At 32.1% G+C, this 57,671-nt stretch carries 52 protein-coding genes, 4 tRNA genes and 1 other annotated feature (1 of these 57 running past the window's edge); of the genes, 45 read left to right on the top strand and 11 right to left on the bottom strand.

Going from position 1 to position 57,671, the window contains the following annotated elements; all coding sequences use genetic code 11:
- Positions 1 to 169: 169 nt before the first annotated feature.
- The 7 genes from ACTHPI_RS03155 (at position 170) to ACTHPI_RS03185 (ending at position 6,703) form a co-directional block, all read left to right on the top strand.
- Positions 170 to 928: an NADPH-dependent oxidoreductase gene (locus ACTHPI_RS03155; protein ID WP_445352736.1), complete on the top strand. Its 759-nt coding sequence runs from the start codon at positions 170 to 172 to the stop codon at positions 926 to 928.
- A gap of 49 nt (positions 929 to 977) precedes the next feature.
- Positions 978 to 1,050, top strand: a tRNA-Thr gene (locus tag ACTHPI_RS03160).
- 500 nt (positions 1,051 to 1,550) lie between these two features.
- Complete coding sequence (locus ACTHPI_RS03165) at positions 1,551 to 3,392, top strand: YcaO-like family protein (protein ID WP_445352737.1); 1,842 nt, start codon at positions 1,551 to 1,553, stop codon at positions 3,390 to 3,392.
- Positions 3,389 to 4,375, top strand: a complete 987-nt coding sequence (locus ACTHPI_RS03170; RefSeq protein WP_445352738.1) for a hypothetical protein — start codon at positions 3,389 to 3,391, stop codon at positions 4,373 to 4,375. The genes ACTHPI_RS03165 and ACTHPI_RS03170 overlap by 4 nt, the downstream gene beginning before the upstream one ends.
- Positions 4,376 to 4,397: 22 nt before the next feature.
- Positions 4,398 to 5,606 (top strand): MFS transporter, encoded by a 1,209-nt coding sequence (locus ACTHPI_RS03175; protein WP_445352739.1) that lies wholly within the window; start codon positions 4,398 to 4,400, stop codon positions 5,604 to 5,606.
- A gap of 113 nt (positions 5,607 to 5,719) precedes the next feature.
- Positions 5,720 to 6,241, top strand: a complete 522-nt coding sequence (locus tag ACTHPI_RS03180; protein ID WP_445352740.1) for a GNAT family N-acetyltransferase — start codon at positions 5,720 to 5,722, stop codon at positions 6,239 to 6,241.
- 12 nt (positions 6,242 to 6,253) lie between these two features.
- The gene (locus tag ACTHPI_RS03185) at positions 6,254 to 6,703 is read left to right on the top strand and encodes an ASCH domain-containing protein (protein WP_445352741.1); all 450 of its coding nucleotides are present in this window, start codon (positions 6,254 to 6,256) and stop codon (positions 6,701 to 6,703) included.
- Positions 6,704 to 6,754: 51 nt separating this feature from the next.
- Here ACTHPI_RS03185 and ACTHPI_RS03190 read toward each other — a convergent pair whose 3' ends face one another.
- Positions 6,755 to 8,197, bottom strand: a complete 1,443-nt coding sequence (locus ACTHPI_RS03190; protein WP_445352875.1) for an APC family permease — start codon at positions 8,195 to 8,197, stop codon at positions 6,755 to 6,757.
- 261 nt (positions 8,198 to 8,458) lie between these two features.
- Between ACTHPI_RS03190 and ACTHPI_RS03195 the strand changes: the two genes are divergently transcribed.
- From ACTHPI_RS03195 to ACTHPI_RS03235, 9 genes are all read left to right on the top strand, one after another.
- Positions 8,459 to 10,540 carry a putative ornithine decarboxylase gene (locus tag ACTHPI_RS03195; RefSeq protein ID WP_445352742.1) on the top strand — a complete coding sequence of 694 codons (2,082 nt, stop codon included), beginning with the start codon at positions 8,459 to 8,461 and terminating at the stop codon, positions 10,538 to 10,540.
- A gap of 1 nt (position 10,541) precedes the next feature.
- The gene (locus ACTHPI_RS03200) at positions 10,542 to 11,801 is read left to right on the top strand and encodes a methionine gamma-lyase family protein (RefSeq protein WP_445352743.1); all 1,260 of its coding nucleotides are present in this window, start codon (positions 10,542 to 10,544) and stop codon (positions 11,799 to 11,801) included.
- 317 nt (positions 11,802 to 12,118) lie between these two features.
- On the top strand, positions 12,119 to 12,538 hold the full coding sequence (locus tag ACTHPI_RS03205) for a thioredoxin family protein (RefSeq protein WP_445352744.1): 420 nt from the start codon (positions 12,119 to 12,121) through the stop codon (positions 12,536 to 12,538).
- A 9-nt stretch (positions 12,539 to 12,547) separates the two neighbouring features.
- Positions 12,548 to 13,180 (top strand): ArsR/SmtB family transcription factor, encoded by a 633-nt coding sequence (locus ACTHPI_RS03210; protein WP_445352745.1) that lies wholly within the window; start codon positions 12,548 to 12,550, stop codon positions 13,178 to 13,180.
- An 8-nt stretch (positions 13,181 to 13,188) separates the two neighbouring features.
- Positions 13,189 to 13,821: a DsbA family oxidoreductase gene (locus tag ACTHPI_RS03215; protein WP_445352746.1), complete on the top strand. Its 633-nt coding sequence runs from the start codon at positions 13,189 to 13,191 to the stop codon at positions 13,819 to 13,821.
- 107 nt (positions 13,822 to 13,928) lie between these two features.
- Positions 13,929 to 14,855, top strand: coding sequence for a thioredoxin-disulfide reductase (gene trxB, locus ACTHPI_RS03220; protein ID WP_445352747.1), 927 nt, complete (start codon positions 13,929 to 13,931; stop codon positions 14,853 to 14,855).
- Between the two features lie 12 nt (positions 14,856 to 14,867).
- Entirely contained in the window at positions 14,868 to 15,521 is a 654-nt protein-coding gene (locus ACTHPI_RS03225; protein ID WP_445352748.1) for a DsbA family oxidoreductase, read from the top strand.
- 19 nt (positions 15,522 to 15,540) lie between these two features.
- Positions 15,541 to 15,975: an OsmC family protein gene (locus ACTHPI_RS03230; RefSeq protein ID WP_445352749.1), complete on the top strand. Its 435-nt coding sequence runs from the start codon at positions 15,541 to 15,543 to the stop codon at positions 15,973 to 15,975.
- 1 nt (position 15,976) lies between these two features.
- Positions 15,977 to 16,363: an OsmC family protein gene (locus tag ACTHPI_RS03235; RefSeq protein WP_445352750.1), complete on the top strand. Its 387-nt coding sequence runs from the start codon at positions 15,977 to 15,979 to the stop codon at positions 16,361 to 16,363.
- A gap of 140 nt (positions 16,364 to 16,503) precedes the next feature.
- Here the strand turns inward: ACTHPI_RS03235 and ACTHPI_RS03240 are convergent, their stop codons facing one another.
- Positions 16,504 to 16,905, bottom strand: a complete 402-nt coding sequence (locus ACTHPI_RS03240; protein ID WP_445352751.1) for a phosphate-starvation-inducible PsiE family protein — start codon at positions 16,903 to 16,905, stop codon at positions 16,504 to 16,506.
- A gap of 671 nt (positions 16,906 to 17,576) precedes the next feature.
- Between ACTHPI_RS03240 and ACTHPI_RS03245 the strand changes: the two genes are divergently transcribed.
- The 3 genes from ACTHPI_RS03245 (at position 17,577) to ACTHPI_RS03255 (ending at position 20,043) form a co-directional block, all read left to right on the top strand.
- On the top strand, positions 17,577 to 18,257 hold the full coding sequence (locus ACTHPI_RS03245; protein ID WP_445352752.1) for a hypothetical protein: 681 nt from the start codon (positions 17,577 to 17,579) through the stop codon (positions 18,255 to 18,257).
- Between the two features lie 79 nt (positions 18,258 to 18,336).
- On the top strand, positions 18,337 to 19,398 hold the full coding sequence (locus ACTHPI_RS03250; protein WP_445352753.1) for an SEC10/PgrA surface exclusion domain-containing protein: 1,062 nt from the start codon (positions 18,337 to 18,339) through the stop codon (positions 19,396 to 19,398).
- A gap of 69 nt (positions 19,399 to 19,467) precedes the next feature.
- Positions 19,468 to 20,043 (top strand): histidine phosphatase family protein, encoded by a 576-nt coding sequence (locus tag ACTHPI_RS03255; RefSeq protein WP_445352754.1) that lies wholly within the window; start codon positions 19,468 to 19,470, stop codon positions 20,041 to 20,043.
- A gap of 43 nt (positions 20,044 to 20,086) precedes the next feature.
- Here ACTHPI_RS03255 and ACTHPI_RS03260 read toward each other — a convergent pair whose 3' ends face one another.
- On the bottom strand, positions 20,087 to 20,899 hold the full coding sequence (locus ACTHPI_RS03260; protein WP_445352755.1) for a Cof-type HAD-IIB family hydrolase: 813 nt from the start codon (positions 20,897 to 20,899) through the stop codon (positions 20,087 to 20,089).
- A gap of 238 nt (positions 20,900 to 21,137) precedes the next feature.
- On the opposite strand from ACTHPI_RS03260, the gene ACTHPI_RS03265 reads away from it, so the two are divergent.
- The 3 genes from ACTHPI_RS03265 (at position 21,138) to ACTHPI_RS03275 (ending at position 25,634) form a co-directional block, all read left to right on the top strand.
- The gene (locus ACTHPI_RS03265; RefSeq protein ID WP_445352756.1) at positions 21,138 to 21,980 is read left to right on the top strand and encodes a PRD domain-containing protein; all 843 of its coding nucleotides are present in this window, start codon (positions 21,138 to 21,140) and stop codon (positions 21,978 to 21,980) included.
- A 120-nt stretch (positions 21,981 to 22,100) separates the two neighbouring features.
- A complete protein-coding gene (locus ACTHPI_RS03270) occupies positions 22,101 to 24,092 on the top strand; it encodes a beta-glucoside-specific PTS transporter subunit IIABC (protein ID WP_445352757.1) in 1,992 nt (663 codons plus the stop codon).
- A 51-nt stretch (positions 24,093 to 24,143) separates the two neighbouring features.
- Positions 24,144 to 25,634, top strand: a complete 1,491-nt coding sequence (locus tag ACTHPI_RS03275; protein WP_445352758.1) for a glycoside hydrolase family 1 protein — start codon at positions 24,144 to 24,146, stop codon at positions 25,632 to 25,634.
- Positions 25,635 to 25,752: 118 nt separating this feature from the next.
- Here ACTHPI_RS03275 and ACTHPI_RS03280 read toward each other — a convergent pair whose 3' ends face one another.
- Together ACTHPI_RS03280 and ACTHPI_RS03285 are read right to left on the bottom strand one after the other, a co-directional pair.
- Positions 25,753 to 26,907, bottom strand: a complete 1,155-nt coding sequence (locus ACTHPI_RS03280) for an RNA-guided endonuclease TnpB family protein (protein WP_445352759.1) — start codon at positions 26,905 to 26,907, stop codon at positions 25,753 to 25,755.
- A 244-nt stretch (positions 26,908 to 27,151) separates the two neighbouring features.
- The gene (locus tag ACTHPI_RS03285) at positions 27,152 to 27,952 is read right to left on the bottom strand and encodes a MerR family transcriptional regulator (RefSeq protein ID WP_445352760.1); all 801 of its coding nucleotides are present in this window, start codon (positions 27,950 to 27,952) and stop codon (positions 27,152 to 27,154) included.
- A gap of 89 nt (positions 27,953 to 28,041) precedes the next feature.
- Between ACTHPI_RS03285 and ACTHPI_RS03290 the strand changes: the two genes are divergently transcribed.
- Entirely contained in the window at positions 28,042 to 29,358 is a 1,317-nt protein-coding gene (locus tag ACTHPI_RS03290) for a replication-associated recombination protein A (protein WP_445352761.1), read from the top strand.
- Between the two features lie 20 nt (positions 29,359 to 29,378).
- Entirely contained in the window at positions 29,379 to 30,356 is a 978-nt protein-coding gene (locus tag ACTHPI_RS03295; protein WP_445352762.1) for a zinc-binding dehydrogenase, read from the top strand.
- Between the two features lie 109 nt (positions 30,357 to 30,465).
- Here ACTHPI_RS03295 and ACTHPI_RS03300 read toward each other — a convergent pair whose 3' ends face one another.
- Entirely contained in the window at positions 30,466 to 30,918 is a 453-nt protein-coding gene (locus ACTHPI_RS03300) for an Rrf2 family transcriptional regulator (RefSeq protein ID WP_445352763.1), read from the bottom strand.
- Positions 30,919 to 31,055: 137 nt separating this feature from the next.
- On the opposite strand from ACTHPI_RS03300, the gene ACTHPI_RS03305 reads away from it, so the two are divergent.
- Genes ACTHPI_RS03305 through ACTHPI_RS03320 form a run of 4 tightly spaced genes read left to right on the top strand, consistent with a single transcriptional unit; the run spans position 31,056 to position 34,006 of the window.
- On the top strand, positions 31,056 to 31,973 hold the full coding sequence (locus tag ACTHPI_RS03305; RefSeq protein WP_445352764.1) for a glycine betaine ABC transporter substrate-binding protein: 918 nt from the start codon (positions 31,056 to 31,058) through the stop codon (positions 31,971 to 31,973).
- An 11-nt stretch (positions 31,974 to 31,984) separates the two neighbouring features.
- On the top strand, positions 31,985 to 32,617 hold the full coding sequence (locus ACTHPI_RS03310; RefSeq protein ID WP_445352765.1) for an ABC transporter permease: 633 nt from the start codon (positions 31,985 to 31,987) through the stop codon (positions 32,615 to 32,617).
- On the top strand, positions 32,610 to 33,377 hold the full coding sequence (locus ACTHPI_RS03315; protein WP_445352766.1) for an ABC transporter ATP-binding protein: 768 nt from the start codon (positions 32,610 to 32,612) through the stop codon (positions 33,375 to 33,377). Before ACTHPI_RS03310 ends, ACTHPI_RS03315 begins: the two co-directional genes overlap by 8 nt.
- Entirely contained in the window at positions 33,374 to 34,006 is a 633-nt protein-coding gene (locus ACTHPI_RS03320; RefSeq protein ID WP_445352767.1) for an ABC transporter permease, read from the top strand. The genes ACTHPI_RS03315 and ACTHPI_RS03320 overlap by 4 nt, the downstream gene beginning before the upstream one ends.
- 140 nt (positions 34,007 to 34,146) lie before the next feature.
- Here the strand turns inward: ACTHPI_RS03320 and brnQ are convergent, their stop codons facing one another.
- Entirely contained in the window at positions 34,147 to 35,526 is a 1,380-nt protein-coding gene (brnQ, locus tag ACTHPI_RS03325; protein ID WP_445352768.1) for a branched-chain amino acid transport system II carrier protein, read from the bottom strand.
- Between the two features lie 60 nt (positions 35,527 to 35,586).
- Positions 35,587 to 35,820, bottom strand: a binding site (T-box leader).
- A gap of 149 nt (positions 35,821 to 35,969) precedes the next feature.
- Between brnQ and ACTHPI_RS03330 the strand changes: the two genes are divergently transcribed.
- The 7 genes from ACTHPI_RS03330 to araA all read left to right on the top strand — a co-directional run bounded on the left by ACTHPI_RS03330 (position 35,970) and on the right by araA (position 44,545).
- On the top strand, positions 35,970 to 36,629 hold the full coding sequence (locus ACTHPI_RS03330) for a putative quinol monooxygenase (RefSeq protein WP_445352769.1): 660 nt from the start codon (positions 35,970 to 35,972) through the stop codon (positions 36,627 to 36,629).
- A 117-nt stretch (positions 36,630 to 36,746) separates the two neighbouring features.
- A tRNA-Gln gene (locus ACTHPI_RS03335) sits at positions 36,747 to 36,818 on the top strand.
- Positions 36,819 to 37,932: 1,114 nt separating this feature from the next.
- Positions 37,933 to 39,015, top strand: coding sequence for a GntR family transcriptional regulator (locus ACTHPI_RS03340; RefSeq protein WP_445352770.1), 1,083 nt, complete (start codon positions 37,933 to 37,935; stop codon positions 39,013 to 39,015).
- 212 nt (positions 39,016 to 39,227) lie between these two features.
- Positions 39,228 to 40,670 (top strand): sugar porter family MFS transporter, encoded by a 1,443-nt coding sequence (locus ACTHPI_RS03345; protein ID WP_445352771.1) that lies wholly within the window; start codon positions 39,228 to 39,230, stop codon positions 40,668 to 40,670.
- A 10-nt stretch (positions 40,671 to 40,680) separates the two neighbouring features.
- The gene (locus ACTHPI_RS03350) at positions 40,681 to 42,297 is read left to right on the top strand and encodes a xylulokinase (RefSeq protein ID WP_445352772.1); all 1,617 of its coding nucleotides are present in this window, start codon (positions 40,681 to 40,683) and stop codon (positions 42,295 to 42,297) included.
- Positions 42,297 to 43,028, top strand: a complete 732-nt coding sequence (locus tag ACTHPI_RS03355) for an L-ribulose-5-phosphate 4-epimerase (protein ID WP_445352773.1) — start codon at positions 42,297 to 42,299, stop codon at positions 43,026 to 43,028. The genes ACTHPI_RS03350 and ACTHPI_RS03355 overlap by 1 nt, the downstream gene beginning before the upstream one ends.
- 89 nt (positions 43,029 to 43,117) lie before the next feature.
- A complete protein-coding gene (gene araA, locus ACTHPI_RS03360) occupies positions 43,118 to 44,545 on the top strand; it encodes an L-arabinose isomerase (protein ID WP_445352774.1) in 1,428 nt (475 codons plus the stop codon).
- Positions 44,546 to 44,590: 45 nt separating this feature from the next.
- Here the strand turns inward: araA and ACTHPI_RS03365 are convergent, their stop codons facing one another.
- Both ACTHPI_RS03365 and ACTHPI_RS03370 read right to left on the bottom strand, forming a co-directional pair.
- On the bottom strand, positions 44,591 to 45,715 hold the full coding sequence (locus ACTHPI_RS03365; protein WP_445352775.1) for an acyltransferase family protein: 1,125 nt from the start codon (positions 45,713 to 45,715) through the stop codon (positions 44,591 to 44,593).
- Entirely contained in the window at positions 45,693 to 46,688 is a 996-nt protein-coding gene (locus tag ACTHPI_RS03370; RefSeq protein ID WP_445352776.1) for a Gfo/Idh/MocA family protein, read from the bottom strand. Before ACTHPI_RS03370 ends, ACTHPI_RS03365 begins: the two co-directional genes overlap by 23 nt.
- 191 nt (positions 46,689 to 46,879) lie before the next feature.
- Here ACTHPI_RS03370 and ACTHPI_RS03375 point away from each other — a divergent pair.
- From ACTHPI_RS03375 to ACTHPI_RS03385, 3 genes are all read left to right on the top strand, one after another.
- A tRNA-Tyr gene (locus tag ACTHPI_RS03375) sits at positions 46,880 to 46,961 on the top strand.
- Between the two features lie 57 nt (positions 46,962 to 47,018).
- Positions 47,019 to 47,090, top strand: a tRNA-Gln gene (locus ACTHPI_RS03380).
- Positions 47,091 to 47,260: 170 nt separating this feature from the next.
- Positions 47,261 to 48,874: a peptide ABC transporter substrate-binding protein gene (locus ACTHPI_RS03385; RefSeq protein WP_445352777.1), complete on the top strand. Its 1,614-nt coding sequence runs from the start codon at positions 47,261 to 47,263 to the stop codon at positions 48,872 to 48,874.
- Between the two features lie 26 nt (positions 48,875 to 48,900).
- Here the strand turns inward: ACTHPI_RS03385 and ACTHPI_RS03390 are convergent, their stop codons facing one another.
- Positions 48,901 to 49,197, bottom strand: a complete 297-nt coding sequence (locus ACTHPI_RS03390; protein ID WP_445352778.1) for a rhodanese-like domain-containing protein — start codon at positions 49,195 to 49,197, stop codon at positions 48,901 to 48,903.
- Between the two features lie 89 nt (positions 49,198 to 49,286).
- Between ACTHPI_RS03390 and ACTHPI_RS03395 the strand changes: the two genes are divergently transcribed.
- Entirely contained in the window at positions 49,287 to 50,402 is a 1,116-nt protein-coding gene (locus tag ACTHPI_RS03395) for a hypothetical protein (RefSeq protein ID WP_445352779.1), read from the top strand.
- An 81-nt stretch (positions 50,403 to 50,483) separates the two neighbouring features.
- On the top strand, positions 50,484 to 51,182 hold the full coding sequence (locus ACTHPI_RS03400; protein ID WP_445352780.1) for a GntR family transcriptional regulator: 699 nt from the start codon (positions 50,484 to 50,486) through the stop codon (positions 51,180 to 51,182).
- Positions 51,183 to 51,223: 41 nt separating this feature from the next.
- Here ACTHPI_RS03400 and tagD read toward each other — a convergent pair whose 3' ends face one another.
- Positions 51,224 to 51,610: a glycerol-3-phosphate cytidylyltransferase gene (gene tagD, locus ACTHPI_RS03405; RefSeq protein WP_445352781.1), complete on the bottom strand. Its 387-nt coding sequence runs from the start codon at positions 51,608 to 51,610 to the stop codon at positions 51,224 to 51,226.
- Positions 51,611 to 51,729: 119 nt separating this feature from the next.
- Between tagD and ACTHPI_RS03410 the strand changes: the two genes are divergently transcribed.
- From ACTHPI_RS03410 to ACTHPI_RS03430, 5 genes are all read left to right on the top strand, one after another.
- The gene (locus tag ACTHPI_RS03410; protein WP_445352782.1) at positions 51,730 to 52,458 is read left to right on the top strand and encodes a WecB/TagA/CpsF family glycosyltransferase; all 729 of its coding nucleotides are present in this window, start codon (positions 51,730 to 51,732) and stop codon (positions 52,456 to 52,458) included.
- 2 nt (positions 52,459 to 52,460) lie between these two features.
- Positions 52,461 to 53,555, top strand: a complete 1,095-nt coding sequence (locus ACTHPI_RS03415) for a glycosyltransferase (RefSeq protein WP_445352783.1) — start codon at positions 52,461 to 52,463, stop codon at positions 53,553 to 53,555.
- A gap of 67 nt (positions 53,556 to 53,622) precedes the next feature.
- Complete coding sequence (locus ACTHPI_RS03420; RefSeq protein WP_445352784.1) at positions 53,623 to 55,101, top strand: nicotinate phosphoribosyltransferase; 1,479 nt, start codon at positions 53,623 to 53,625, stop codon at positions 55,099 to 55,101.
- Positions 55,098 to 55,928, top strand: coding sequence for an ammonia-dependent NAD(+) synthetase (gene nadE / locus ACTHPI_RS03425; protein WP_445352785.1), 831 nt, complete (start codon positions 55,098 to 55,100; stop codon positions 55,926 to 55,928). Before ACTHPI_RS03420 ends, nadE begins: the two co-directional genes overlap by 4 nt.
- Before the next feature lie 173 nt (positions 55,929 to 56,101).
- Positions 56,102 to 57,671 carry the 5' portion of a calcium-translocating P-type ATPase, PMCA-type gene (locus ACTHPI_RS03430; protein ID WP_445352786.1) on the top strand. Its footprint extends 1,100 nt past the window's final position, so the window shows 1,570 of its 2,670 coding nt (coding positions 1-1,570); its start codon is at positions 56,102 to 56,104; its stop codon lies off the right edge, out of view.

Here is a 57,671-nt window from a genome sequence, read left to right on the forward strand (position 1 = left end):
CTCTGGTGGCATGAGAGCCGATATAGCCTGCACCACCAATAACTAAAACTCGCATATTTTGCTCCTTTATTAATGTGATTTTCTACCCATCATAGTGTAGCACAATTCAATTTCTTAGTTGAACTTACAAAAAATTAGTAATAAACTAAAATAAAAGAGAGGAATTTTTATGATTGATAATTACACAATTAATAAGCAAATTAACCATCGTTCAATTAGAAAATTTAAAAATAAGACTTTAACTAATGAACAATTAACTACTATATATAAAGTCTTTAGCCAGACTCCAACAAGCATGTTTATGCAAAATGCTAGTCTACTTCATATTACTGATGAAGAGCAAAAGAAGAGAATTCAAGATTTATGTGGTCAAAATTATGTTGGCGCAGAAGGAGACTTGTTTATTTTTATTGTAGACCTGTACCGCAATCAACAAATTCGTAAACAGCTTGGGGTTGATGATGGGAGAGTTCATACAACAGACATCTTTTTCCAAGCAATGGAAGATACAATTTTAGCTTTTCAAAATGTAGCGAACGCTGTAGAAAGTATGAATCTGGGATATGTTCCACTTGGAACAATTAATGACCACCCGTTAAAAATGTTAGAGGAGTTAAATTTGCCAGAATTGACTTTTCCAGTTTTAGGAATGCAAGTTGGTATTCCAGATCAAGAGCCTCAATTGAAACCACGTTTACCGCAGAAGTTTACTTGTTTTGAAAATGAATATCCAAAGAACTTTAATGTTCAAGATTTAAAAGCTTACGATGAAAAAGTCACTACTTATTATGATCTTCGTGATAGTAATCGTAGAATCGACTCTTTCACCAAACAAATTACTGGTGCTAAACTTAATAATCATCAAACTGACCGTGATGAATTACCAAAAGAACTTCATAAGCAGAGATTGTGTTTAGACTGGAAATAATTCTTTTATAAAAGGATGTTTTTTGCTATAATTACATTGTTATAGCAATGCTGAATTAGCTCAGTTGGTAGAGCATCTCCCTCGTAAAGAGAAGGTCGCCAGTTCGACTCTGGCATTCAGCACTCAGTGTATTATTTAAAAATGATTAACCTTTATTTATCAATGTTTTACAAAGATAAGTAAAGGTTAATTTTTTATGCATTATAAAAGCATATTAAAAAGATAAAATAAAGATTATATAGTAGGCTTTTAGCTTGCTTTTTTATATAAATTTAATATTAAAATCAGTAATAAAATATTGATTTTTTGATTTAAATGAAAAAAATCAATTCAAATTATCATATGATTTTTATTAAAAACAAATAAATATATTGACAAATTTTAATATAAGAATTATTATATTTTTATTATTAATAAAAAATTAATAATAAAAATATAAAGAATAGGAGATATTTCAAATGAAGAAAAAGAAGAAGTCAAAAAAGACTTTTACTGTTCTTAAGGAAAAACAAAAGATTGCAGTAGTAAAGCAAGCCAAAAGATCATATCCAGGCGGTGTGATTTAAATAAAAAAGAGATTTTCAACTTATGAAAATCTCTTTTTTAAAAGGAGTATTAGATTATGCGAGAAATAAAATTTATAAAGAAAAATGAAAAAAGTCTATTATTGTTATTATATAATCGTATTTTAACAATATCTTGCTCTAATTCTAATTTAGTATCAGATGAATGCAACGAATTTATTGAAAGTAGGAAAGACTTTTTAGAATTAAGTAAAACCTCTAAAGATATTATATCGTATTATAATTTAAAACCTTTAAAGAAGACTATCATTAAAGAAGATGTTAATTTTGTTTTTGATGGATATACCCCTAAAACTTTAATGAATCACACTAAACGAATTATATCATGTCAAAAGTCTTATTTGATAAATATTTATGGATTAATATTATATATTCCAAAGAATATTACAGTTTGTTTGCACTGTTTACTAAAAAGAGCATTTTATTCTTTGTATGATTATTATAATCATTTAGAAATATGGAATACTCAGCCTCAGTCTATATATACATGGGGAACTGAAATAGATAAAGTAATAAAATATGGAAAAGATAAGCAAGCTATTTCCATATTTGACAAAAGAAATGGAAAAATATTTTTAGAGAAATTGACCCCATTTGCTGATTGTCCATTTATTTCATTTGAACCACATAGAACTAATATTTTTAAAAAGTACGATGGTGTAAAAGAGAAGGATGAAAACTTACGAGAAAAAGTAGGGCTTCTTCAACCTATCTCTGGATTTGATATTAAGAAAAATAGTTTTTTTCCCCATGGGTATGTAGCTAAAAGTATTGTAGGAATGGATCCACGTAAGTTTTCATTAACTGACAGGTTAAATGGAGGAAAAGGGTTGAGTAAGTCTTCTGCAATGAACAGTGCTTTAGGCGAAGGGATTGAAAGATATAGTGCACAGTTATTTAATAATGATAAATTGTTATTGGCTAGTACTAAGGAATTAAAAGATAGTAAACATGCTTTTTTGGATATTGGACAATTTATAGATGATAATCCTCTATATGATTATAGTAATCTAAAAGATTATAAAATTGAGTGGGGATATGTTAAAAATATATTCACCGATATAGATGTATTAATTCCAGCAAGTTTTATATATTTCCCTTTTCAATCTAGTTCGGCTTATATTATGCAAACGGTTCAAGATACTACTGGTTTAGCTTGTGGTCAATCGATTCAAAATGCGATTTTGAAGGGTATGCTAGAAGTAATTGAAAGAGATGCCTATACTATTTATTTTAAAAGCCAGTTACCAGCGAATGATATTGATATAGTTTCTATTAAAAACAAAGATTTATGTTTGCTAATTAAGGAATTATATCAACAAGGATATAAGGTACATTTGAAATACTTAAAAACAGACTTACCAACTTATATTATTCATTGTGTTTTAGAAAATATTGAGCAGACTTATCCTATTTTTACACATGGATCTGCAGCCGCTTTGAATATTTATGAGGCATGTCTTTCTGCAATAAATGAGTGCTTACAGTTACGAATTTCACAAATAGAGTTGAGAGAATCAGTAGATGATTTAAATAGTTTACTAAATAGTGACGTTAAGCCATATGTAACTTGGGGATTGGGTCATAAAAATAAAATAGGTAACTTATTAAATTCAGCACCGAAGATTAATTGTAATGAGTATCCGAATTTACATAAGGGTTCCATAAAAAAAGATATTGATTTTTTGACAAGAAGCTTAAATGATTTAGGTTATCAAGTATATGTAGCTAATCTTACCAGAAATGATGTAAAAGTCCCCTGTGTTCGAGTTATAATACCAGGATATCAACCCTTAGATGATGGAAGCAGGGTTACTAAAAGATTAAGTAAGGCAATAAATAAAACCCATATTTATTTTGATGAGGAAATTTTTTCATGACAAGTATTAAAAACTATACAATAAATGATGTAGTTCAGTACCTAAATTTTATAGGTATAAAAGTACCAGTAAGTTTAAAAAAATATTTACATAACACCGCCAAAAAGGAAATATACGTAAGATCACATATGTCAATTAATTTACAGAATTTTTATTGTCATAACTTTCAGGTTACTAATAGCATGATTAGATATGCGAATATTGATTATTTAGAAAATATATTAAGTTGGATTAAGAAATATGCAAAAAATTGCTTACAAAGTTATAAATATTCTAATTTATCTGTGAAAATTAATTTAATTAAAAAAGTTAATTTAGATTTAAAATTAACAGATTATTTGGATATGATATTACAAGGAATTCCTAATTTCAGAAAAAAATTTTATAAAATGAAAAAGAAAGGTTTTATTGATTTAGAAAAATATTATGGAAAACCTAATGAAGGATTTTCTATTTATATTTCGGAACTTGATAGTACTTTTATTAGTTTGTCATTTTCAGATGATTTAACAGTAGATAATCTAGTAGATTTAGCGCATGAATTAGGACATGCTTTTTATAATGAAAGTTTTAAACCGCAGTACTTTAATTTGCCAAATATAGTAAAGTCAGAACAATACGCCTATGAAAATGAAATTAGAATTATTAAAAAAATTGATATGAAATCATCTTTAAAAGAGTCATATTGTCTTAATTATTTGTTGCAATTATTTCTATATTCTGCATACTTAAGTTTTATGTTAAAGTTAATGCGTGTTCAGAACGATATTGAATATGTTGAAGTTGTAAAATTATTTGTTGAGTGTTTTGAGGATTATGTTCCCTTAAAAAGAAAATTATCTAGTAGTAATATTGAAAATGATTTGATTGATTCTATTGAAAATAATAAATTTGATGAATTTAATTTTTATTATGTAATGGCTAGATTTCAAGTGTTGCAGAACAACTATGCCTTTTTTAAGAAATATGTTTCAAATTTATGAATTTTAAAATAAGGATTATGAAATGAAAAAATATAAAAATATATATTATATCTTATCAATTTTAACAAGTATCGCTGTGGTAATATGGGATGGTACCATTTATATTTTCATGCATAAAATTGGGTATAGTTATAGTCAAATAAACTTGTTTTTATCTATTTTTTGGATAGTTACATTTTTTACTGAAATTCCATCAGGCTATATAGCTGATCATATTGGATATTTAAAAACTTTAAGTATATCTGGATTTATTAGAGCATTTGGTTTATTAATATTAGCTTTAAGTTCTAAAAATTTGTTTATTTTAATAATGAGTGGAGTTTTTACGGCTTTAGGTGATTCATTACAATCAGGTACGCTAACCTCTTGGCTATCAAACCGTGCTAAATTAGAAAATGATATGGACAGCTTAAATCACATTTATTCAACTTTAGGAATAATTACTAATCCATTAAATATGTTGATAGGTTTTTTGGGAGCAAATGTCTTGGCTAATTTTAGTCTTAATTTGCCGATAATTATTGGGGCTGTATTATTTATTATTAATGGTATTCTATCGTTATTTTTAATTAAATATGATAAAAGTAATAGAAATGTTCAACGTCCCAAGTTTGACATAATAAATGATTTTAAAACTATTAAGCAAAGTGATTTTAATGCTTTAAGACTAATTATAGTTTTTATACCTGTAATTATGATTTCTGTAGCTCCTTTAGATCAATGGCAATTATTTTTTCAACATGGTAAGAAAATAATGACAGGTTACATTGTAGTATTAATGGGAATTATGGGGACGTTAGCTTCATATTTATATAGTCGCTTAATTTATAAAATAAAGAATGAATGGAAGTTATTTATTATTTCAACTGTTATGATGGCGTTAACTATCATAGCTACTACTTTGTTTAAGCAGTATTATTTGATGTCATTAGGAATATTTTTAATGAATGTACTTTTTGGTTCATTAGAAGGGACGGCACAAAATGTATATTTTCAGAAAGCTATAAATAATGAAACAACACGTGCTACTATAGTATCAATTTATAATGCTGTTGAAGCTGGGGTTACTGTGGTGGTATTAGGAATAAATGGTTATCTAGCAGATCGTTATGGTTTGGGAATAGCGTGGATGGTGTTAGCAATATTAGGTTTAATTTTCTTCGTGACTATTCTAGGTTTAAATAGAAAATTATTAATAAATAAAAAATATCAGAATGAGGTTGTAGATTAAATAATATGAAAGTGATGGAAGATATAATGGTCCATCACTTTTTGATTGCTTGTAGTTTTAAATGGACTTAAAATAATTTAAAAGTAAAAATAAATTTAAAAGGATTTAAAACCATGACATTAATCTACACAAGAAGTGCAAAAGCAAGTGATTTAGAAGCAATTATGCAAATTATTCAAGAAGCTAAAAATTTCTTGAAAGATAGTGGTAGCAGTCAATGGCAAGGGACTTATCCAGACAAAACTACTATTCAAGATGATATTGAAAATGGTTATGGGCTAGCTTTAATTGTTGATGGTCAAGTTGCTGGTTATAGTGCAGTAATTACTGGCATTGAACCAACTTATATTGATATTGAAGGTGCGTGGAAAAATAACAAAGATGTTTATGCGACTATTCACAGGATGGCGATAAGTTCTAAGTTTAGAGGGATGCATTTAGCTGACAAATTTCTTTCTAATATTATCTCAGTCAAATATGCAGAAGGTGTGCGGAATTTTCGAATAGATACTTCTCGCAAAAATAAGATTGTGCAACATATTGCAACTAGTCATAATTTTGAAGAGCGCGGAATTATTTATGTAGATGAAGATCCAGAAGATAAGAGCCGTTTGGCTTATGAATTGAATTTATAGGAAAGAATTAAAATGGATATAAAATTACAAAAATATTGGCATGAATTTTGTAAAAAACATAATTTAGATGTAAATACTCCAATTGAAGCATTCGCTTTTGGTAGGACAGATGAGGAAGCAAATTATTTAGCTGATTTAGTGAATAAAGGCATTAAGACTGCAACTACCTCTGCTTATGACTTTTATATTGAAGATTCCCTTCCTAAAGCTGGCAACTACAGTATTATTTTAAATGCAAATGATGAACCAGTTTGTGTTATAAGAAATACTGATGTGCAAATTACTCCATATAATAAAATTACGCCTGAGTATGCTTTCTTGGAAGGTGAGGGAGACCGAAGTTATAAGTATTGGCGTGAAGTTCATGATGAGTTTTTTAAACAAGAATTTAAAGAACAATTAAATGAAGCTTTTGATCCTAAAAGTTTAATGGTGTGTGAATTTTTTGAAAAAATAGACTAAAAAACTTCAAGTTTTAGCTATGCTAATTCTTGAAGTTTTTTCTGTATTTAATTATTCAGCATTTAAATCCATATCAAGCTCGCCGTTCTTCTTAGCTTCACGCTTTCTAAGCCATGGTAAGAGGAATCCGAGACCGAATAGTACAATAACCGTGATAATGTTCATCCATAATTGATGATTAAATTCACTAGTGCCTATTGCAACGTTTTGTGGAATAAATCCTAAAGTTGCACAGATGAAGGTGAAGATTAGACACCAGAAGCCAACAATCAAAGCACCAGTCTTATTCTTAATAAAGACATAATCGGAAGTGAATTTTTCTTGTTGAAGTCTCATTGCTACGAAGGCAACGAATACCCAACAGGTCTTATATGGAGAAATAATACCGTTAATATTCAAAAGCCAGTTATAGATACTGTGAATGCTTGGTAAAGTACCAGTAAGTAAAAGTAAGAATAAACTTAAACCAACAGTAAGTGTATAACTGTGAACTGGACGGCCATTTTTGTTTTTCTTAGTAAGCCATTTAGGCATGAATTTATCGCCAACGTCACCAGCGAATACACGACTTGATGCATCAAGTAAAACAGCTAATTGAGCCATCATAAAGAGAGCCTGAACAACGGCGAAAATATACATTAAGCTCTTACCCATACCTAAACTTTGACCAAGTAATTGGAAAGCCTCATATGGTCCATTCATCTTGAATTTTTTATCGTATTGAACAGTATGAGCATTGAAAAACATTGATAATGCTAAAGTACCAAAGATAGTCAAGAAACCGGTCATAATTGCGAGCATCCACATAGCTTTAGGGAAGTCGCGCTTAGGGTTCTTCATTTGAGAAACATATGGTGCAGCAAGTTCAGCTCCGGACATTGCAAAAATCAAAAGTCCAGTAGTTGAGAAGTAATTCAAGCTGAAGCTTGGCTTAAATGAGCTCCAATTAAATGGTTGAGTAGCAATATGATGGTGTCCATGAATAACTGCCCATGCTGCCATTACAACAAAGAGTACAGACATAATGAACATCGCCCCACCACCAAGAAGAGAAAGAATCTCAAGTGAGTTCTTAAGTCTATTTTCTAATAAAATAAAAATTAAGATAATTACAAATGTCAAAATTCCAAACCAAAAAGTTGACATCTTCTTATCTAATGAGTTATTTCCTAAAATAATCCAGCTAAAAGACACGATAACTGAGTTGGATACGTCAACTAAGTAAGGTACAGTTTGTACCCAGTACATCCAACTAGTCCAATATCCTAACGTATCATTGGTACTATATTTTACCCAAGAAGCAAGTCCTCCTGCTTGATTATCAAAGGTCAAACTCATTTGACTTGAGATAAGTGCATAAGGAATTACATAACTAAAAAGTAAGAATATCCATGAGATAACAACGGATAATCCTTGGTTTTGAAATGGATAAAAGATATTTTCAAAACTAATAATTGTAACAAAGTCAATCAAGGCAATAACTGGCCAAGACATATAATGTTTTTTATTTGGTTCTAAATCGATAGTTTCCAATTTTTTCCTCCTAAGTTTTAGTAATGTGTATTTTCAATCAAAAACTAAAACTTCGGCGGCTTTAAAACAAGTAAACTTGGTGCTAGCACTTGTCTATACTCCCATATCTTTTTATAATTTATGTATTACATTCTTATAGAAAATGCAAAAAACATACGAAGAAAATTATAAAAGGGATAGCACCAGTAATGCAATACCTTTTTATAAAAAAGGAGGATTTGGATGAGCTTTTTAAAAGTTGCGACAAGTGAAGATGTACATCTTGCTGGGATTGAGTCAGTTAATTTATCTGAACAATTAAATCCTGCAGAACTTGCTGCAATTGTTATTAAAAAAGAGGAGAAAAATGCGCAGCTTATAGCACAAAATTTGCGTGAAAAATCAGGATTAGAAATACCAATAATTGAAGTAGACAATGATGTAGATTCTGCGCAAGTTTTAGAAATTGCAAAAAAATATGAACAAAAAATGGTACCAGGTTTTTTACAAGATTTGGTAAATTTTGCTGAGGATAGGCCAATTAGTTTTACTACTCCGGGACATCATAACGGTCAATATTATATGAAGCATCCTGCTGGAGTTGTTTTTGATAAATTTTTTGGCAATAATTTAATGTTCGCTGATACTAGTGATACAGTTCCAGAACTTGGCGACACTATGACGCATGAAGGAACACCGTTAACTGCTCAGCAAAAGGCTGCTAAAACTTACAATGCAGATAAAGTATATTTTTGTACCAATGGAACAACTAGTGCTAATTCCATTTGTGCTAGTGCGCTGTTAAGTGAAGGTGACTTAGTTTTATTTGACCGTAATAATCACAAGTCTCTATATAATAGTGCATTAGTTATGAGTGGCGCAAAGCCAGTTTATATTGCAACAGACCGCAATCCATTAGGACTAATTGGTGAGATGACACCAGAAAGTTTATCTGAAGAAAATATTCGCAAAGAAATTGCTAAAATTGACCCAGAAAAGGCTAAGGCTAAACGTCCGTTCAGATTAGCTATTGTTCAAGCAGAAACTTACGATGGATTATTTTATAATGCTAAATGGATTGTAGACCATATTGGAAAGTTCTGTGATTATATCTTGTTTGATTGTGCTTGGGGCGGTTTTGAAAGTTTTGTTCCAATTATGAAACACCTATCACCACTTTTAGTTGATTATGGACCAGAGGATCCGGGAATTTTGGTAACGCAATCTCTTCACAAACAACAAGCAGGAATGGCACAAGCTTCACAAATTTTAAAAAAGGATGCTCATATTAAAGGGCAAAGTCGCTACGTTGACCATAAGCACTTTAATAATGCTTATCTTAAGTTTGTAACATCTAGTTATTCTTATCCTCTTTATGCTTCTTTAACTGTGAATTCTTATATTACAGCTGGAGCAGGTAATAAGAAGTGGTGGGATGACACTTTAAGAATGGGAATTGAATGGCGAAAAAAACTTCTTAAAAACTCAAAACTATTTAAGCCATTTGTTCCAAATGATTTTGCAAAAATTCCAACTAAGGACTTAATGAGGGATGCAAAATATTGGCAGATTGAACCTGGTGCTAGTTGGCATGGCTGGGGTAAAATTGGCAAGGGTGAAGCAATGCTTGATCCACTTAAGATTACAGTAGTAACTCCAGGTATTGATATTAAAAATGCTCGTTATGAAGAAGAAGGAATTCCAGGTCCAGTAGTTGCTGAGTTTTTAATGGAAAAACGTATCATTCGAGCAAAAGATGATTTGAACTCACTTTTATTTTTGTTAACACCTGGTGACACTCAAGAAGAACTAGATATTTTACTTGAAGCGTTCTTAGAATTTGAAAAATTATACAAGGAAGATGCTCTACTTGAAAAAGTAGTACCAAAACTAGTTCAAACTTATTCTGAGCGTTATAAGGGATATACAATTAAGCAGCTCTGTCAAGAAATGCATGATTATTATGCTAAGAATAAAACTTTTACTTTACAAAAGGCAATGTTTGATCGAAAAGATATGCAAGATTATAGTATGACGCCTGCTCAAGCGGATCGTTTATTTATGAAGAATCAAAGTGAGCTCATTGATCTTGAGAAAGTAAAAGGACGAATTGCAATGGAAGGTGCGCTTCCTTACCCACCGGGAGTTTTTGTAGTTGCACCTGGTGAAAAATGGACTGAGGAGTCTTTAAAGTACTTTGAAGTATTAGTAGGAGCAATTGAAAAGTTTCCAGGTTTTGTCCCAGAAATTCAAGGTGTATATTGGGACCAAGACCAAAATGGTAAAATTCATGTACAAGCAGAAGTATTAAAAGAGGAGAAATAAAATGGCATTTTCATGGAAAGAAGATTTACCACAAGAATTACAAGAAAAAGTTGCTAAAGTTGAAGAAAAGATTCAACCAAGACTTGAAGAAATTGATGAGCAAGTTTTATACAATCAACAACGTGTATTGAACTTATTTAGAAAACATCATGTAGGCGAAGAAGATTTGGTTCCTTCAACTGGGTATGGTTATGATGATATTGGTCGTGACAAGATTGAAGCAATCTATGCAGATTATTTTAAAGCAGAGGATGCACTTGTACGTTCACAATTTTCATCAGCTACTCAAGCTATTTCTGTTGGGCTTTTCAGTATGCTTAGACCAGGCGATACACTCTATTACTTAACAGGAACTCCATATGATACTATTCAAGAAGTTATTGGTTTAGCTGGTAACAAGCCAGGCAATATGAAAGAATGGGGAATTAATTTTAAAGCAACAGAACTTAAAGATGGGGAAGTTGATTATGAACAAGCTAAGAAGGATATTATGGATCCTTCAATTAAGGTAGTTGCCCTTCAACGTTCACTTGGTTATGCAGTGCGTAAGAGTTTTACCATGGAAAAAATCAAGAAGATGCTTAAATTTATCAAGGAAGTTCGTCCTGATGTAAATATTTTTGTTGATAATTGCTATGGTGAATTTTCCGAAACTGAAGAGCCAACTTTTTATGGGGCAGACCTTATTGCAGGGTCCCTTTTCAAGAATGCAGGTGCTGGAATTGTTAAAGGCGGTGCATTCTTAGTTGGTAGAAAAGATTTAATTGATGGAGCAGGATCTCGTTTAAATGTACCCGGTGCTGGAAAAGGTGAAGGTGCTACTTGGGGTTACTTGCGTGACTTTTATCAAGGTTTCTTTATGGCACCTCATACAACTGGAGAAGCTTTAAAAGGGATGATTTATACTGCTGCTCTTTGTGAAGAAATGGGAATGAATGTATCACCTAAGTGGAGTGATCCAAGAACTGATATTGTGCAAACAGTAGAATTTGGTAAGGCTGATCCAATGGTTAAATTCTGTGCTGCAATTCAGCACTATTCACCAATGAATTCTTTTGTTGATCCGATTCCATATCATCAAGATGGTTATGAAGATGAAGTTGTAATGGCTTCTGGAAGCTTTACTGAAGGTTCAACCATTGAATTGTCATCAGATGGTCCACTTCGTCCACCATATCGTTTGTATATTCAAGGTGGACTTTCATATGCACATGTTAAGATTGCAATTACGCAAGCTGTGAATGAAACATTTTATAAATAATGAAAACTGCTGTCCTGCAAGGGGACAGCAGTTTTTTAGTTCATATTGAAAAATGTGATGAGGGATGTGATTAGTAGTAATAAACCGATTATAAGAAAAATGAAGGCGAGTGTAAGAGAGAGTTTGTTTTTCTTAGATTTGAATACTAATAAGCAAGTTAAAGAAATAATTATTAAAATTATACTGATAATAGACATTGATGGCTCTCCTTTTTATTCCAATTAAACTATTCTACAAAAAAGTAGAATTATATCTTTACTTACTTAAAGTAAGATGGTATTATAAAAATGTAAGTTGAAGGAGGGTGATTATAAAAAATGAAAGAAAATATCAAAGATGCAATTTTAGCATTTAATGATAATTGGTGTGCACAATGCTACACAGAAAAGAAAGTTCTGAATGAGTTTATTAAACAAAATCCAGAAATTAACTTGATCAAAAATTATGATGCTGAAAAAGATAGAGAGATATTTGAAAAGTTTAATGTTAAACATACTCCGACAATTATTTTTATTAAAGATGGTAAAGTTGTTGAAGAGTTTCGACATTATTTAGATTTAAAGCAGTTGACACAAGTAGTAAATTATTATTTTAAGGAGAAATTTATGACTGATAAGAAAAAAGATGTTCAAAAGCCTAAGTTTGAAGTAGTTAATAATGACAATAACTTAAGTGCAGGTATATGTGGACCTGATGGTTGCGTGATTGATTGGAGTAAAGCTGAAGACAATAAGTAGGTGAAAAATATGACACCAGAAGAATATAAGCAGCAAGCTTTTGAACAAGTAGTAAAAATCGGCAAAGCTACTAGTAACTTGACTCGATTGAAGATTTTATATGCGTTAAGTCAAGGTAGAAAGTCTGTTGATGAATTAGCTAAAACAATAGGTATTAGTGTTGGAACTACTTCTAAAAATCTGCAAATTCTTAAAAAAATAAATTTAGTAAAAGAAGATAAAGATAAAAATTTTGTTTTCTATAGTTTAGCTTCTGCTAAAGTTGCCCAATGGATTTCGTTATTAATTGATTTAAGTGAAGAAAATTTAAGCCAAATGGAATATTTGTCTAAAAATTATAATCAAATTCCAAGTGTAAGTATTCCTGAATTAAAGAAGAAACTTTTAACTTCTGAACCATATATTATAGATTTAAGACCTAAAAGTGAATTTGAACAGGGACATTTACCATATGCTCATAATATTCCATATTTAGAAATAGATAAGAAAGTTTCTACATTACCTAAATCACAAAATATTATTCTGTATTGTAGAGGACGCTTATGTGGAATAGCTGAAGACGTTGGTAAAAAATTAGAAAAACAAGGATTTAAAGTAAAAACATTTAATAATACTGTTCAAGAATGGCAATTAGCACAGTAGGAAAAATTATGAAAATTGAATATTGGTCAGATATTGCATGTCCATATTGTTATATTGGTAAAGCTAGACTTGATAAAACATTACAAAAATTAAATATTTCTAATTCAACTGAAATAAAATTGAAGTCTTTTCCATTGGCTCGAAGAGCTAGCAAAGATTTTGAACAAAGTTTCATTGATCATTTGACTAATAATAATGAAAGTTTAAATACTCAAGCTATTAAGCAAATGAAATATATTGAAAATTTAGCTAAACATGAAGGATTAGCAATGAATATATTTAATGCAAGATTTGTTAATACACTTGATGCACATCGCTTAATTAAAGCAGCTCAAAACAAAAATAATGATATAGCTAACTATTTAATCAAAAAATTATATGAAGCATTTTTTGTTAATGGTAAAAATATTGCAAAAAGAAACGTGCTTATTAGTATTGGAAAAGATGCAGGTTTTTCAGAACAAGAGGTTGAAAATATTTTAGACTCTGACCTGTTTTTAAAGGAAGTAAATGAGGAAAAACTTCAAGCTAGAAAGTTAAATGTACAAGCTTTACCTTATTTTATTATTAATGATAAATATGTGATTAATGGTTTGCAAAAGAAACAGAAATTAGAAGAAATATTAGCAAAATCAAAGTAAATATAAGTAAAATTAGTTATAATACTTGACTTACTTTTTGTAAGTTATATAATAAACATACAATTAAACAAAAATGTAGAATACTTAAAGGTAACGAGGATAAACTTATGAAAAAATATGATGTTGTAGTAATTGGAGCAGGACCAGGTGGTATGACTGCAGCGCTTTATGCAGCACGTGCTAACTTAAAAGTAGCAATGCTTGACCGCGGAATCTATGGCGGGAATATGAATAATACGGCAGAAATTGAAAATTACCCTGGTTTTGAATTAATAATGGGACCAGACCTCAGTGAAAAGATGTATAAAACAGCTACACAAGCTGGTGTTGAGTTTGTTTATGGTAATGTAGAAAAAATTGAAAATGCTCGTGAAGCCGTAAAAACAATTAAAACTGATTCTGAAGAGTATGAAGCAACTGTTATTGTTGTAGCAACTGGAGCAACTAATCGTAAGTTAGGAATTCCAGGAGAAGAAGAATATTCAGGAAAAGGTGTATCTTACTGCGCTGTCTGCGATGGAGCTTTCTTTAAAGATGAAAATGTTGCAGTTGTAGGTGGAGGAGATTCTGCAGTATCAGAAGGGCTATACCTTGCAAATGTAACTGATAATGTCAATGTGATTCACCGTCGTGATCAACTTCGTGCTGAAAAGGTTTTACAAGATAGAGCTTTTAAAAATGACAAAATGAACTTTACTTGGAATAGTGAAGTTAAAGAAATTGTTGGGGATAATCAAAAAGTAACAGGTCTTAAAGTATATAATAATAAGACTGATGAAGTTACTACAGTTCCAACAAGCGGTGTGTTTATCTATATTGGTAATGTACCTAATACCGATGAATTCAAGGATTTAGGAATTACTGATGAACAAGGTTGGATTGAAACTAATAGTGAAATGGAAACTTCTATTCCAGGTATTTATGCTGTTGGGGATGTTCGCTCTAAAAAGTTGCGTCAAATAACTACTGCAGTTGGTGAAGGCGGAATTGCAGGCCAAAACGCATTTGAATATATCGAAAAATTAGAAAAATAAGGAGATTTTATCATGGAAATTATGTACTGGTCAGATATTGCATGTCCATTTTGCTACATTGGGTCAAATAGAATGAAAAAAGCTATGAAAGAAGTTGGGATTTATGATGATACCAAGCTTGAATTTAAGTCATTTCAACTAGATCCTAATGCACCGAAACAAACTGATGAGAAGTTTATTGTGCATATGAGTGGTGGAGATAAGAGCAAAGAAGAGCAAGCTCAAATGCAAATGAATTATATTGGTCAAATGGCCAAACAAGATGGTTTAGCTTTTGATATTGATAATGCTAAATTCACTAATACTATGGATGCACATAGATTGATTAAATTGGCTGAAACAAAGGGGGATCGAGATTTAGTAGAAAATGTAATTACTAGATTTTATAAGGTATTCTTTGGGGATGCTGATAATATTGCAGACCATGATGTATTAGTAAATGCAGCAGTTGAAGCTGGTCTTAATAAATTAGAAGTAGAAGAAGTTTTAAATTCTAATAAATATGAAGACGTTGTTAGAAAAGATGAGCTCGACGCATATCAATCAGGTGTAACTGCTGCTCCATTTTTTGTAATTAATAATAAATATGGAATAAGTGGTGCACAACCATATGAAGTTTTTGTTAATGCTTTAAAGCAAGTACTAAATGAAGAATCAAAAGCATAGTTACATATAGGTGAGAATTATGGCAGATCAGGTTTTTACTAGAAAAACAGGTTTTAGTTTACAAGTTGAAACTGAGGCACGGGGAATTACTAATATTGTAGATGAACCTGAATTTAATGGAGGAGCTGATTCGGGAATAACTCCAGTAGAGTTAGAATTAGCTGCTTTAGGAGCAGATTTGCAAAGAATTGCAGAAGATTTATCTTCAACAACTAATTATAGTTATGAAAAATTATCAATTAATATTGAAGGAGATATTGATTTAGATGGATTACATGGTAATCCAAATATACCAAATGGTTTTCAAAAAATCCGCCTGTACTTTCTTTTTAAGACAAAGATGTCGCAAGAAGATATGGACGAATTTGCTAAGCGAATTATTGCAAATTCTGAAATATATAGCTTAATAAATAATGTTACTGTAGTTAATAACCAAGTTTCAAAGGAGAATTAGTATGACCATTTCTACGTTTAATGCAGTTGTATCTTCTACTGATAAACCATATCATTATTTAGCTAAAGCTAGAAACTTTAAGGTGAATTTTATAGGTAAAGAAGAAAGTGATCAGGGTATTAATGCTAAAGAAGGAATTATGGCAGCGCTGGGCTCTTGCGAAACTATTGTAACTGCAGGAGTTTATACTAAATATCATGAAAAATTTAATAACTTTAGGCTTGGTATAACCTTAACTGATAAACAATTTCATGTATCATTTTTCTTAAATGATAAAAACAATTTATTTCCAGAGATTGTACAAGCTATAAAGGATACTAGTCCTGTTTATGATAATATTATTCATAAAATTCCTATTGAGATAACTGAAGTTAAGGTTAAAAACTAATTTATTTAAATTATAGAAGGTGATAAAAACTAAAATATTAAATATTTAAAACTATTATAGTTAAACTGTTATGAAAACTTATTCTTTTTACTTATTCTTTCTTATAGCCTAAACAAAAAAATCCCGGAAACGGGATTTTTTTATTGATCTTTATTGCCATATTTATGGTAAAGCACCATAGCAACAATAATGAGTAAGATTGAAATTGATGTACAAAGTGTATCTAAAACATGATTGTGAGCAGTTAGTAAACTTCTAACCAAAGCAGTAATCCCTAATTCCATTAGGAACTCAATACTTGTGTGTCCTTTGTTCATAAGAGCTGCAATTGCTAAAGCTGCAAATTCAAAGAATAAGAAGAATACAATGATTTCATCTAGGATTTCTTCATTATTTTTTGAAATTGGCATTGAAAAAATCTGCTGGCTTATGGGAATTAGTTCTCTAAATAATAGCAGTATTAAAAATATTCCCATCAATCCTAAGGTAATTGTTCGTAAAGTATCTAAAACTTTAGCGAAACGTACAATAATTTTATCCATAAAATTCCTCCGATGTTAATTTATGAAAATGGAAGAGTGAAACTAAGTATTTTTTTATAAATATAGAAATTGTTAAATAAAAAAATACGGTTTCGAAGATTGAAACCGTACTTTCTTATTTAGTCTTCTTTTTTGGCTTCATTCATAGCTTTCATGATTGAAGGGTTCTTTGAGTGACAATCCTTAATCATTTGCATGTCTTCTTCAGTTAACTTTACTACGTATTTAGTCATGATTATTCCTCACTTTTTAAAAAATCTATCTTTATTATAGTCTTTCGAGTAAAAAATTCCATATTTAATCCCTTATTTGAGGTATAAATCTTTCGCTAAATTTTTAGAGGAAAACATATTTTCGATAATAGAAATATTGCAAAATGAGTAGTTTGAAATCATCTAAATATACTGCGAACATGTGTGCTTTTATCTGAACAAATGCTTATAAATCAACGATTGTGGCTAATTTTATTAGTCCAAATAAAATGACATAAATATTACAAATGTTACAAAAGTGACACATTTAGTAATACTTTCTTAACACTTGAGTGATAATTCTGTTATAATTCTGAAATTTTTACATTGTATTATATAGCATGTCAATTGAATGAATCAAACATTTATGAATCGACTTTTGTCGAATTCCAAAAATTTATTTTTAAGGAGAGACTTTTTTTGAAGATCAATTCTATCTTAGGTAAATCAATTGCAGCTGCTGCACTTTCAGTAACTGGTTTAGTTGCAGTAAATAATATGAACTCAAATGATGTACAAGCTGCTGTTGTTGAAAATGATGCAGCAGTTTACACTACTAACAAGTCAACTACTGTTTACAACAATTACGAAAATCCAGTAGCAACTGGACAAGTTTTATCAGCTAACACTTCATGGAAAGTTATTAAGACTGCTTACGATGCAAAGGGTAATAAGTGGTACGACTTAGGTAAGAACCAATGGATTAAGGTTGAAACTGAAACCAAGAAGGTAGCTAAGTCACAAAATACTGAAACTAATACTGCTGCACAAACTGCACAAGTAGAGCAACCTGCTTCTCAAGCAACTCAAACTTACTCAGCTCCTGCAGCTTCTCAAACACAAACTCAATCATCCAACTACACTTCAACTGCAACTGGCTCAGAAGCTAGTGCTAAAGCTTGGATTGCTAGTCGTGAATCTGGTGGTTCATACTCAGCAACCAACGGTCAATATGTAGGTAAATACCAATTATCTGCTTCATACTTGAATGGTGACTATTCAGCAGCTAACCAAGAAAGAGTCGCTGACAACTATGTTAAGTCACGTTACGGTTCATGGACTGCAGCTCAAAGCTTCTGGCAAGCAAACGGTTGGTACTAATAAGATTACAATCTAAGACGTCTTCCATTGGAAGGCGTTTTTTTATAAAATTTTATTATTAGTATAGAAGGTGAAAAATATGCGTAAAAAAATTACAATTGCAATTATTAGTGCGTTGATAAGTGTAGGATATGTAAATTTTAATGAAAATATAAATACCAATATTAAAACAGTTCAAGCTGCAGCTAAGAAGTATTTAAAAGTTAAAGGAACTAAAAAAGTTCGCTTATATACTTCTACTGCTAAAAAGTCTAAGTATTATGCAAGCCCAAACAAGAAATACTCTTACACTACAAAAAAATATTTAAATATTTCAGGTAAAAAGTATTTAGCTTATAAAATTGGAGATAATTCTCATTATATTTTAGCTAAAAATACTAGCTTAGTTAAAAATATTCAATATAAACAAGCTTCTATCAAACTCCCTAAAGGATATACCAAAGCTGCTTTACTTAAGGCATATAAGGGTAAACCAAGTAGCAGTTTCATCAAGGCATCCATGAAAGGGATGAATGATAATAATTTTAGTAGAACTAAAATTGCTGAAAGTAAAAAAGACAATCAAACTAAAATTAATCCTGATAAATTAACTGCAAGTCAAAGAAAAGAACTAACAAAATTTAGTTTGCGTTTAATTAATGATGCAAGAAAAGATTTAGGTTTAAAGCCATGGATATATAGTAGCGGAGCTCAAAAATTAGCACAAGATATCGCAACTGAATATAAGGCAGATAAACACGGCATTCAAGATGGCGATCATTATGTGGCTGGAATTGTAAGAGCATGTAAAAATAATGGCTTGAATTTAGATGATAATTATGTAGAAGATATGGCTGGTTTTGTTCATGTTAATGGCAAAATGACCATGACAGAAATGAAGAAAAATATTTATTTTGGTATCAAACAGATGATTTTTGGATATACTGGTGCAACTGAACTTAACCGAAAAAATAAATCATATTATCGTGAATGGGAACATGCTGGAGACTTATTTAATACTCAAGGCTCAAAACATGACGGTGACTACAATTATTATGGCTTTAGTATTTCAAAAGTAGGAAATGTCTATTCCATGCACTATGTAAGTGTGCCGAGCTTTGTAGTAAATAGTAATAAGTATAATACTGGATTTGAAGTTTAAAAAAGTTCACCATGAGGTGAGCTTTTTTGGTAGGATAGAAACATTAGCTTTAATTATCGGAGGAAAATTATGACAAAAACTATCTATCTAGTTCGACATGGTCAAACGTATTTCAATTTTTATCATAAGGTACAAGGGCAATGTGATTCACCTCTAAATGAACGTGGAATTCGTCAAGTTGAAATGACACGGGACTATTTCATTAAAAATGGCGTCAAGTTTGATAAAGCTTTTTCTTCAACTCAAGAGCGTGCGAGTGATACTTTAGAAATTATTACTGCCCACAAGATGAATTATGTGCGACTTAAAGATTTGCGTGAAAAATGCTACGGTATTTTTGAGGGACGGGATGAATTTTTGCTTCCTTGGAATTATGGTAATGAAAATATTGATCCAACTATGGAAAAAAATGAAGATGTTGTGGCAAGAATGAAGCGTGCAATTGTTGAGATTTTGTATGGGATGCAAGATGGTGAAACAGCACTTGTAGTAGGACATGGCGATATTTTAGCAAAATATGTACGTGAATTTACTGAGAAGAAGGATTTTGCTGGATTTGGCAATGCAAGTTTTGTAAAGCTTACATTTGAAGATAGTAAGCCACACTTTGAAGAGTATGTATGGCCAGCAGAAAATATGAAATAGCCAAAAAAGAATGGTTTAATCGTGATGATTAAACCATTCTTTTTTAAAATACAAATTTTTCAAAAGCTTCTGCAATTCCATCTCTATCATTAGACCCGGTTACATAATCTGCTACCTTTTTTACATCTTCTTGACCATTTCCCATGCAAACTGAGGTACCGGCATAATTAAACATTTCAATGTCATTTCTTTCATCTCCGATGGCCATTACTTCATCAGGACTAAGATTTAATTTTTCTACTAAAATTTTTAGAGCAGCGCCTTTATTAACAGCTTTATTTAATAATTCTAAAAATGTACTCTCTGTTCGCATTACATTAAGAACTTTACCAAATTTCTTTTGAATTACTGGTTCCCACTCATCTAATAATGATGGGTCGCCTACATAACATCCTTTAGCGATTCTGATATTGTCTTCAGGCATTTCATCAGGTGTTCTAATGTATAATAGAGCATTATTTTCGAAAGCTTGTCGGTAAATCATCGGATCAACATTATGATCAGCTGTAATGATGCGAGAATTTGAATCGACAATGTTAAATGAAATTTTATGAGCTAAACCGAAAGCTGTCATTTCACGATAAAAGCTGTTAGGTACTAAGTTTTCTGTAATGATATCGGCATCAGTATTGCGTACAATGGCACCGTTTAAGGTAATAACATATTCACCAGAACCTTTAATTCCTAATTCATTGAGAAAGTTTTTAAGTCCGTCAATTGGTCGACCTGAACAAAGTACAACGCGGATTCCCCTATCAAGGGCACGTGTTACAGCTTTTTTGGTACTACCCAAAATTTCTCCATCAGAATTGAGTAGTGTACCATCAATGTCAAGTGCGATAAGTTTAATTGCCATAATATTTCTCTCCTGTTTAAATAGTTGTAATCACTTTCAATTATAAACTAAAAATTAATTTTCATGCAAAAAATGCTATTTCATTATTGACAACGCTTACATTTATTTGTTATTATAATTCTTGTAAAGAAGCGGATTACTGATTAGATCAGGTCTTAGCTACTGTAAATAATCAAGCAAGTTTGTTATGGTTATTTATAGTGGCTTTTAATTTTGCAAAAAGGTAGGTGATTCGTTGGTGGATTTCATAAAACAGTTAAATAATAGTGCCGCAATTGTAAATGATGATGGTAAAGAAGAAATAGTTCTTGGTAAAGGTATTGGCTTTGGTCTTAAAAGAGGAGATAAAGTTGATAAAACCAAAATTGAGCGCATATTTGTTACGACTGATGATCAAATAAATTTAGATCAGGTTCAGGACATTAGTGCTAAAACAATTGATGTTACTACTCAAGTTGTTAAGATGGTAGAGCCAATACTAGATATCAAATTTAATGACTTTCAATATTTAGCTTTGGCAGATCACATTGATTTTGCTATTACTAGAGTTAAAGATAATATTGATTTAAGTGATAATAATACTCGCTGGGAAGTTAAAAATCTTTTTCCAAAAGAATTTGCTACTTCTAAAGAAGTTGTTAAATTAATAAATCAAGAATTAGACATTAATTTACCTAAAAGTGAACAAGTCCTAATGACGTATCATTTGGTAAATGCTTCTTCTAATGACAGTCAAATTCAAGAAACAATTCAAATTACAGATTTAATTAAAGGAATCATTAATATTATTCAGTTTGATTATCATATGACATTAGATACGGATTCATTTAACTATAGTCGTTTTATTACTCACTTACGAGCTTTATTTGTAAGGTTGCTTAGAAATCAACCAACGGATACTGCAGAACTTGATTCATCTCTTCTTGCATTCATGAAGATAAAGTATCATCATGCTTATGAAACAGAAGAAAGAATAGCTACTTTTTTACAAGCAAAAATGGGCTGGATTTTAAAGCCAGATGACCGTTTTTACCTTGTTTTACACATTTGGCGAGTTACAAGTAGACAAAAAATTAAATAATACATACTTAGGTGTGTTACTTAAGAGGCATTAACCCAAGTTATTGTATGATTTTGAATTTATATAAAAATTCATTTTTATGCAATATCTTGGGTTTTTATTTTTTATTAGGAGGATACTATGGCTGATAATTATGATAAGTTAGCTAAAATTATCATTGAAAATGTCGGTGGTAAAGACAATGTTAATAGCGTTGTTCATTGTACAACTAGATTAAGATTTAAATTGAAAGATGAGTCGAAGGCTAATGATGATGCTTTAAAAGATACTGATGGAATTGTAACAGTTGTCAAAGCAGCTGGTCAGTATCAAGTAGTTATTGGAAATGAAGTTAGTGATGTATATGATGCTGTTTTAAAAGAAGGCGGCTTTAGTGGTGGCGGTGAAGTTGCTGATGATTACGGCGAAAATGATGATACAAGTTTTATGGATAAAGCAATATCGCTAATTTCTGGAATATTCACTGATATTTTAGGGCCACTTAGTGCTGGTGGTATTATTAAGGGTCTAACTGTAATGGCTGGAGTATTTGGTTGGCTTTCTACTAAATCAGGAGCATATCAAATTCTTTATGCAATTGGTGATTCAATATTTTACTTTTTGCCAATTTTCTTAGGAGTAACTGCTGCTAGAAGATTCCATATGAATCAATTTATTGGTTTGGCAATCGGGGGAGTTCTTACTTACCCATCAATGGTTCAATTAGCAGCAAGTAAAACGGTTTTAGGAACCTTGTTTAGCGAAACACCGTTTGCGTCAGAAATTCATACTACATTTTTTGGTATTCCAGTTGTAACAATGAATTATACTTCAACTGTTTTACCAATTATCTTTGCAGTATGGTTTGCTTCAATTATTGAACATTGGGCAAATAAATGGGTTCCAGCAGTAATTAAGACTTTTATTGTTCCGGTAGTAACTATGATAATCACTTTACCTGTTGCATTTATTGTAATTGGACCAGTTACCACTTGGGTTGGTGATGGTATTGGTGCAGTAATGTCAGGTATTTATCAATTTAGCCCAATTTTAGCTGGTGCGTTGGTTGGTACACTCTGGCAAGTATTAGTAATCTTTGGTATTCACTGGGGAATTGTTGCTGTAGCTACAACAGATTTGGCAGCTTTAGGATATGATCCAATTTTAGGTCTTTCTTGTATGGTTTGCTATGCACAAATTGGTGTAGTTTTAGCAATGATTAAACAAACTAAAGATCCAAGCTTAAAGAAAAATGCAATTGGTGCATTCTTCTCAGGACTTTTTGGTGTTACTGAGCCAGCTATCTATGGTGTAACACTTCCGCGTAAAGTACCATTTATTTTAAGCTGTATCGGCGGTGGTATTAGTGGTGCAATTATTGGTGGGGTAGGTGCTAAATTGTTTATGCTTCCATCAATGGGATTCTTTGCAATTCCTGGTTATGTTGATCCTAAAGGAAATTCTACTCTTCAAATTATTGGAGTTATTATTGCCGCAATTGTTGCATTCATTGTAGGTTTTGTTCTTCAATTCATGTTTGGTAAAAAGTATGTTGATCAAGCTTATAATGAAAAGCAAGCTAAAAAGGCAGCGGAAGCAATTAAAAATCCAGAACCCGCTACTCCTATTTTAAATGTGGATACTAATTTAGTTAGTCCAGAAGATGGAACTATTATGCCACTTAGTGAGATAAAAGATGAAGTATTTTCTAGTGGTGCAATGGGACAAGGTGTAGCTATTGAGCCTACCGAAGGAATATTACATGCTCCGGCAGATGGTGAGATTGTTATGACTTTTCCAACAAGCCACGCAATTGGAATGAAGACTAATGATGGTGCTGAAGTATTAATGCATATTGGAATGGATACTGTTAACTTGCAAGGTGATGGCTTTGAAACATTAGTTAAAAAAGGCAATCAAGTTAAGGCTGGAGATAACTTAATTAAGTTTGATATTCAAAAAATTAAAAATGCAGGATATATTGTTACTACTCCAATAGTTATTACTAATTCTAAAAACTACAGTGATATTAAACAAGTGGCAAAAGGAAAAGTTAAAACAGGACAAAAAATTTTAAGTTTAACTGGCATTAAAGATGAGGCTTCTGTTTCATCATCCATTCAACCAGCTTAAAAAAGTTTATAATAAATAAAAGAAAGCGTTTTAAATAGAAAAGAGAAAAATATGTCATTTAAGAAAGATTTTTTATGGGGCGGAGCAACTGCCGCTAATCAAATTGAAGGGGCTTATGATAAAGATGGTAAAGGATTGTCAGTAACAGATATAACTACTGCTGGCAGTTTAAAAGCGCCTAGAATGCTTACTTATAAATTAAATGGAAAATTAGAAAAAACACCTGCTGTTCCAGGTGCAGGCTTACCGGATGGCGCAACTGGTGCAATTGATCCAGATAGTTATTATCCAAATCATGAAGCAATTGATTTTTATCATCACTATAAAGAAGATATTAAAATGTTTGCTGATATGGGATTTAAAACTTTTAGATTATCAATTGCTTGGACACGAATTTTTCCAAAAGGTGATGAAGAAAAGCCTAATCAAGCAGGGTTAGATTTTTATCGTAAAGTTTTTAAAGAATGCAAGAAATATAATATTGAACCTCTAGTTACTATTTCTCATTATGAAGACCCGCTTTATTTAAGTGAAAAATATCATGACTGGAGCGATCGCAAGATGATTGACATGTATGTCAAATACGCTAAGGTTTTGTTTGAAGAATATAAGGGCTTAGTAAAATATTGGCTTACTTTTAATGAAATCAACTCAACGCTTTTAATGCTCGGTGCATTTGGTAAGCATGTAACAGATGATAAAACATTTCAACATGCTTATCAAAAATTACACTATCAATTTGTGGCAAGTGCTAAAGCTGTTAAATTAGCGCATGAAATTGATTCAAATTATATAGTAGGTAATATGATTTGTGGAATTTTGGATTATCCTTTAACTCCAGACCCAGAAGATATGCTTGCAACTCGTCATCAAATGGAAGAAACAGTTCTATATTGTGGAGATGTTCAATGCAAAGGTAAATATCCAACTTATTCTAAACGATTATGGGATGCACATAATGTTCATCTTGACATTACTGAAGAAGATAAAAAGATATTAGCAGAAGGAACCGTTGATATGTATACCTTCAGTTACTACATGAGCAATGTTATTACAACTCATGAAGTGAAAGATAAGGCTAGTGGAAACTTTGCAGCTGGTGCTAAAAATCCATATCTTAAGTATTCAGAGTGGGGCTGGGCTACTGATCCAACTGGACTTCAGTACTATCTTGAAGTAATGTATGATCGCTATGATTTGCCAATGATGGTCGTTGAAAATGGTTTAGGTGCAGTTGATAAAATTAGTGATGATGGTAAGATTCATGATGATTACCGAATTGACTATTTAGCTCGACATATTGAAGCAATGCGTAAAGCAGTTGATGATGGAGTAGATCTTATTGGTTATACAACTTGGGGTTGTATTGATTGCGTAAGTGCAGGTACTGGGCAAATGTCTAAGCGTTATGGTTTTATCTATGTTGATCGCGATGATGAGGGAAAAGGAAGTCTTAAGAGAATGCCTAAAGATTCATATTATTGGTATAAAAAGGTAATTGATTCAAATGGCGAAGATTTAAATGAACTACATCGGGAATGAATTCCCGAGTTTCTGGGAACAGCAGGTAGTGTTTAGGTTCTTACAGAGAATTAGCTTCTGATGTCCAGAAGGTCTCACACCTAACTCACAGAACCTGCCTATTTACCTTGGCTAGTTCCTAACCAGTTAGCTTTGCTTTATTTAGGATATTAACTGCCGCATTAATATCTCTATCGTGATGTGTCTTACATTTTTGGCAAGTCCACTCACGAATATCTAGCGGCTTTTCACCGCTATTGAATCCGCAATTTGAACAGATTCTTGAAGTATTCTTGGGGTTAACAACTATTAATTTCTTGCCATACCATTTACACTTATATTCAAGCATTAGTCGGAACATTCTCCAACTCGCATTACCAATAGATTTAGCCAAATGGTGATTCTTTTGAAGATTCTTGGCTTTCAAATCTTCGATTGCAATCACATCATAGTTTTTGACTAGTTCAGTTGTAACTTTATGGAGATAGTCTTTTCTTTGGTTTTTGACTTTATCTTGGTATCGAGCTTTTAAGACACGTGCCTTTTCCCAATTCTTGAAACTTTCTAAATTTCTGGGATTAAGAACTTTCTTATTCTTATCTTGCAAGACTAGTCTTTGAGCTAAATGGCGTCTTCTTGAAAATTTCTTCTGCCATTCAATAGCCTTCTTATCAAAATATGAGCCATCAAAAGTATCATATCTGATGCCATTTGAAAGAATAGCCAAGTCAGCTAATCCAACATCAATACCAACTTCTTTATTAGTCCTTGGAAGTTCTTTCTTTTTAATTTCAACTTGAAAAGAAATGTAGTATTTTCCAGTTGGTTCTAAGCTTACTGTATAACGTTTGATTTTTGCATCTTTCAAAATGCCAGTCTTGCCAGTTTTGATGTAACCAAGTTTAGGCAATTTTAAATATCGCCTGCCAATAACACGAACAGTTGACTTACCAGTATAAGAGTTCTTAGTTGACTTTCTTGAATGAAATTTTGGCTTTCCTGCACGGATTGACCTATCAAAGAAGTTCTTCCAAGCTTGATTTAAATTAGCATTAACTATTTGAAGACTAGAAGAATCACTGTTTTTTAGAAAGCTATATTGATGTTTTAAAGGTTTTAACAAAATATCTAGCTTATATTTACCTAAAAATGGCAAATGATGATTATTCTTGTAACGCTCATTCATCATCGCTAACATCTGGTTCCAAACAAAACGGTCATTGCCAAACATTTGAAGTAATTGTCCTTGTTGCTTTTGATTAGGATAGAGTCTTAATTTGATTCCAGCAAGCATTTTTGTACCTCCTTTCTTGATATGATTCTTAAATTATACCAAAACAGAACAGTAGGAAAAAGCGAACAAAATCTTAAAATTGTAGATTTTTTAAAACAAAACTTGTCACTTAGATTGCTGGATTCATCTCGGGATTGAAATCCCGAGATGAATCCAGTATATTTTCAGTAAATAAACATATTTACTGAAAAAGGCGTTACCACGTTGGGTAGCGCCTTTTTCATTGAAAATATTTCCTAGGAAATTATAAGATTTTATATTCTAACCAACTACTTTTTGTGGTGCCTTTTTCAATAATAGAATCACCAAAATTAATTTGCCACAAATTGTTATTGGTTTTTAGATCATGTGTTTCACAAAAAGTTTTGAGGAGTTTCAACCCTTTAATAATTCCTTCTTCATTGTTTTCTACTAAAATACAAGCATAATTTCCTGCAACTTTATTGATTTTTGGAATAATTGTGTCAGTAATAAAGTCTGCTTCTTTTATAATTCTAAAACCTGCGTCAACATATCCTGGTGGATTATTAAGTGACAAATCTGTTAGGAAGCCAGATAGTCCTGAATTCATAATTGTAAGAGAATTTAAGTTTTTATAGAAACTGGAAAATAGTTCAGCAATTTCTTCTTCAGTACATGATGCTGCTTTATTAGAACACCAAAAATTAACTTCGTCGCATTGGAAAATTACCGGCTCATATAAAGTTTGATTTTTTGAAAAAGTATTTTGATCGATTTTTTGATTTATTACTTTACGAATTTGTTTTAGTTTATGAATCTCATTATTAACTTTTTCTTTAGCTTCTACTAAAGTTTTAGTAATACTATTACTAGAATCTTCTTTGATTGCTTTAATTTCTTCGAGTGAAATATTTAAGTTTCTAAGACCTAAAATAAGCATCAAGTCATAAAGTTGTGAATAATCATAGTAACGATAGCCATTCTTAGTTTTTTTAATAGGTTTAAAAATACCTTGTTCATCATAGTAGATTAAAGTTCTTCTGGTAGTACCAGCAAGATTTGCCATTTCGCTAATTTTTAACATAAAAATTTCCTTTCTAAGGTTGACTGTAACGTAACGTTACAAATTATGATAATAACCAGCAATGAGTTTTTGAAAGGCATGATTCTATTATGAGGCAAGGATCGATTTTTGACAATCAAATAAATACACCATTAGCAAGCAGGATACGACCGCAAAATTTATCTGAATTTGTAGGGCAACAGCATCTATTGGGAGAGGGGAAAGTTTTACGTCAAATTATTGAACAAGATAAAGTTTCTTCCATGATTTTTTGGGGACCTCCTGGCGTAGGAAAAACCACTTTGGCACAAATTATTGCTCAAGAAACTAAAGCTAGATTTTTAAGTTTTAGTGCGGTTGAAGGTACAATTTCTAAAATAAAAAAAGCAATGAAAGAAGCTGAGCAAGAACGAGAATTTGGTAATAGAACAATTGTCTTTGTCGATGAAATTCATCGTTTTAATAAAGCACAACAAGATGCTTTTTTGCCATATGTAGAAAGTGGTAGCATTATTTTGATTGGAGCAACTACTGAAAATCCCTCATTTGAAGTTAATTCAGCTCTTCTTTCACGTTGTAAAGTCTTTGTGTTGAAGGAATTAATGCAGTCGGATTTAGTTCAGCTGTTAAAAAATGCACTTAATAAGCCAATATATTTTGGCGAACAAAAAATAGAGATAAGCGATGATAGTATTAATGCAATTGCAACTTTTGCGGATGGAGATGCTAGAAAAGCACTCAATACACTTGAAATGGCTGTCTTAAATGGAAAAAAAGAGAATAAAAAAGTCGTTGTTACAACTGATGATCTTAGTCAATTAATTACTAAAAAATTTATTCTGTATGATAAAAAAGGAGAAGAACATTACAATATTATTTCTGCTCTTCATAAATCAATGAGAAATAGTGATGCTGATGCAGCAATATATTGGATATCAAGAATGTTAGAAGGTGGGGAGGATCCGTTATATATTGCTCGCAGGCTTGTTAGATTTGCTAGTGAGGATATCGGTTTAGCAGATACTAATGCGTTAAATGTTGCTGTTAATGTTTTTCAAGCATGTCAATTTTTGGGGATGCCAGAATGTGATGTTCATCTAACAGAGGCTGTTACATATTTAGCATTAGCTCCTAAATCAAATTCAATTTATAAGGCACGTATTAATGCGGCAAAAGATGTTAAGAAGACTTTGAACGAACCAGTTCCTCTTCAAATTCGTAACGCATCAACCAAATTAATGAAAAAATTAGGTTACGGTAAAGGATATCAGTTAGCGCATTACACAAAAGATAAATTAACAACAATGAAAACAATGCCCAAATCTTTACAAGGGCATGAATATTATCATCCAACTGAAGAGGGAAATGAAACTTGGTTTAAGAAACGGCTAGATCAGATTAAAAGATGGCATAAAATGCACGGATAAAATATTAGGAGAAAATACTTATGACAATAATGAAAGCAATTAAATTAACTAAAAAGTGTGAAGCTAAAGATTTAATACCAGTATTAGTAACAAAGCCAACTTTAAAAAAGGGCTATGTACTTATTAAAGTTAAAGCGTTTGGCGTTAATGAATCTGAGGTAACTAGTAGAAAAGGTGAATCTTCATCTGACTTTACTTTTCCAAGAATTTTAGGAATTGAAGGTGTGGGAGTTGTTGAAAAAGCTCCAAAAGGAAGTCGGCTGAAACCTGGTCAAAAAGTAGCAACCATGATGGGTGGAATGGGACGCCGAATTGATGGATCTTATGCCGAATATATGCTTGTAAAAGAGAAAAATGTAATTCCAATTAAAACAGATTTAGATTGGTCAATTATTGGTGCGCTTCCAGAAATGCTTCAAACGGCATATGGTTCTTTGAGTGAAGGACTTAGATTAGAAAAAGGCGATAGACTTTTGATTCGTGGTGGTTCTTCAACTGTAGGGTTAATGGCAATTATTCTTGCCAAATTGATGGGAGCTTATGTTATTGCAACTACGAGAAATGAAAAGAAAGTAGAAGAACTTAAAGAACAGGGTGCAGACTGTGTCATTATGGATAATAAAGAATTTAAGAAAAATATGAAAAAAGTAGGTAAAATTGACAAAGTGCTAGAACTTGTAGGTTGTTCAACTTTATTTGAAGATCTTAGTTTTTTGAAGCAGGGCGGCTATGGTTGTTTTACAGGAGCTCTTGCTGGTCAATGGAATATTAAAAATTTCTCACCATATATGATTCCAACAGGAATTTTTTTAACAAGTTATGCAGGTGAGGCAACAGATTTACCTGCTAAAATTTTTAACGATATTTTGAGAAAAATTGCTAAAAATGAAATTAAAGTTCCTATTGCAAAGGTTTATGATGGTTTATCGCAAGTAGGGCAAGCCCAATTAAATCTTGAATCTGGTAAGTATTTAGGAAAACACGTTGTAGTTTTATAGAAAACTTTTTGATAAGTATATATAAATAAGCCTCTCATATTTTAAACAAATATTCAGGGGCTTATTTAACTGATATTATGTTTGTATAAAAAATATTTCCTAGGAAATATTAATTATCATTTTTTAAAGCTTCTTTTTCCTTTTGTTTTATCAAGATTGTGTCAACTACATCAGAAAGTTTGGTCTGATTAAGCTTTGCTTTAGCAGCAATTTCTGCTTGAGAATAAAATTCTTCTAAAGTTGATTGAATGTTTCCACCAACTGGACATTTTGGATTGGTATTATAGTCAATTTCAAAAAGAGGCTTATCTTTTTCAACGGCTAAATAGATATCTAATAAAGAAATTTCATTAAGCGGTTTAGTGATTTTGGGATCAGCTGCACCGTGACGTGTTTCTAACAATTTGGCTTTTTTTAATTCGCCCATTAAACGTCTGACCATAACTGGAGAAGTCTCAATGCTTGATGCAATGTTATCACTAGTTAGAGAGACTTTTCCTTGAAAAATATGGATAAATGCTAAAAGGTGAATTGAATCACTAAATCTTGTTGATACTTTCATAATATTACCTACTTTCTATATTTGTAATTATACAAGTTACAAATATTTTTATCAATATTATTGACATCCTTTATAAATAAGGATTATTATTTAAGGAAATGATAAATCATATAACTAATAAAATTACAGGAGGAATAATGAGTAAGAAAAAAACATGGTCAATTATTGGTCTGATTGTCATTATTGCGGTGATTAGTACAGTAGTTATTTGGGTAAAAAGTAATAAAAGTGATACCACTGTAGAAAAATCATCTACTCCTATTATAATCGGCTCAAAGAATTTTACTGAAAGCAAAATAGTAATGCAAATCTGGGCTGACGCCTTAAAAAAGAAAGGCTATAACGTAAAAACTAAACCTAATATTTCAAGTTCGGTAGTTTATCAAGCAATAAATTCAGGTCAAATCGATCTTTATCCAGAATATACTGGAACGATTGCAATGACTTATCTTAAAAAGCATATTGTTGGTAGAACTCCTGAGCAAATTGCAAAAATAGCTCAAAGAGGTGTTGCTAAAAAGAACCTGACTACCTTAGCTTACGCACCGGGTTCAGATGCACAAGGAATTGCTATTAGAACTTCAATTGCCAAAAAATACGATATTAAAACAATTAGTGACTTACAAAAGAGGGCAAATAAGATTCGTTTTGTTTCTCAGGGTGAATTTGATAAGCGTGAAGATGGAATTTCTGGACTTGAAAAAGTCTACGGTAAATTTAACTTTAAAGATGAAAAAATCTATGACCCCAGCTTAAAGTATAAAGTTTTAGCACGAGGTGATGGAGATGTTACTCCAGCTTCTACGACTGAAGGACAGCTTGCTACCAAAGATTACTTTGCTTTAAAGGATGACAAGAACTATTGGCCTGCATATAACTTGTTACCGCTTATTAGAGATACAACTTTAAAAAGAAATCCTAATGTCAAAAAGGTCTTAAATAAAATTGATCAAAAATTAACAACCAAAGAATTAACTTTGCTCAATAAAAAAGTAGATGTAGATGGACAAAGTTATCAAGTAGTTGCCAAAGAATGGATTAAGAATAATTATTAGAAAGGAGAATTATGTTTGCGCAAATAATTAATTATTTTCAAACAAGTTCTAATGAATACTGGGCTGCAGTTGGCCAGCATTTGTTTTTAAGCTTTACTTCACTAATCATTGCTTTAGTTATTGCATTTCCTTTAGGATATTTTGGTTCAAAAAATCGTGTTATAGCTACTTTTTGTCAAACTTTTGCTCAGATTTTGCGAATTATTCCAAGCTTAGCTCTTTTATTTATCTTAATCCCTTTTATTGGAACTGGAATTTTGTCAGCTTTAATTGCTTTAGTTGTTTTAGCTATTCCTCCCTTAGTTGTAAATATTATCTTAGGATTTAATGAAGTTCCACAACTTTATACAGAAGTTGGAATGTCACTAGGAATGAATAATTTAGACTTACTTAAGCAAATTTCACTCCCATTAGCACTACCATATATTTTAAATGGAATTAAAATAGCTCTAATTGAAGTGATTGCTAGTGCTAGCTTAGCAGCTTATATTGGCGCAGGTGGACTTGGAAATTTAATTATGACTGGTCTTGGTCTTTATAAGATGCAGTATGTAGTGATTGGCGGTGTGAGTGTGGCATTACTTTCATTATTATCAATGTTTATTTTAGATTTCATGATAAAAAGGGTGAAAAATAATGACTAACGAAATTATCAAGTTTAACCATGTGAACAAAAAATTCGGAAAAAATGAAATTATCGAAGATTTAACCTTTTCTATTAATAAAGGCGAATTTGTAACTGTGCTTGGATCTTCTGGTTCTGGAAAAACTACTACCTTAAAAATGATTAATGGATTAGAAAAGCCAACTAGTGGGGAAATTATTGTTGATAATTGTAATTTGAAAGAAGCTAATTTAGTTGAACTTCGTCGTCATATTGGATATGTTGTTCAATCGATTGGACTTTTTCCGCATATGACAATTGCACAGAATATTGCAGTTACTCCTAAACTACTAGGCTGGAATCAAAATAAGATTAATTTAAAAGTGAAAGATTTACTTAAAATAGTTGGATTAACTGATCCTTCTTATGTTAATCGCTATCCTGGTCAATTATCAGGGGGACAGCAGCAACGAGTAGGTGTGGCCAGAGCGCTTTCAACTAATCCGCCATTAATGCTTTTTGATGAACCATTTTCAGCACTAGATGCGATTATTAGGCAAGATTTGCAACAAGAAATCAAAAATTTGCATCATAAATTGAGTAATAAAACTTTCTTTTTTGTGACTCATGATATTAATGAAGCACTTTATCTAGGAGATAAAGTGATGGTTATGAATCATGGTAAAATTGAGCAATTTGATACACCTAATGAAATAGTAAATCATCCTAAGTCAGCTTATGTTGAAAGGTTGATTGGAACAGTTAGAGAAAATCAAAACTTATGGGAGAATTTAAAGTGATTCAATACTGGCAAGAAAATTATATTAGAATGCTTAATTTAATGATTGAACATGCACAGATGGTTTTGATAGCTCTTTTAATTGCCGGTGTAGTTGCGATTATTTTGATTGCAATCTTTTTAAGAAAAAAGTACTGGCTAAATGGATTAATATATTTCTTTTCATTATTATATTCAGTTCCTAGCTACGCTTTTTTTGCATTACTTATTCCAATTACAGGCTTAGGAAAAATTAGTGCAATCATTGTTTTAGCATTTTATAGTGAGTATATTTTACTTAGAAGTTTTATAACTGGTATTCATCAAGTAAGTTCTACTTATCTTGAAGTAGCAAAAGGTGTTGGGATGACTCAGCAGCAAATTTTTGCTAAAGTTCAATTACCTTTAGCCATGCCAGCGATTTTTTCAGGGATGCAAATAGCGTTATCAAGTACAATGGCAATTGCTACAATTGCAGCTACGATTAGTGCAGGAGGATTGGGAGATTTACTTTTTGAAGGATTACAAACAGGTCGTATTGTACCAATATTGTGGGGAACAATTTTAACTGTTATTTTGACTTTGATTTGTATTGTGGTTTTAAAATTAATTGAAAATATTGTAATTGGTGATTGGAAAAGTGAAAAATAAGGCTTATGTGGCAAAATCGTAAAAATATAAAAGTTGCTAAGAGAAATAGTTGACCTTAGACTGAAACTTATAATTATGTAGAGAAATTTAAAGTAAAGAAGGTGAGTTTTAAGCTCACCTTCTTTATTTCCCAGGAAATATTAATCTAATTCCATTTCATTGTAAGATAATTTTTTGCGGCGAAATACATGAACGACTAATCCAATTACTAATCCTGCAAGAGCTGGTAAAAGCCATGAAAGTCCCACGCTTGCTAAAGGTAATGCATTTCTTAAAGAAGCTACCCATGTGCCAAAAGTACTTTGGCTAACAACACTTGGGAAGGCTACGACCATATCGCCCAAAGCTGGAACTACAGTAAGCATTACTACCCAGAAGTAAACTACACCATCGCGCTTGAAAAGTGGTGACGCTACAGAAAGTAAGATAAGTACCATTGAAAGAGGGTATAAGAACATTAACATTGGAGTCGACCAAGCGATGATTTGATCAAGACCGAAGTTTGCGGCTAAGAATGAAGCAAAGCAACTTAATGCAAGCCAAGTGTGATAGCTGACTTTAGGAAAATGATTGTGAAAATCTTGAGCAAAGGCTGCTACAAGACCTACTGCAGTTGTTAAACAAGTTACAGTTAGTAAGAATGCTAAGACAATTTGTCCAAAATTACCAGCATATGCGTTTACTAATTGATTAAATGCAACACCACCATCTGGTGATACCTTGAACCGACCAAGTGACATTGCACCTAAAATGATTAAAAGAACATAAATTACAGCAACAGCACCCATTGAGAGAACGCCAGATTTTGCAACTACTTTAGAAACATCTTTACTTGATTTTTGCCCCATTAGGCGAATTGCTGTTACAACTGTTACACCAAATGCCAATCCAGCTAAGGCATCCATTGTGTTATAGCCTTCTAAAAATCCATTAACAAGCGCACCATAAACATAGTTGGGAGTTACGGGAGCAGTTGCAGGATTACCTAAAGGACGAGCAAAAGCAACTACAAAGACTAAAAATAAAAGTCCTAAAAATACTGGATTTAAGATTTTACCAATATTAGTTAAGATGTCGTTTTCTCGATATGAGAAGTAAAATGCTGCAGCAAAGAATAATGCTGAAAATACAAGTAATGCTACAGATTGATAATGTTTGTCAATAAACGGAGAGAGTCCAACTGTAAAAGATACAGTTGCAGTACGAGGAGTTCCAAAAAGTGGTCCAATTGTTGCATGGATCAAAACCATGAAAACTAATGCAAATCCAGTTCCAAGAGGTTTACCAATATCAAAAACTCCGTCTGCGCGAGTAACAGCAACTGCTAAAACTGATAAAAGTGGTAATAATACTCCAGTAATCAAAAACCCAACAGCTGCCATCATCCAGTTTTTTCCAGCTAATTGCCCCAAATGAAGTGGAAAAATCAGATTACCGGCTCCAAAAAACAGCCCGAATAAAAGGGAAGCCACTACTAAATATTTTTTAAATGTGAGTTTATTTGAGGTAGACTTATTCATTATATTTTCCTCCTAAAATTTCTCAATGAAAAAGAAAAACGCCCCTTAGTCCAACTTGGACTAAGGGACGCTCAGCGTGGTACCACCCTATATTCGTGCTTAAAAACACCTTTACACGTACGGCCAAACGGCGATACGTTGCAGCTATAATGGGTGCTCCCACTAAAACTTACTTTGATTTAAGTTTTAGACTCAAAAGTGATTTTCAATCAAATAAGGAAGTTATCTCTTCACACCAATCGAGACTCTCTGAAAACTATTACTTAATCTACTTTTCTTTCTCATTGCGATTGCTTAATTAAATTGTTGTTAATAATATTAACTCGTTTTTAATAATTGTCAAGAAGTTTTTAAATAATTTTTCTAAAAACAAGTTTTGGCTTGTTGTTTTTTTAAATAGTCCTAAAATATAGTTATAAGTTAAATTTTTAGGAGAAAGAAAAATGGATGAAACACCTGTATTAAAGTTAACTAAATTAGTTATCAAAAAAGAAGACCGCGAAGAATATATTAAAGAAGCAGAAGAAGACATGCATCAATCAATTCCAGCTCAGATTGATACTTTGATTATTGGTAGCGGTCATGAAGATGCACAAGGAACCATTAATTATGTTGTAAGATTGTTCCGCAGTCCAATAGCTGAAGATTTATATACTGCTGCTGATCATGCTGATGAGTATGCAGAAACTATTAAGAGAATTGCACAAGAGCAAAAAACTTGGGATTTAAATCCACAAATTATTACTACTAAGCCTAATAAAGCTCTTAATTCTTATGCTAACGAGTTTGTAATGCATCTTAACAAAATTAATGTAAAAAAGGGCAATGAAGATAAATTTGCACATACTATTAAAAAAGAAATTACTACTGCAATGGCTGAAGAAGTTGGTGTTGAAATGATCATTGCAGGTAATGATAAGAGTAATCCTGATGAATGGTTTGTTCTTGAAGTCTATGCAAATGATAATGAATATAAAGCACACCTTGATTCAAAGCATTTTGCAGAATATCAAGATGAGATTAAGGACTTGATTGAAAGTAGAGAAAGCCACGAATTAGTACGTGATACATTAGCTTCACAAGGTGCGGTAGTAATTGACTAAATTTTTTGAAAAAAGTTTCAATTTTTTCTTGACTCTTTTCTTGTTATCCCCTATACTATTAAATGTCGAGTGATGAAGGTCATTCGAATAGAACTAACAAGTAAAAGGTTCGAAGGATGGGTTATAGCCAAGTGGTAAGGCAATGGTTTTTGGTACCATCATGCGCTGGTTCGAATCCAGCTAACCCAATTCATAGAGGTGAAAAAGAACACAGTGAGAGCTGTGTTCTTTTTTTGCTTTTTTATCTTAATTATTTAATATAGCAAAACAAAAAAGAGTGCCGTGTTAACCACGTACACTCCCATTAGCTAATGCGGGTAATCAGCCCGACTTTTTGCGTGCGAGTTTAAAACTCACGTGTTCTTTATTATCGCAAAGCTATTATAGCATAATTTCAAGTAAATGGTAAAATATTAGTGCGTGCGAGTTTTGCATAGCTCTAAATCGTTTCAAGCGATTTTAAAGGAGGTGTGCTTTGATGACCCACGTGTTAATTATTATCGCTGTTAGTATGCTGATCGACTCAATCACTCGATTAGTGCGTGAAATTAAGCGCCGTTAATGGTTTGTTTGATTTCTCAACTGAGACAGTTCCAATTGTGGAGCTGTCTTTTTTGTGTTTTCACGTCTTTAAATTTTAACAGTGCATATGTGCAAAATAACCAGACAGCAACACTATTCTTTTTATAAATAAATCAATATGTGAATATGAGAGAGTAGTATTTTAGGCTTGCTTATTTTTGGAAGTGGCAAAAGTTAAATATCTGACTCGTAGGTCTGACCTTTTTGTCATACTCTGTTTTTTGTTTTGCTATAATCTATAAAAAAGCAAAAAAGAGTGTCGTGTTAACCACGTACACTCCATTAGCTAATGCGGGTAATCAGCCCGACTTTTTGCGTGCTAGGTATGACCTAGTTTTATTAATCTTGCTAAAAAGATTATAGCATAGAATCAACAAAATGGTAAAATGTTTAATGCGTGCTTTAAGCACCTAATTAAAAACGCTTATGCGTTGAAAGGAGGTGTAAGGCATGACCAACATTTTATTAATCATTGCTATCAGTGTGCTAATCGACTCAATCACTCGATTAGTGCGTGAAATTAAGCGCCGTTAATGGTTTGTTTGATTTCTCAACTGGGACAGTTCCAATTGTGGAGCTGTCTTTTTTGGTTAATATGTACTTTCATCCGTATAATTTTAAAAATTTGTATTTAAAACTTTCTAGATAGTTAAAAATTTAGTAGTATTAAAGTAGGATACACCAAAATCATATTATATAGCTTTTAGAAAGAATGTTACTTATGTCTGAAATTAAATACGAAAAAGTTCGTGATAGTTTGATAAAAGATATTGAAAATGGAAAATATCAAGAAGGCAAAAAGTTGCCTACGGAATCTGAATTAATGCAAACTTATAATGTGAGTCGCTATACAATTCGAAGAGCAGCTGGTGAATTGGAGAATAGACATTATATTTATCGCATTCAAGGTGGCGGTATGTTTGTTGATAATTGGAAGAAAAGAATTAAATCTAAATTTAATGATGCTAAAATGATTGGCGTAATAACTACTCATTTGGCTGATTATATTTTTCCAAGAATTATCAGTGGAATAGATAAAGTTATTTCAGAGAATGGGTATTCTTTAATTCTTAATAATACTCATAATAATCCTGATGAAGAGCGTAAAGCTTTGAAAAGGATGATTGATAATGATGTATCAGGATTAATCATTGAGCCAACACAAAGTGCATTACCAAATAAAAATTTAGATCTTTATAATAGTTTAAAAGAGAAAAATATTCCTACTCTTTTAATTAATGCACATTATAATAATCTTGATTTTCCATATATAGAAGTAGATGATTTAGAAGCTGAAAAAGAAATGACTAATTATTTGATTGGTTTGGGTCATAAAAAGATTTTAGGTATGTTTCAAGTAGATGATATGCAAGGAACCAAACGATTACGAGGCTTTTTGGATGCGTATATGGAGCATCCTGATATTTCGTATTTGAATGAAACTATTATGTATCAATCAACTGAAAATATGACTCCAATCTTAAAAGAAGCAATTTTGAAAATTAATCGTGAAAATGGTCCTACTGCTGTAGTTTGTTACAATGATGAACTTGCTATTCAAATGATGGATGTAATAAGATCTGTTGATTTAAAAATTCCTAAAGATGTTTCAGTTGCTGGCTTTGATGATTATATTTTAGGAAGATATATTTCTCCACGCTTAACAACTGTTGCTCATCCCAAAGAAAAAATGGGTGTAGATGCTGCAAAAAAATTAATTGATATGATTAATGGTAAAAAAGTAACTTCTAAGAGTTATAAAGTTAATATTATGCCTAATGAAACAACCAGTAAGATAGATTAAAATAATACTAATAAAAAGACATTGAGCAAAAAATTTGTTCGATGTCTTTTTTTATTTGTGTAATAATTTTTAAAAACAAAAAACAACAAATATAAAATTTGTAATTAATTTGTATTGAAAAATATCAGAAAAAGACGTATTATTAATTTGTGAATTGAAAGCGCATTCAATAATAAAAACAATAAATTAAAATTCATGAAAAGGAGGAAAAAATGGTTAAAAGTAAAAAGAAGATATCCAGTGCCTTTATATACTTTTTTGGCTCATTTGGAGGCATTTTATTTGGTTATGACATTGGTGTAATGACAGGTGCATTACCATTTTTGGAAGCAGATTGGCATTTGCAAAATGCTGCAGGTCTTGTAGGTTGGATTACTTCTGCAGTTATGTTTGGGGCTATTTTTGGTGGTGCGCTTGCAGGACAACTATCTGATAAGCTCGGTCGACGCAAAATGATTTTAATTTCTGCGGTAATATTTATGATTTTTTCAATTTTATCAGGAGTAGCGCCTGATATTGGACGAATTAGCCCATATTATTTGATTATTGTAAGAATGCTTTTAGGACTTGCGGTGGGAGCTGCATCAGCATTAGTTCCTGCATATATGTCAGAAATGGCTCCAGCAAAAGCAAGGGGTCGCTTATCAGGTCTTAATCAAACTATGATTGTTTCAGGAATGCTTTTATCTTATGTAGTTGACTTTTTGTTAAAAGACTTACCTGGTGAATGGGCTTGGAGATTAATGCTAGGACTTGCTGCAGTGCCGGCTTTGATTTTATTTATAGGAGTATTGCACTTACCTGAATCTCCGCGCTTTTTACTTAAAAAGGGTGATGAAGCTCAAGCAAAGCGAGTTTTATCATATATTAGATCAAACCCTGCTGAAATTAATCAAGAATTAGAAAGCATTAAAAAAACTGCTAAAAAAGAACGTGAAGCAAATCAAAAAGCTACTTGGGGAACACTATTCAGTAGTAAATACCGGTATTTAGTTATTGCTGGTGTTGGTGTTGCAGCTTTTCAACAATTTCAAGGTGCTAATGCGATCTTCTACTACATTCCTTTAATTGTACAAAAAGCAACTGGTCAAGCAGCTTCTTCTAACTTAATGTGGCCAATTATCCAAGGTATCATTTTGGTAATTGGATCATTATTTTATATGTGGATTGCAGATAAATTTAACCGTCGTGCGTTATTAATGCTAGGTGGCAGTGTAATGGGATTGTCATTTATTTTGCCAGCTGTTTTAAATTGGATGATTCCAAATATGAATCCAATTACAATAGTTGTATTTCTTTGTATTTATGTGGCATTTTATTCATTCACCTGGGCTCCTCTTACTTGGGTTTTGGTTGGAGAAATCTTCCCATTAGCTATTAGGGGGCGCGCTTCTGGTCTTGCTTCTTCATTTAATTGGATTGGTTCATGGTTAGTTGGATTGATTTTTCCAATTATGACTGCCAGTATGCCACAAGAAGCAGTATTTGCAATTTTTGGTGTAATTTGCTTATTAGGTGTAATTTTCATAAAAACTCGTGTTCCAGAAACTAGAGGACATACTCTTGAAGAAATTGAAGCTCAAGGAACAAATCATTCTAAGGCAATTAAAAAAGTACACTCTAAAAATATTAATGTAGAAAGAACTAATTCTTAGGAGAATAATGATGAATTTACTTGAAACTAAAAAACAAATTCAAAATGGTAAAACAGCCTTAGGAATTGAATTGGGATCTACAAGAATAAAAGTTGTCTTAATTGATAATAACTTTGAAACACTGGCTTCCGGAAGTTTTACATGGGAAAACCAATATAAAAATAATATTTGGACATATTCACTTGACCAAGTCTGGGAAGGAATTCAGCAAGCTTTTAAGCAATTAAAAGCTTCTGTTCAAAGTAAATATCATATTCCTTTAACTAGGATTGGTTCAATTGGTGTGAGTGCGATGATGCACGGATATTTACCATTTGATAAGGAAGGAAATTTACTTACTCCATTTAGAACTTGGAGAAATAATATTACTGAAGAAGCAGCTGATAGACTTACTGAATTATTTAATTTTAATATTCCGCAAAGATGGAGTATTGCACATTTATATCAAGCTATTCTTAATGAAGAAAAGCATGTTGATAATATTGATTTTATTACTACTTTAGCTGGATATGTACATTGGAAGCTAACAGGAGAAAAAGTTACAGGAATTGGAGATGCTTCGGGCATTTTTCCAATAGATGAAAACTTATTGACTTATCGTAATGATTTTTTGAATAAATTTAGCAAATTACCAGAAGTTGCCAAATATTCATGGTCAATTGAAAATATTTTACCAAAGCCTATTGTAGCTGGAAAAAATGCGGGAGAGTTAACTGAACAAGGTACAAATCTATTAGATCCATCAGGTTCTTTAAAAGCAGGCTCTCTTATGGCACCTCCAGAAGGTGACGCAGGAACAGGAATGGTTGCAACAAACAGTGTTAGAAAACGTACAGGCAATATTTCAGTAGGTACATCAGCATTTTCGATGAATGTTTTAGATAAACCTCTCAAATCTGTTCACCGTGATATTGATTTGGTAACTACTCCATCAGGCACACCAGTGGCTATGGTACATGTTAATAATTGTTCTTCAGATATTAATGCCTGGGTTGATTTATTTAAAGAATTTGCAGATGCCACAGGTAATAAAATTAGTACGGATAACTTATATCAGACCTTATTTGATTCTACTGTTCGTGCTGATTCAAATGCTGGTGGCTTAGTAAATTATAGCTATTTATCTGGTGAAAATATTACAAAAATTAAGGCAGGTAGACCACTATTTGTTAGAACTGAAAATAGTAAGATGAATCTTGCTAACTTTTTCTTAAGCCAATTATATGCAGCTTTTGCTCCTCTTAAAATCGGTATGGATATTTTATTAAATGAAGAACATGTTCAAACTGATGTAATGGTAGCTCAAGGTGGTTTATTTGCTACGCCTGTTATTGGGCAACAAGTTTTAGCTAATGCTTTAAATATCCCTATTACTGTAATGAATACAGCAAGTGAAGGCGGACCATGGGGAATGGCTGTTTTAGCAAAGTATGCTGAAACAGGTGGTGTTAAAAAATTAGCTGATTATTTAGATGAGAATGTATTTAAAAATCCAGAAAGTATGACGCTCACTCCAGAAGATAAAGGTGTTAAAGGGTATGAGCAATTTATTGATATTTACCAAGCTGGCTTGCCAATAGAAGAACTTGCTGGAAGAAAAATCAATTTTCAAGAAGGAGAAAAATAATGCTAGAAGAATTAAAAAAAGAAGTTTATGAAGCAAATATGCAATTGCCAAAACTGGATTTAGTGTCATTTACATGGGGAAATGTTTCCGGAATTGATCGTGAAAAAGGTTTATTTGTTATTAAGCCTTCTGGAGTTCCATATGATGAATTAAAGCCTGAAGATATGGTAGTTGTTAATCTTAATGGTGAAGTGGTAGAAGGGACTATGAATCCATCTTCAGATACTCCAACACATACTTATTTATATAATCATTTTCCAAAAATTGGTGGCATTGTTCATACTCATTCTCCCTGGGCAGTTTCATTTGCAGCAGCTAATATGGATATTCCAGCACTTAATACTACACACGCAGATACTTTTTATGGTGATGTGCCAGCTGCTGATGCATTAACTAAAGAAGAAATTGAAGAAGATTATGAAGGAAATACTGGAAAAACAATTGTACGTACTTTTAAGGAGCGGAATTTAGATTATGAAGCAATTCCTGCATCTTTAGTAAGTCAACATGGTCCTTTTGCTTGGGGCAAAACTCCACAAGAAGCAGTATATAATGCAAAAGTTTTGGAAGTAGTTGCCGAAGAAGATTATCATTCTTTGCAATTAACTCGAGGTAATATTCATTTACCACAATATTTGTTAGATAAGCATTATTATCGTAAACACGGCAAAGATGCTTATTATGGTCAAAATAATGCCCATTCTAAAGATCATGCTAAGAAAATTAATTAATAAATATCATTAATTTGTATTGAATTTATATGTAATACGTTCTACAATAAAAATGTAAGCGTTTTATTTAAACGAAAAGGAGATCAATTATGCGTAAAGTTCCAGATTATAAGTTTTGGTTTGTTGTAGGTAGTCAACCTTTATATGGTGAAGAAGCTTTAAGAAAAGTAAAAGAAGATGCAGAAAAAATTGTTGATGGTATTAACAAAAGTGGCAAATTAGAATATCCAATTGAATTTAAGTTAGTTGCTACGACTGCAGAAAGTATTACTAAGTTTATGAAAGAAGCAAACTATCGTGATGATGTTGCTGGGGTAATTACTTGGATGCATACTTTTTCACCAGCTAAGAATTGGATTCGTGGTACTCAATTACTGCAAAAGCCACTGCTGCACTTATGTACACAATTTTTAAATCATATTCCATTTGATGATATTGATATGGATTATATGAATTTACACCAAAGTGCACATGGTGACCGCGAATATGAATATATTAATGTAAGATTAGGTGTTCCAGATACCATTGTTTATGGATGGTGGAATGATGAAAAAGTTCAAAAGCAAATTGCTTCTTGGGAACATGTAGCTGTTGCTTATGATGAAAGTTTTCACATTAAAATTGCTAGATTTGGCGATACAATGCGTGACGTTGCTGTCACTGAAGGTGATAAGGTTGCTGCGCAAATCAAACTTGGCTGGACAGTTGATTATTATCCAATTGCTGATTTAGTTAAATTAGTTAATGAAGTAAAAGAAGAAGATATTGATAAAGAATATAAGAAGTTGGAACAAAACTTTGAAATGGTCGAAGGCGATAATGACCATGAAAAATATGTTCATGCTGTTCGTTATCAATTACGTGAATATTTAGCTCTTAAAAAGTTTTTGGATGATAATGATTACAATGCCTTTACTGATAATTTCCAAGATCTTGAAGGATTAGAACAATTGCCAGGATTAGCTGTACAACTTCTTCAATTACAAGGATATGGCTTTGGTCCAGAGGGTGACTTTAAGACAGCTGGATTAAGTAAGTTGATTAAGATATTAGCTGATAATAAGAAGACTGGCTTGATGGAAGATTATACGTTAGATTTACGTCAAGGCCATGAAGCAATTATGGGTTCTCATATGCTTGAAGTTGATCCTACTTTGGCTTCCGATAAACCTAGAGTAGAAGTTCACCCACTTGGTATTGGTGGTAAAGCAGATCCAGCACGTTTAGTATTTACGGGATCAGAAGGAGACGGGATTTATGTAACTTTGTCTTACTTTGATAAAGGTTACAAGTTTGTTTCTTATCCAGTTGATGCTAAAATTCCTGAAAAAGAAATGCCAAAATTACCAACAGCTAAACAAATGTGGACTCCAAAAGTTGGCTTAGAACCGGGTGCTAAAGCTTGGATGTATGCAGGTGGTGGACACCATTCAGTAATTTCTTTGAATGCTACTGAAGAACAATTGAAGCAATTAGCTCGCTTATTCAAAATTGAATTAGTTGATATTGATAAATAGAATTTTATGATTAATCTCGTTTAAAACTAGAATTAGATCTATAGTTTAAACGAGATTTTTCTTTGTTTTTATAAATAATGGGCTGCTTAAAAAAGCAGTAATAAAAGATAAAATCCAAGTTAAACAATAAATTATAAAAATACTTAAAAATGGCACTTGTTGGAATAAAATTTTGCCAAATAAATCCCAAAGAATCCATGACCACATTGCATTAGGCAGATAAGCTAAATAAGCAATCTGAGCTAATTTATGAATTAAGTAACTTGTTTTTTTAAAGCGTGATCCGACATGAATTGCAAATAAAGATATTAAAAAGATGACACTCAAATCATAAAAAGTCATTGAAGGTTTATAATATGGTGCATTTGCTAGATTAAGAGGTAAGCCGAATTGGAATAATTCAAGATTGATAACAATAAAACTTAATATCAAAATAGCCCCAATCAAGTATTTCCACTTTGATAAAAAATCACAATAAAATTCAAAAAATATGGCGCATAATACACCAAGAAAACCATAAAGTGCAAAACTCATAAAAAATCTGTCAAATAAATACCAATCATGCATTTTAGGACCATGGAAAATCAAACAATCATAAAATATTAACCATGAAGCAGATATGATTAGAATAATTATTAAGCAGAAAATAAACTTCTTTATTCGTAGTTGAAAATTAAAATCTATCCATTTTACAAGTAAATTAAATAGGGGCATTAATATCAAAAATTGCAACATCATTACTGCATACCACAAGTGCGGAGCAGCATTTCCACTTACAAGCTGCCATAAAAAACTTTGAAAGTTATGATAATGATTAATTTGCTGTAAATTTGGAAAAAGTAGTAAATAAATTATTCCCCACAAATAGTATGGGAGAAAGGAGCCACGCAATATTTTTAAGTAAAACTTTTTAGTATTAAATTTTATCCCTAAATTGTATCGAGTATTAGTGAATAAAATGCTAAAAATAAAAGCAGGTGCAGAAAATTTTACAATATTATAGCTAATACCAATGCCGATTTGTGTATTTGCATTAGGGTGCGCATTTAAAGCAAAGCCTAAAATAGACTGTAAAAAGACAGCTGATACCGCCATGACTTTTAAAAAGTCGCCATTATCAGCTGCCGTTTTATCTTTTAAGAAAGATTTATAATTCATTTTCATTATCATATGGGAATTTAAGCCCCCAAGCTACACGAACACTGTTTAAAATATGAGCAATAGCACGGGATTTTTCAAGTTCACCGTCATCATGTCCTTGTTCAATATAACGCTCAAAATCTTCAACTTCATATTGTAAGGCTTTATAACTTTTACCAGCTTCTATATGGTCATAATCTTCTTCATGGGCGCTTTCAGTGTAAGTAATGTCAGCGCGTGTTGCACGTGGATATTGGCTTATTTCAACATAACCTTTGGTACCTGAAACAAGTCCGCGCTTAGGCTGTTTAGCACGCATAGAAAGTGACATTACTGCCATTTGTCCTTTAGAGTTTTTCAAGATAATACCAGATTGCTCATCAACTCCTGTTTCAAAGAATTTTACAGAAGTAGTAATACTTTCTGGATATTCGTCTAAAAACTCCATCGCAAATGCAGTTGCATATCCGCCAATATCAAGAAGAGCGCCACCAGCAAGACGTTTACTAAAGAAGCGATTAGAAGGATCATAGTCTTTTAAACTGCCGAAGTTGATTTGAATCATTTTAATTTGACCAAGTTTATCATCTTTGATTAGTTTTTTAACTTTTTTATAAATTGGCATGTGATAAAGAGTGAAGCCTTCGGTTAAGATAAGGTGCTTTTCTTTAGCTAATTTTGCTACTTCATCAAATTGCTTAGCATTAACTGTTATAGGTTTTTCACAAAATACATTTTTGCCTGCATTTAACGCTTTTTTGATATAAGTATAATGAGACATATTAGGAGTAGCGATATAGATGATATCAATATTAGGATCTTCAATCATCTCATCAGGATCAGTAAAAATATGCTTAACATGTTTTTCTTCAGCGAATTCATCAACAGATTTTTTATTATTGTTAGCTGCCGCATAAATTTCACCGTTGACTGCATTTATTGCATCAGCCATATCGTGAGCAATCCAGCCAGTGCCAACGATTCCCCAGTTATATTTTTTCATAGTTTTCTCCTTGTAAAAATTTTCTTACAATTAAAGTTTAGTATTATTGAAAGCGCTATGCAATAAAAGTGATGTGGGTTTCAACAGGGAAAAATGACTTAAAAATATTATTTTCAAAAAATAATAAAATTTTTTACAAAAAACACTTGCATTTATCCCTAAACTTATGTATTATAATAAACGTGCATTACGGAGGAATAGCGAAGTGGCTAAACGCGGCGGTCTGTAAAACCGCTCTCTCTGAGTTCGGCGGTTCGAATCCACCTTCCTCCATTGCTGGTTTATCCAGCTGGTAATTAGTTGAACTAACAAGTAAAAGGTTCAATGAATTGGGTTATAGCCAAGTGGTAAGGCAATGGTTTTTGGTACCATCATGCGCTGGTTCGAATCCAGCTAACCCAATAGTTCTTATAGAACACCCAACCCGATTAAGAAGTATCTCATACGAGATACTTCTTTTTTTGCTTTTTAACTAAAAATGTGCTATATAATAAAAAGTATTTACAAAATAATACATAACCTTTATACTTATTATTTGTAATAAGCTTATATATAGTAAGTAGGGTTAAAATATGAGACATAAAAGTTTACTGACTGGAATTATGGTAATAGCTGCAGCGGGGGTATTAGCAGCTTGTTCTAATTCTAGTAATTCATCTAATTCAAAAAAAGTGATGAATACAGCAACTTCAAATGAAATTTCAACGCTAGATTCAAGTAAGTATGGAGATACTACAAGTTCTGAAGTTCTGCAAAATTCAATGGAAGGATTATATCGTTTTGATAAGAATAATCAGCCAAAGTTAGCAGGTGCAACTAGTGTAAGTAAGTCAAAGGATGAGAAGGTTTATACTTATACTTTGCGAAAAAATGCTAAATGGTCAAATGGTGATCCAGTTACTGCTCAAGATTATGTAACAGCTTGGCGCAGAACAGTTGATCCTAAAAATTCTTCCCTTGATAGTGATAGTTATGCCATTATTAAAAATGGTACAAAAATTACTCAAGGCAATGCTTCTGTTAATTCATTAGGAATTAAGGCTTTAGATAAATATAAGTTACAAATAACTTTAGAAAATCCAATTCCTTATTTGCCTCAAATTTTAGAAGGGGCACAATTTTATCCACAAAATACTAAATTAGTTAAAAAACTAGGTTCTAAATATGGCACTAGTAGTCAAAATTTAGTTTATAATGGACCGTTTGTTGTAAAGGGTTGGTCTGGATCAAATCTTAAATGGAGTTTTATTAAAAATAAAAATTATTGGGATAAGAGTCTAGTTAAAATTGATCGTGTTAATATGCAAGTTATTCGAGAAACTTCAACCGGAGTTAATTTATTTAGAAGTGGAAATTTAGATTATACTCCGTTGTCATCTGATTTTGTAAAGCAATATCAAAATAATAAAGAATATCATTCTCAAGTAACACCAACTAATGGTTATATGACTTTCAATTTAAAAAGAAAAGTAACTGGTAATGTTCATGTTCGTCGTGCTATTAGTCAAGCAATTGATAAAAAATTACTTGTTAAAACGATTCTTCATGCAGGTAAAGTTTCAAATGGCATAGTTGCTTCTAATTTTATTAAAGATGAAGTTACTGGAAAAGATTACCGCGAAGATGCAGGGGATTTAGCGGTATATAATAAACATGCTGCACAAAAAGAATGGAAATTAGCTCAAAGCGAACTTGGTAAAAAGAAAATTACTCTAGAACTTCTGACCTCAGATATAGATGATGCAAAACGTGTGGGTGAATTTATTCAAAGCGATTTGATGAAAAACTTACCAGGCTTGACTATTAAATTGCGTTCTATTCCGTTAAAATCTCGCTTGTCAAATACAACTAATCATAATTATGATTTTGTATATGGAACTTGGCAACCAAGTTATGAAGATCCAATTGACTTTTTAACGATAGGTGGACTTTTTAATTTAGAACCAGATTATCATAATGATAATTTTTGGAAGCAAATTAATTTAGCTCGTTCAACTTATGCAACTGACCCTAAAAAACGTTTAAATGCATTAATTAATGCAGAAACGCAATTGATTAAGAAAGATGCATTTGCGGTACCGCTATATCAAGCAGGAGCATCATATTTGCTTAATTCAAATGTTCAAAACTTTCAATTATCTCCATATGGAAATGTTGCTTATTATTGGAATATAAAGATGAAATAATAAAAGCTCGGAATTTTTCCGGGCTTTTAAAATTCACTAATAGTTTTTCCTTGCCAATCAAGCATTCCACCTTGAACATTAATAGTAGTGTAACCTTTTAATTCAAGAATAGCTGCAGCTTGAGCAGAACGATTACCAGAACGACAAATTAAATAATAGGATTGACTTTTATCTTCTTTGAATTTAGCTATTTTTTCTAAAGGAAAGTTTTGAGCTTCAGGAATATGACTTCCTGCATATTCTAATTCAGTTCGAACATCAATTAAATTGATATCGTGATTTTTGAGCAGTTTCATTAATTCGTTTGTAGAAATTTCTTTCATTTTTTAACCTCATTCATGCATTATTTACCTATTATAGAAGAAAAACAGGTAAAATTATATTTAGTTGTTTTTAGAAAGGGAAAAATTGAATGCCTAGACTTATAAAAATTGGAGCCGGTGGCGCAGAAGTCACTTGGCATGAAGCGTTAAAAGATTTACGCGCAGATGATGTGCTTTTCTTAGAGCCTGGTTTTTATGAATTACCGCAAGGAATTACTCTAACTGATATAACTATTAAAGGAACAGGGTCTAGTCCAGAAGATACAACAATTTTAGGATATGCAGGTGTTTCTAAGAATAGTAGATATGTAACTTTAGAAAATCTTTGCATAAACACAAATAAAGATCGAAATAGTTTGTTCATCCCACTAGAAGCAGATACTTATTTAAGTTTACGAAATTGTATTATAAAGGGATGCGGAACGGATACTGCTACTATTGCTGTTAATGGGAAAGCTACTTTAGAATTATATTCAACTAAAGTTATTGGGGGTTCAATTTCAATGTTTGAAGCATCAGACTTTAGGCTAGAAATGAACGATTCTTATATTGATTATCCTTCAAATGAATATTGTGCTTTGGCTTTAGAAGGTCATGGTACAGCGATTATTAACAACTCTAGAATTCATGGTAGTATAAATACTTTTAATAAAACTAATATGGAGCTTGATATTAATAACACAACAATTGATTATTTGCTTTTGCATGGTCAAACTTGGATGAATATGATGGGAAGTGAAGTACTATCACAAGAAGATGCATGTCTTTATATTAGTGATGAATGCTGGGTGAATATTTTAAATAGCAATTTTAATGGTGGCGTTTATTTAGATAAGCAAGCAAGAATGATTTTACAAAATAGTCGCTTAAATAGAATGGTAGCTATTGATGAAGCAAAAGTTACTCTTAATAATTCAGTGGTTACTGATCATGCAGATTTTCAAAATGATGCAAAATGTGATGCTAATCGTGTTACTTTTAATGGGGGATTAGAATACGAGTATTTTTTGGCATTGAGTGATGATGCGGAACTTAAGGGAAGTAATTTAGTATTAAACTCAAACGGTGCAACGTTGGCAGTTCAAGATAATGCAAAGTTAATAATGAATGTTCTTGCAAGTAAAGATAAGTCATTAGAAGTTGAATGTAATAAAAAACCTAATGTTCATATCTTAGGAATGAAATGGACCGCTAAGAAAAAATAGTCAAAAAATAAAAGAGTCTTTAGACTATGAAATCTAGACCAATTTAGCTTATAATTGATTATAGATTTGGAGGGATGCACTATGGAAGAACCGATGTACATCAAGATTCATAATCAAATTAAACGTGATGTAGAAAATCATATCTATAAAGTGGGAGATCGAATTCCAGCAGAAAGACAGCTTGCAGTTGAGTTTGGCGTGTCGAGAATGACTTTGCGTCAAGCTATTAAAACTTTAGAAGAAGAAGGAATTCTTGAAAGACGCCTTGGTAGTGGTACTTATGTAGCTAGTCAAAAAGTCCAAGAAAAAATGTCAGGAATCATGTCATTTACTGAAATTACTAAAGCTAATGGACAAAAGCCATCGAGTAAACTGATTTCTTATCAAATTGGCAAGCCATCTTTATCTGAAAAAGAACGTTTAGCACTTCCAGCTGGAAAAGATGTTTTGCGAATGGAACGCATTAGATATGCCGATGATACTCCAATTTGTTATGAAGTAGTAACAATTCCGTATAACTTAGTTGAAGGTATTTCTAAAGAAGATATTTCTACCCATCTTTATGAAGCATTAAGTAAAAATCATTATAAAATTGGTCGGGTAACTGAACATATTTCTGCAGCGATTGCTAATGAACAAGATGCAAGATTGTTAAGTGCGAAGAAGGGTGAGGCCTTGATTACTCGTCGGCAAGTTACGGAGCTTTCAGATGGTCAGCCTTTTGAATATACACGTGCACGATATGTAGCAGAACGATTTGAGTTTACTTTTTCAAAATAAAAACTCCAAATCTTACTCAAAGTAGTGAGATTCGGAGTTTTTTACTTTAAATCTTCTTTTATTTTAGTTGTCGAAATACCTGGAGTTCGAGGTAAATAAATAACCTCACAATATGGTTTTAAGAAATCAAATTTTCCTTTCCAATCATCACCCATTACAAAGGTATCAACATCATATTTTTCTACATCTTTGATTTTTTGATTCCAGTCTTTTTCTGGAATAACTTCATCTACATACCTAATCGCTTCTAGAATGTATTTTCGCTCTGGGTAAGTGTTGTAAGCTTCCTTATGCTTTTGAAATGCGTTAAATTCATCGGTTGAAAGTCCAACAATTAAATAATCACCTAATTCTCTGGCACGTTTTAATAAACGGATATGTCCATAGTGAAGCAAATCAAAAGTTCCATATGTAATGACTTTTTTCATATTTTTCTCCTTATATTGCTTCAAATAATATACCACAATTTCTAAGAAATCTTAAATTTGCTAATGTTTCACGTGATTTTTGATAAAATTAAAATAAAAAAATAATAAGAGGTTTTTATATGGATAAAGTAAATGTTCTGGGTGTAAATTTTGATAATAAGAATTTTAAGCAATTTCAAGAAGCATTTTTAAAAAGAATAGACCATCATCAATCAACCTTTGTGGTAACTGCTAATCCTGAAATAGTTATGGCAGCTAATGAAAATCCACTGTTTATGAAAATATTAAAAGAAGATACTGATTATATTACTGCTGATGGAATTGGAATAATTAAAGCAGCTAAAATTTTAAAAACACCACTTCCAGAAAGAGTAACAGGATATGATTTGTTTACTTGGTTAATGAAGTTAGCTGATGAAAAGGGGCTAAGAGTATATTTAATTGGTGCTAAGCCACAAGTAATTCATGCTGTACAAGAAAAAGTTGCTCATAGTTATTCTGGAATTAATTTGGTTGGGGCAGAAGATGGTTATTTTAAAGAAGATTTAGAGATGGTAGCTCGTAGAATTCGCCGTGCAAAACCAGATTTAGTTTTTGCGGCATTAGGCTTTCCAAAACAAGAGCAACTACTTTCAATTTTGAGAAAAGAAAATGTTCCAGCCTTAATGATGGGGGTTGGAGGAAGTTTTGATGTCTTTTCTGGAATGAGTAAAAGAGCACCTCAAATTTTTCAAAATTTACATTTAGAATGGTTTTATCGTTTGCTTAAAGAGCCTTCAAGAATTGGGAGAATGATGGTTTTACCTAAATTTGTAATAAAAGTTAAAAAATCGAAAAGAGGCAAATAATTGTGAAAGTTTTGCATATTAATGCTGGTTTAGAAAATGGCGGCGGTTTAACCCATATTGTTAATTTGCTTACAGAGGCTAGAAAAGAAAATAAGGATTTTGAATTATTAACTCTGTCTGAAGGACCTGTTGCAAAAAGTGCCCGTATCGCAGGAATTGATACTCATGTTTTAGGCGCTAAAAGTCGTTATGATATAAATAGTTTGAAAAAATTGACCCAATTTATTAATCAAGGCCATTATGATATTGTCCATACTCATGGAGCGCGAGCAAATTTATTTTTGGCAATGATTTATAAAAAAATTAATGCAAAGTGGTGCATTACAGTCCATTCAGATCCATATTTGGATTTTGAAGGACGAGGAATAGTAGGAATGATTTTTACCAAATTAAATATTCATGCATTGAAAAAAGCAGATTGTATCTTTGCAGTAACTAAACGTTTTGCTAATCTTTTGATAAATAAAACACATATAAAAAAGAATAAAATTCAAGTGATATATAATGGAATATTTTTCCATACAGATAATCAAATTCCTGCTAAATACGAACATCCCTATTTTAATTTAATTAATGTAGCTAGAATTGAAAAAGTAAAGGGACAGGACTTACTTTTGCAAGCTTTAAAAAAAGTAAACGATCAGCATGTTCGTTTGCATATTGCAGGAGATGGGAGCCAATTAGAAAATTTGAGAAAACTAGCTAATGATTTGCAGATTGCACCCCAAGTTACCTTTCATGGTTTTTTAAATCAAAGTGAATTAAAGAATTTATATCGGCGAGCTGATTTAGCAGTTTTAACTTCATATTCGGAAAGTTTTCCCTTAGTTTTACTTGAAGCTAGCGATAACTTAGTACCAATTTTATCAACGGATATTGGCGATATTAAAATGATGATTCCAGATGATAATCATGGCTTTGTAGCTAAGATTGGCGATGTTGATTCTATTGCTAAGCAAATTAAAAAGGCAGTCAATATGAATACTCAAAAGTTGCAAAAAATAGCTATCAATCAAAAGCGTTATATTGAAAAGAATTTTTCAGTTAAAAATCAACTACATTTAATTGAATCTGTCTATGAAAAACTAGCAGAATAATTGCCGATAAAGAATGCTAGTCGTATAATTAAAGGCAAAATGTTTATTGAACTATGAGAGGAAAACAATGTTTTACCCAGAAATAGATAAAAGTGATTCTTTAGCTCTACATACAGATCTATATGAAATCAATATGATGTATACCTACTTCAAAAAAGGAATTGCAGATCGCAATGCGGTTTTTGAAGCTTTTTATCGTACAGAGCCATTTGGAAATGGTTTTGCTATATATGCTGGACTTGAGCATATAATCGAATATTTACAAAATCTCAAGTTTAGTGAGAGTGATTTGAAATATTTGAAAGAGCAGGGAAATTATGATGATGATTTTATCGATTATCTTCGTAATTTAGAATTGAAATTAAATATTCGTTCAATGAAAGAAGGAGAGTTAGTATTTGCTAATGAACCTTTGTTCCAAGTAGAAGGTCCTCTTGCTCAGGGACAATTAATTGAAACTGCAATTCTTAATATAATCAATTTCCAAACATTGCTTGCAACTAAGGCTGCTAGAATTAAATTAGCAGTTAATGGCGATAAAATAATGGAATTTGGTTCTCGTCGAGCTCAAGAAGCTGATGCAGCGCTTTGGGGTGCACGAGCTGCTTATATTGGTGGTTTTGATTCAACAAGTAATGTTCGTGCTGGAAAATTATTCGGTATTCCAATTTCAGGAACCCATGCTCATGCTTTAGTTGAAGCTTTTGGTAGTGAATATGAAGCTTTTAAGGCATACGCTGAAACGCACAAAGATTGTGTTTTCTTAGTTGATACTTACGATACTGTTAGAAGTGGTGTCCCGAATGCTATCAAAGTAGCTAATGAAATGGGTGACAAAATCAATTTCTTAGGTGTAAGAATTGATTCAGGAGACATGGCTTATATTTCTAAGCAAGTTAGAAAAGAGCTAGATGATGCGGGTTATCCTAATGCAAAAATCTTTGCTTCAAATGACCTTGATGAAACAACTATTACTAATTTAAAAATGCAAGGTGCTAAGATTGATGTATGGGGGATTGGTACTAAGTTTATTACTGCTTATGATCAACCAGCGCTAGGAGCAGTTTATAAACTTGTAGCAATTGAAGACGAAGTTCATGCTATGCGTGATACTTTAAAGATTTCTTCAAATGCAATCAAGGTTTCAACTCCAGGTAAAAAGCAAGTTTGGAGAATTAGTGCTAATACTGCTAAGAAAAATGAAGGTGATTGGGTATCACGTGATACTGAAGATCCGAGAAAGTTTAATGCGCTATTTATGTTTCATCCTCAATATAACTACATTAATAAAGTTGTAACAGATTACACAGCTATTCCGCTTTTACATGATATATTTAAAGACGGTAAGTTAGTTTATAAGCAACCAAAATTAACAGAAATTCGTGATTTTGTTGCTAAAAACTTAGATGGTTTATGGGATGAATATAAGAGAAGTCTTAACCCACAAGAATATCCAGTAGATTTATCACAGGATTTATATGAATCTAAAATGAGTCTTATTCAAGATATTCGTCGTAATATTCGTGAAAGAAGTATTGGTCGATGAGAGATTTACAAGAAAAAATTATTGCATATGAGCATGTTTTACCAGAAATTGATCCAGAAAAAGAAGTTAGAAAGTCTGTTGACTTTTTAAAAGATTATTTGAAAGCAAATCCATTTTTAAAATCCTTTGTTTTAGGAATTTCTGGTGGACAAGATTCAACTTTAACTGGAAAACTTTGCCAAATGGCAATTAGTGAAATGCGTGAAGAAACTGGTGACAAGTCTTACCAATTTATTGCAGTTCGTCTTCCTTATGGTGTTCAAGCTGATGCAAAGGATGCAGAGGATGCAGTTAAATTTCAAAATCCAGATCAAGATTTAATTGTTAATATTAAAGAACCAGTTGATGCAATGGTTAAGGCTGTTGAAGCTAGTGGTCAAAAGATTAGTGATTTTAATAAGGGTAATATTAAAGCACGTCAAAGAATGGTTGTTCAATATGCAATTGCTGGTGCAAATAAGGGTGCAGTTGTTGGAACAGATCATGCTGCAGAAAACTTTAGTGGTTTTTATACTAAATATGGTGATGGTGCAGCTGATCTTACTCCATTATTCCGCTTAGATAAGCGTCAAGGTAAGGCAATGCTTAAATATTTAGGTTGTCCAGAACACCTTTATTTGAAAGCTCCAACTGCCGACTTGGAAGATGATAAGCCAGAACTTCCAGATGAAGTTGCACTTGGGGTTACTTATCAAGAAATTGATGACTATTTAGAAGGCAAAGAAATTAGCGATGAAGCAGCTGACCAAATTGAAAAATTATGGAAGAAGAGCGAACACAAGCGTCATTTGCCTGTTACTATTTTTGATGATTTTTATAAAGATTAAACTTGTATAGTTGTCTATTTTTCCTTATAATAATTAGTGATCATAAGGGAGTAACGGCATCTTATATGCGATAAGCCCAACACCCGAAGAAAATCTTCTGGACTTATCTTAATTTGTGAGACTTATGTGCGATATGCATGTAGGTCTCTTTTTTGTTATAGGAGGTTTAAAAATTGGCGAAGAATTATTATACAGAGTCAATTTCTGAAGTAGAGAAGAATTTTGATACTTCTTTAAGTGATGGTTTGACTAAAAATCAAGCTAAAGAAAGACTGGAAAAATATGGTCCAAATGCTTTAGCTTCAAAGAAGAAAAAATCAATGATTATGAGGTTCATTGATCAATTTAAAGACTTTATGATTATTGTCTTGATTATTGCGGCTGTTCTTTCTGGAGTAGTTGCTAAAGAATGGACCGATGCGGCTATAATTATGATTGTGGTAGTTTTAAATGCAATCTTGGGGGTTTTTCAAGAAGCACGTTCAGAAGCAGCGATTGATGCTCTGAAAGAAATGGCCACGCCTAATGCTCATGTCAAACGAAATGGAGCAATTATTGAAATTCCAAGTACGGAATTGGTACCAGGCGATATTGTTTTGCTTGAAGCTGGTGACGTAGTTCCAGCAGACTTACGCTTAAGTCAAGCATATAGTTTAAAAATTGAAGAATCAGCTTTAACCGGTGAATCTGTTCCTGTCGAAAAGGCTGCAGAAACTTTAGAAGGTACGGATATTGCTCTAGGTGATAGAGTGAATATGGCATATTCCAACACTAATGTTACTTATGGTCGTGGTGAAGGTGTAGTTGTTGGAACAGGGATGCACACCGAAGTTGGTAAAATTGCTACAATGCTTAATAATGCCGATGAAACTGATACACCTTTAAAGGAAAACTTGAATCAGTTAGGTAAAACTTTAACTATCATGATTTTGGCAATCTGTGTGGTTGTCTTTATCGTAGGTGTTTTAAAAGCAGATCCTGCCCAACGTAATTCTACCTTGATGATTAATATGTTCTTAGTTGCTGTTTCTTTAGCAGTTGCTGCAATTCCAGAAGGTTTACCAGCAATTGTTACTATCATTTTGGCATTAGGAACTCAAACAATGGCTAAGCATAAAGCGATTGTTAGAAAACTACCTGCAGTGGAAACACTAGGTGCAACTGATGTTATCTGTTCTGATAAAACAGGTACTTTAACACAAAATAAAATGACCGTTGAAAAAATCTTCTATGATGGTCAAGTTTTTCCAGATAAGGATGCAATATCGGAAACTAATCCAGCGCTTTTATCAATGGTTCTTGCAAATGATACCAAAATTGAAAATGCTGGTGACTTATTAGGTGACCCAACTGAAACTGCCTTGATTCAATATGCATTTGATAAAAATATTGATGTTCCTGCTATGCTTAAAAAGTATAGTAGAGTTCAAGAAGTTCCTTTTGATTCAGATCGTAAATTAATGAGTACAGTTAATAAATACGGTGATAAATATTATGTCGCTGTAAAGGGTGCTCCAGATGAACTTTTAAAGCGTGTTACTCAAATTGAAATTAATGGTCAAGTTTCACCAATTACTACTCAACAAAGAGAAAATATTCTTGCAACTAATCAGTCTTTAGCTAAACAAGCTCTTCGTGTTTTAGGACTTGCTTATAAGATAGTTGATAAAACTTATGATGATCCAACAACTGAAAATGTAGAACAAGATTTAATCTTTGCAGGGCTTGTCGGCATGATTGACC

Source organism: Lactobacillus sp. PSON, assembly GCF_052615405.1.

Excerpts from the sequence above, each read along its gene's own strand:
- ACTHPI_RS03365 (WP_445352775.1), bottom strand. The coding sequence starts at position 45,715 with ATGATAATGAAAATGAATTATAAATCTTTCTTAAAAGATAAAACGGCA.
- ACTHPI_RS03170 (WP_445352738.1), top strand. The coding sequence starts at position 3,389 with ATGACAAGTATTAAAAACTATACAATAAATGATGTAGTTCAGTACCTA.
- ACTHPI_RS03200 (WP_445352743.1), top strand. The coding sequence starts at position 10,542 with ATGGCATTTTCATGGAAAGAAGATTTACCACAAGAATTACAAGAAAAA.
- ACTHPI_RS03295 (WP_445352762.1), top strand. The coding sequence starts at position 29,379 with ATGACAATAATGAAAGCAATTAAATTAACTAAAAAGTGTGAAGCTAAA.
- ACTHPI_RS03155 (WP_445352736.1), top strand. The coding sequence starts at position 170 with ATGATTGATAATTACACAATTAATAAGCAAATTAACCATCGTTCAATT.
- ACTHPI_RS03260 (WP_445352755.1), bottom strand. The coding sequence starts at position 20,899 with ATGGCAATTAAACTTATCGCACTTGACATTGATGGTACACTACTCAAT.
- trxB (WP_445352747.1), top strand. The coding sequence starts at position 13,929 with ATGAAAAAATATGATGTTGTAGTAATTGGAGCAGGACCAGGTGGTATG.
- brnQ (WP_445352768.1), bottom strand. The coding sequence starts at position 35,526 with ATGAATAAGTCTACCTCAAATAAACTCACATTTAAAAAATATTTAGTA.
- ACTHPI_RS03255 (WP_445352754.1), top strand. The coding sequence starts at position 19,468 with ATGACAAAAACTATCTATCTAGTTCGACATGGTCAAACGTATTTCAAT.
- ACTHPI_RS03310 (WP_445352765.1), top strand. The coding sequence starts at position 31,985 with ATGTTTGCGCAAATAATTAATTATTTTCAAACAAGTTCTAATGAATAC.
- ACTHPI_RS03400 (WP_445352780.1), top strand. The coding sequence starts at position 50,484 with ATGGAAGAACCGATGTACATCAAGATTCATAATCAAATTAAACGTGAT.
- ACTHPI_RS03240 (WP_445352751.1), bottom strand. The coding sequence starts at position 16,905 with ATGGATAAAATTATTGTACGTTTCGCTAAAGTTTTAGATACTTTACGA.
- ACTHPI_RS03250 (WP_445352753.1), top strand. The coding sequence starts at position 18,337 with ATGCGTAAAAAAATTACAATTGCAATTATTAGTGCGTTGATAAGTGTA.
- ACTHPI_RS03390 (WP_445352778.1), bottom strand. The coding sequence starts at position 49,197 with ATGAAAGAAATTTCTACAAACGAATTAATGAAACTGCTCAAAAATCAC.
- ACTHPI_RS03350 (WP_445352772.1), top strand. The coding sequence starts at position 40,681 with ATGAATTTACTTGAAACTAAAAAACAAATTCAAAATGGTAAAACAGCC.
- ACTHPI_RS03330 (WP_445352769.1), top strand. The coding sequence starts at position 35,970 with ATGGATGAAACACCTGTATTAAAGTTAACTAAATTAGTTATCAAAAAA.
- araA (WP_445352774.1), top strand. The coding sequence starts at position 43,118 with ATGCGTAAAGTTCCAGATTATAAGTTTTGGTTTGTTGTAGGTAGTCAA.
- ACTHPI_RS03270 (WP_445352757.1), top strand. The coding sequence starts at position 22,101 with ATGGCTGATAATTATGATAAGTTAGCTAAAATTATCATTGAAAATGTC.
- ACTHPI_RS03395 (WP_445352779.1), top strand. The coding sequence starts at position 49,287 with ATGCCTAGACTTATAAAAATTGGAGCCGGTGGCGCAGAAGTCACTTGG.
- ACTHPI_RS03285 (WP_445352760.1), bottom strand. The coding sequence starts at position 27,952 with ATGTTAAAAATTAGCGAAATGGCAAATCTTGCTGGTACTACCAGAAGA.
- ACTHPI_RS03370 (WP_445352776.1), bottom strand. The coding sequence starts at position 46,688 with ATGAAAAAATATAACTGGGGAATCGTTGGCACTGGCTGGATTGCTCAC.
- ACTHPI_RS03280 (WP_445352759.1), bottom strand. The coding sequence starts at position 26,907 with ATGCTTGCTGGAATCAAATTAAGACTCTATCCTAATCAAAAGCAACAA.
- ACTHPI_RS03275 (WP_445352758.1), top strand. The coding sequence starts at position 24,144 with ATGTCATTTAAGAAAGATTTTTTATGGGGCGGAGCAACTGCCGCTAAT.
- ACTHPI_RS03305 (WP_445352764.1), top strand. The coding sequence starts at position 31,056 with ATGAGTAAGAAAAAAACATGGTCAATTATTGGTCTGATTGTCATTATT.
- ACTHPI_RS03195 (WP_445352742.1), top strand. The coding sequence starts at position 8,459 with ATGAGCTTTTTAAAAGTTGCGACAAGTGAAGATGTACATCTTGCTGGG.
- ACTHPI_RS03315 (WP_445352766.1), top strand. The coding sequence starts at position 32,610 with ATGACTAACGAAATTATCAAGTTTAACCATGTGAACAAAAAATTCGGA.
- nadE (WP_445352785.1), top strand. The coding sequence starts at position 55,098 with ATGAGAGATTTACAAGAAAAAATTATTGCATATGAGCATGTTTTACCA.
- tagD (WP_445352781.1), bottom strand. The coding sequence starts at position 51,610 with ATGAAAAAAGTCATTACATATGGAACTTTTGATTTGCTTCACTATGGA.
- ACTHPI_RS03355 (WP_445352773.1), top strand. The coding sequence starts at position 42,297 with ATGCTAGAAGAATTAAAAAAAGAAGTTTATGAAGCAAATATGCAATTG.
- ACTHPI_RS03190 (WP_445352875.1), bottom strand. The coding sequence starts at position 8,197 with ATGTCTTGGCCAGTTATTGCCTTGATTGACTTTGTTACAATTATTAGT.
- ACTHPI_RS03290 (WP_445352761.1), top strand. The coding sequence starts at position 28,042 with ATGAGGCAAGGATCGATTTTTGACAATCAAATAAATACACCATTAGCA.
- ACTHPI_RS03225 (WP_445352748.1), top strand. The coding sequence starts at position 14,868 with ATGGAAATTATGTACTGGTCAGATATTGCATGTCCATTTTGCTACATT.
- ACTHPI_RS03175 (WP_445352739.1), top strand. The coding sequence starts at position 4,398 with ATGAAAAAATATAAAAATATATATTATATCTTATCAATTTTAACAAGT.
- ACTHPI_RS03300 (WP_445352763.1), bottom strand. The coding sequence starts at position 30,918 with ATGAAAGTATCAACAAGATTTAGTGATTCAATTCACCTTTTAGCATTT.
- ACTHPI_RS03165 (WP_445352737.1), top strand. The coding sequence starts at position 1,551 with ATGCGAGAAATAAAATTTATAAAGAAAAATGAAAAAAGTCTATTATTG.
- ACTHPI_RS03205 (WP_445352744.1), top strand. The coding sequence starts at position 12,119 with ATGAAAGAAAATATCAAAGATGCAATTTTAGCATTTAATGATAATTGG.
- ACTHPI_RS03385 (WP_445352777.1), top strand. The coding sequence starts at position 47,261 with ATGAGACATAAAAGTTTACTGACTGGAATTATGGTAATAGCTGCAGCG.
- ACTHPI_RS03230 (WP_445352749.1), top strand. The coding sequence starts at position 15,541 with ATGGCAGATCAGGTTTTTACTAGAAAAACAGGTTTTAGTTTACAAGTT.
- ACTHPI_RS03340 (WP_445352770.1), top strand. The coding sequence starts at position 37,933 with ATGTCTGAAATTAAATACGAAAAAGTTCGTGATAGTTTGATAAAAGAT.
- ACTHPI_RS03235 (WP_445352750.1), top strand. The coding sequence starts at position 15,977 with ATGACCATTTCTACGTTTAATGCAGTTGTATCTTCTACTGATAAACCA.
- ACTHPI_RS03180 (WP_445352740.1), top strand. The coding sequence starts at position 5,720 with ATGACATTAATCTACACAAGAAGTGCAAAAGCAAGTGATTTAGAAGCA.
- ACTHPI_RS03210 (WP_445352745.1), top strand. The coding sequence starts at position 12,548 with ATGACACCAGAAGAATATAAGCAGCAAGCTTTTGAACAAGTAGTAAAA.
- ACTHPI_RS03345 (WP_445352771.1), top strand. The coding sequence starts at position 39,228 with ATGGTTAAAAGTAAAAAGAAGATATCCAGTGCCTTTATATACTTTTTT.
- ACTHPI_RS03410 (WP_445352782.1), top strand. The coding sequence starts at position 51,730 with ATGGATAAAGTAAATGTTCTGGGTGTAAATTTTGATAATAAGAATTTT.
- ACTHPI_RS03420 (WP_445352784.1), top strand. The coding sequence starts at position 53,623 with ATGTTTTACCCAGAAATAGATAAAAGTGATTCTTTAGCTCTACATACA.
- ACTHPI_RS03215 (WP_445352746.1), top strand. The coding sequence starts at position 13,189 with ATGAAAATTGAATATTGGTCAGATATTGCATGTCCATATTGTTATATT.
- ACTHPI_RS03185 (WP_445352741.1), top strand. The coding sequence starts at position 6,254 with ATGGATATAAAATTACAAAAATATTGGCATGAATTTTGTAAAAAACAT.